46 protein-coding genes and 1 pseudogene are annotated in these 44,459 nt (G+C 43.8%); 27 read left to right on the forward strand and 20 right to left on the reverse strand.

All coding sequences use genetic code 11. The annotated features are described in order from the left end of the window. Nucleotides 1–91 precede the first annotated feature (91 nt). The gene (gene ald, locus F6J99_RS10690; protein WP_293112912.1) at nt 92–1,183 is read right to left on the reverse strand and encodes an alanine dehydrogenase; all 1,092 of its coding nucleotides are present in this window, start codon (nt 1,181–1,183) and stop codon (nt 92–94) included. A gap of 103 nt (nt 1,184–1,286) precedes the next feature. On the opposite strand from ald, the gene F6J99_RS10695 reads away from it, so the two are divergent. The 6 genes from F6J99_RS10695 (at nt 1,287) to F6J99_RS10720 (ending at nt 5,835) form a co-directional block, all read left to right on the forward strand. Then, nucleotides 1,287–1,457 carry a hypothetical protein gene (locus tag F6J99_RS10695; protein ID WP_293112913.1) on the forward strand — a complete coding sequence of 57 codons (171 nt, stop codon included), beginning with the start codon at nt 1,287–1,289 and terminating at the stop codon, nt 1,455–1,457. A 287-nt stretch (nt 1,458–1,744) separates the two neighbouring features. Next, nucleotides 1,745–2,053, forward strand: a complete 309-nt coding sequence (locus F6J99_RS10700) for a hypothetical protein (protein ID WP_293112947.1) — start codon at nt 1,745–1,747, stop codon at nt 2,051–2,053. A gap of 74 nt (nt 2,054–2,127) precedes the next feature. Then, complete coding sequence (locus F6J99_RS10705) at nt 2,128–2,613, forward strand: heavy metal-responsive transcriptional regulator (RefSeq protein WP_293112914.1); 486 nt, start codon at nt 2,128–2,130, stop codon at nt 2,611–2,613. After that, complete coding sequence (locus F6J99_RS10710; protein WP_293112915.1) at nt 2,610–3,689, forward strand: WD40 repeat domain-containing protein; 1,080 nt, start codon at nt 2,610–2,612, stop codon at nt 3,687–3,689. Before F6J99_RS10705 ends, F6J99_RS10710 begins: the two co-directional genes overlap by 4 nt. 193 nt (nt 3,690–3,882) lie before the next feature. Further along, nucleotides 3,883–5,145, forward strand: coding sequence for an RNA-guided endonuclease IscB (iscB, locus tag F6J99_RS10715; protein ID WP_070392646.1), 1,263 nt, complete (start codon nt 3,883–3,885; stop codon nt 5,143–5,145). Nucleotides 5,146–5,412: 267 nt separating this feature from the next. Beyond that, nucleotides 5,413–5,835, forward strand: coding sequence for a ribonuclease HI family protein (locus F6J99_RS10720; protein ID WP_293112916.1), 423 nt, complete (start codon nt 5,413–5,415; stop codon nt 5,833–5,835). A gap of 25 nt (nt 5,836–5,860) precedes the next feature. Here F6J99_RS10720 and F6J99_RS10725 read toward each other — a convergent pair whose 3' ends face one another. After that, nucleotides 5,861–6,043 (reverse strand): hypothetical protein, encoded by a 183-nt coding sequence (locus F6J99_RS10725; RefSeq protein ID WP_293112917.1) that lies wholly within the window; start codon nt 6,041–6,043, stop codon nt 5,861–5,863. A 131-nt stretch (nt 6,044–6,174) separates the two neighbouring features. Here F6J99_RS10725 and F6J99_RS10730 point away from each other — a divergent pair, with 131 nt between their 5' ends. Then, entirely contained in the window at nt 6,175–6,363 is a 189-nt protein-coding gene (locus F6J99_RS10730) for a hypothetical protein (RefSeq protein ID WP_293112918.1), read from the forward strand. Here F6J99_RS10730 and F6J99_RS10735 read toward each other — a convergent pair. Both F6J99_RS10735 and F6J99_RS10740 read right to left on the reverse strand, forming a co-directional pair. After that, the gene (locus tag F6J99_RS10735) at nt 6,349–6,612 is read right to left on the reverse strand and encodes a hypothetical protein (RefSeq protein WP_293112919.1); all 264 of its coding nucleotides are present in this window, start codon (nt 6,610–6,612) and stop codon (nt 6,349–6,351) included. The genes F6J99_RS10730 and F6J99_RS10735 overlap by 15 nt on opposite strands. A 131-nt stretch (nt 6,613–6,743) precedes the next feature. Beyond that, nucleotides 6,744–6,896 carry a hypothetical protein gene (locus F6J99_RS10740; protein WP_293112920.1) on the reverse strand — a complete coding sequence of 51 codons (153 nt, stop codon included), beginning with the start codon at nt 6,894–6,896 and terminating at the stop codon, nt 6,744–6,746. Nucleotides 6,897–7,211: 315 nt separating this feature from the next. Here F6J99_RS10740 and F6J99_RS10745 point away from each other — a divergent pair, with 315 nt between their 5' ends. Then, nucleotides 7,212–8,723, forward strand: coding sequence for a DUF1800 domain-containing protein (locus F6J99_RS10745; protein ID WP_293112921.1), 1,512 nt, complete (start codon nt 7,212–7,214; stop codon nt 8,721–8,723). A 4-nt stretch (nt 8,724–8,727) separates the two neighbouring features. Here the strand turns inward: F6J99_RS10745 and F6J99_RS10750 are convergent, their stop codons facing one another. Then, the gene (locus F6J99_RS10750) at nt 8,728–8,865 is read right to left on the reverse strand and encodes a hypothetical protein (protein WP_293112922.1); all 138 of its coding nucleotides are present in this window, start codon (nt 8,863–8,865) and stop codon (nt 8,728–8,730) included. 349 nt (nt 8,866–9,214) lie between these two features. On the opposite strand from F6J99_RS10750, the gene F6J99_RS10755 reads away from it, so the two are divergent. Beyond that, a complete protein-coding gene (locus F6J99_RS10755; RefSeq protein ID WP_293112923.1) occupies nt 9,215–10,444 on the forward strand; it encodes a DUF1501 domain-containing protein in 1,230 nt (409 codons plus the stop codon). A 130-nt stretch (nt 10,445–10,574) separates the two neighbouring features. On the opposite strand, the gene F6J99_RS10760 is transcribed toward F6J99_RS10755, so the two are convergent. Both F6J99_RS10760 and F6J99_RS10765 read right to left on the reverse strand, forming a co-directional pair. After that, nucleotides 10,575–15,368 (reverse strand): hypothetical protein, encoded by a 4,794-nt coding sequence (locus F6J99_RS10760; RefSeq protein ID WP_293112924.1) that lies wholly within the window; start codon nt 15,366–15,368, stop codon nt 10,575–10,577. A gap of 296 nt (nt 15,369–15,664) precedes the next feature. Beyond that, nucleotides 15,665–16,963, reverse strand: coding sequence for an AAA family ATPase (locus F6J99_RS10765; protein WP_293112925.1), 1,299 nt, complete (start codon nt 16,961–16,963; stop codon nt 15,665–15,667). A gap of 416 nt (nt 16,964–17,379) precedes the next feature. Here F6J99_RS10765 and F6J99_RS10770 point away from each other — a divergent pair, with 416 nt between their 5' ends. Continuing rightward, the gene (locus F6J99_RS10770; RefSeq protein WP_293112926.1) at nt 17,380–18,405 is read left to right on the forward strand and encodes a hypothetical protein; all 1,026 of its coding nucleotides are present in this window, start codon (nt 17,380–17,382) and stop codon (nt 18,403–18,405) included. On the opposite strand, the gene F6J99_RS10775 is transcribed toward F6J99_RS10770, so the two are convergent. Beyond that, nucleotides 18,376–18,501, reverse strand: a complete 126-nt coding sequence (locus F6J99_RS10775) for a hypothetical protein (RefSeq protein ID WP_293112927.1) — start codon at nt 18,499–18,501, stop codon at nt 18,376–18,378. The two genes, F6J99_RS10770 and F6J99_RS10775, sit on opposite strands and share 30 nt — an antisense overlap. 76 nt (nt 18,502–18,577) lie before the next feature. On the opposite strand from F6J99_RS10775, the gene F6J99_RS10780 reads away from it, so the two are divergent. After that, nucleotides 18,578–18,805, forward strand: coding sequence for a hypothetical protein (locus tag F6J99_RS10780; RefSeq protein WP_293112928.1), 228 nt, complete (start codon nt 18,578–18,580; stop codon nt 18,803–18,805). 64 nt (nt 18,806–18,869) lie between these two features. Here the strand turns inward: F6J99_RS10780 and F6J99_RS10785 are convergent, their stop codons facing one another. Both F6J99_RS10785 and F6J99_RS10790 read right to left on the reverse strand, forming a co-directional pair. Next, entirely contained in the window at nt 18,870–19,508 is a 639-nt protein-coding gene (locus F6J99_RS10785) for a restriction endonuclease subunit R (protein ID WP_293112929.1), read from the reverse strand. A 135-nt stretch (nt 19,509–19,643) separates the two neighbouring features. Beyond that, nucleotides 19,644–21,218 carry a Gldg family protein gene (locus F6J99_RS10790; RefSeq protein ID WP_293112930.1) on the reverse strand — a complete coding sequence of 525 codons (1,575 nt, stop codon included), beginning with the start codon at nt 21,216–21,218 and terminating at the stop codon, nt 19,644–19,646. A 947-nt stretch (nt 21,219–22,165) separates the two neighbouring features. Here F6J99_RS10790 and F6J99_RS10795 point away from each other — a divergent pair. Continuing rightward, on the forward strand, nt 22,166–24,082 hold the full coding sequence (locus tag F6J99_RS10795; protein ID WP_293112931.1) for a serine/threonine-protein kinase: 1,917 nt from the start codon (nt 22,166–22,168) through the stop codon (nt 24,080–24,082). Here F6J99_RS10795 and F6J99_RS10800 read toward each other — a convergent pair. From F6J99_RS10800 to F6J99_RS10815, 4 genes are all read right to left on the reverse strand, one after another. After that, on the reverse strand, nt 24,075–24,995 hold the full coding sequence (locus F6J99_RS10800; RefSeq protein WP_293112932.1) for a pyridoxamine 5'-phosphate oxidase family protein: 921 nt from the start codon (nt 24,993–24,995) through the stop codon (nt 24,075–24,077). The genes F6J99_RS10795 and F6J99_RS10800 overlap by 8 nt on opposite strands. A 406-nt stretch (nt 24,996–25,401) precedes the next feature. Further along, nucleotides 25,402–26,202 carry an ABC transporter permease gene (locus tag F6J99_RS10805; RefSeq protein ID WP_070392661.1) on the reverse strand — a complete coding sequence of 267 codons (801 nt, stop codon included), beginning with the start codon at nt 26,200–26,202 and terminating at the stop codon, nt 25,402–25,404. Between the two features lie 250 nt (nt 26,203–26,452). Continuing rightward, nucleotides 26,453–26,731 (reverse strand): hypothetical protein, encoded by a 279-nt coding sequence (locus tag F6J99_RS10810; RefSeq protein ID WP_293112933.1) that lies wholly within the window; start codon nt 26,729–26,731, stop codon nt 26,453–26,455. Nucleotides 26,732–26,740: 9 nt separating this feature from the next. Beyond that, nucleotides 26,741–27,769, reverse strand: coding sequence for an ABC transporter ATP-binding protein (locus tag F6J99_RS10815; RefSeq protein ID WP_293112934.1), 1,029 nt, complete (start codon nt 27,767–27,769; stop codon nt 26,741–26,743). Nucleotides 27,770–27,929: 160 nt separating this feature from the next. On the opposite strand from F6J99_RS10815, the gene F6J99_RS10820 reads away from it, so the two are divergent. From F6J99_RS10820 to F6J99_RS10845, 6 genes are all read left to right on the forward strand, one after another. Beyond that, the gene (locus tag F6J99_RS10820) at nt 27,930–28,517 is read left to right on the forward strand and encodes a DUF1565 domain-containing protein (protein WP_293112935.1); all 588 of its coding nucleotides are present in this window, start codon (nt 27,930–27,932) and stop codon (nt 28,515–28,517) included. A gap of 45 nt (nt 28,518–28,562) precedes the next feature. Beyond that, complete coding sequence (locus tag F6J99_RS10825) at nt 28,563–28,904, forward strand: S-layer homology domain-containing protein (protein WP_293112936.1); 342 nt, start codon at nt 28,563–28,565, stop codon at nt 28,902–28,904. A gap of 122 nt (nt 28,905–29,026) precedes the next feature. After that, nucleotides 29,027–29,470, forward strand: coding sequence for an S-layer homology domain-containing protein (locus F6J99_RS10830; protein ID WP_293053520.1), 444 nt, complete (start codon nt 29,027–29,029; stop codon nt 29,468–29,470). Beyond that, on the forward strand, nt 29,388–29,777 hold the full coding sequence (locus tag F6J99_RS10835) for an S-layer homology domain-containing protein (protein ID WP_229424458.1): 390 nt from the start codon (nt 29,388–29,390) through the stop codon (nt 29,775–29,777). Before F6J99_RS10830 ends, F6J99_RS10835 begins: the two co-directional genes overlap by 83 nt. A 270-nt stretch (nt 29,778–30,047) precedes the next feature. Beyond that, entirely contained in the window at nt 30,048–30,860 is an 813-nt protein-coding gene (locus F6J99_RS10840; protein ID WP_293112937.1) for a hypothetical protein, read from the forward strand. Nucleotides 30,861–31,183: 323 nt separating this feature from the next. Next, on the forward strand, nt 31,184–31,690 hold the full coding sequence (locus tag F6J99_RS10845; protein ID WP_293112938.1) for a hypothetical protein: 507 nt from the start codon (nt 31,184–31,186) through the stop codon (nt 31,688–31,690). A 369-nt stretch (nt 31,691–32,059) separates the two neighbouring features. Here F6J99_RS10845 and F6J99_RS10850 read toward each other — a convergent pair whose 3' ends face one another. Both F6J99_RS10850 and F6J99_RS10855 read right to left on the reverse strand, forming a co-directional pair. Further along, on the reverse strand, nt 32,060–32,722 hold the full coding sequence (locus F6J99_RS10850) for a phycobiliprotein lyase (RefSeq protein ID WP_293112939.1): 663 nt from the start codon (nt 32,720–32,722) through the stop codon (nt 32,060–32,062). A gap of 121 nt (nt 32,723–32,843) precedes the next feature. Further along, nucleotides 32,844–33,515, reverse strand: a complete 672-nt coding sequence (locus F6J99_RS10855; RefSeq protein WP_293112940.1) for a HEAT repeat domain-containing protein — start codon at nt 33,513–33,515, stop codon at nt 32,844–32,846. Nucleotides 33,516–34,134: 619 nt separating this feature from the next. Between F6J99_RS10855 and F6J99_RS10860 the strand changes: the two genes are divergently transcribed. After that, a complete protein-coding gene (locus F6J99_RS10860; protein ID WP_293112941.1) occupies nt 34,135–36,543 on the forward strand; it encodes a GAF domain-containing protein in 2,409 nt (802 codons plus the stop codon). A gap of 150 nt (nt 36,544–36,693) precedes the next feature. Here F6J99_RS10860 and psbN read toward each other — a convergent pair whose 3' ends face one another. Further along, complete coding sequence (psbN, locus tag F6J99_RS10865) at nt 36,694–36,825, reverse strand: photosystem II reaction center protein PsbN (RefSeq protein ID WP_008180512.1); 132 nt, start codon at nt 36,823–36,825, stop codon at nt 36,694–36,696. Nucleotides 36,826–38,014: 1,189 nt separating this feature from the next. Between psbN and psbH the strand changes: the two genes are divergently transcribed. Then, nucleotides 38,015–38,218, forward strand: coding sequence for a photosystem II reaction center protein PsbH (gene psbH, locus F6J99_RS10870; RefSeq protein ID WP_008178875.1), 204 nt, complete (start codon nt 38,015–38,017; stop codon nt 38,216–38,218). A gap of 280 nt (nt 38,219–38,498) precedes the next feature. Continuing rightward, complete coding sequence (locus F6J99_RS10875; RefSeq protein WP_070392669.1) at nt 38,499–38,801, forward strand: TatA/E family twin arginine-targeting protein translocase; 303 nt, start codon at nt 38,499–38,501, stop codon at nt 38,799–38,801. A 273-nt stretch (nt 38,802–39,074) separates the two neighbouring features. Here F6J99_RS10875 and F6J99_RS10880 read toward each other — a convergent pair whose 3' ends face one another. Continuing rightward, entirely contained in the window at nt 39,075–39,803 is a 729-nt protein-coding gene (locus F6J99_RS10880) for a response regulator transcription factor (RefSeq protein ID WP_070392670.1), read from the reverse strand. 303 nt (nt 39,804–40,106) lie between these two features. Between F6J99_RS10880 and F6J99_RS10885 the strand changes: the two genes are divergently transcribed. From F6J99_RS10885 to F6J99_RS10895, 3 genes are all read left to right on the forward strand, one after another. Beyond that, the gene (locus F6J99_RS10885) at nt 40,107–40,238 is read left to right on the forward strand and encodes a hypothetical protein (RefSeq protein ID WP_269086994.1); all 132 of its coding nucleotides are present in this window, start codon (nt 40,107–40,109) and stop codon (nt 40,236–40,238) included. Between the two features lie 105 nt (nt 40,239–40,343). Continuing rightward, complete coding sequence (locus tag F6J99_RS10890; RefSeq protein ID WP_293053545.1) at nt 40,344–40,970, forward strand: CPP1-like family protein; 627 nt, start codon at nt 40,344–40,346, stop codon at nt 40,968–40,970. 30 nt (nt 40,971–41,000) lie between these two features. Further along, nucleotides 41,001–41,144, forward strand: coding sequence for a hypothetical protein (locus tag F6J99_RS10895; protein ID WP_293112942.1), 144 nt, complete (start codon nt 41,001–41,003; stop codon nt 41,142–41,144). A gap of 371 nt (nt 41,145–41,515) precedes the next feature. Here the strand turns inward: F6J99_RS10895 and F6J99_RS10900 are convergent, their stop codons facing one another. Beyond that, nucleotides 41,516–42,214: an HAD family hydrolase gene (locus F6J99_RS10900; RefSeq protein ID WP_293112943.1), complete on the reverse strand. Its 699-nt coding sequence runs from the start codon at nt 42,212–42,214 to the stop codon at nt 41,516–41,518. 135 nt (nt 42,215–42,349) lie between these two features. Between F6J99_RS10900 and F6J99_RS10905 the strand changes: the two genes are divergently transcribed. The 3 genes from F6J99_RS10905 (at nt 42,350) to F6J99_RS10915 (ending at nt 43,535) form a co-directional block, all read left to right on the forward strand. Further along, the gene (locus F6J99_RS10905) at nt 42,350–42,478 is read left to right on the forward strand and encodes a hypothetical protein (RefSeq protein WP_293112944.1); all 129 of its coding nucleotides are present in this window, start codon (nt 42,350–42,352) and stop codon (nt 42,476–42,478) included. Between the two features lie 584 nt (nt 42,479–43,062). Continuing rightward, complete coding sequence (locus F6J99_RS10910; protein WP_293112945.1) at nt 43,063–43,284, forward strand: hypothetical protein; 222 nt, start codon at nt 43,063–43,065, stop codon at nt 43,282–43,284. A 77-nt stretch (nt 43,285–43,361) separates the two neighbouring features. Further along, nucleotides 43,362–43,535: a hypothetical protein gene (locus tag F6J99_RS10915; RefSeq protein WP_293112946.1), complete on the forward strand. Its 174-nt coding sequence runs from the start codon at nt 43,362–43,364 to the stop codon at nt 43,533–43,535. On the opposite strand, the pseudogene F6J99_RS10920 reads toward F6J99_RS10915, so the two are convergent. Further along, nucleotides 43,522–44,459, reverse strand: a pseudogene (locus tag F6J99_RS10920) (NYN domain-containing protein); the annotation flags it as partial. The gene F6J99_RS10915 and the pseudogene F6J99_RS10920 overlap by 14 nt on opposite strands.

Consider the following 44,459-nt stretch of genomic DNA (forward strand, 5'->3'; position numbering starts at 1 on the left):
TCCTATTCCCTGTTCCCTAAAACCCAATTTGTAGGTTACCTAATTGAAAATTGCTATAGCAATCATTTAGGATTGCTATAGAAAAAAAACCTTAGCCATCAGCTAAATCGGGAAACACTTCTCGGACTGCTGGATGAACCAACTGGTGATTCTGGACATTAACGCCCTTGGCTAAAGCGGGATTATTTTCCAGAGCGCTCAACCCCTGATTGGCCAGACTTAGTACGTAGGGGAAAGTACTATTGTTGAGAGCCACAGTTGATGTGCAGGGAACAGCTCCAGGCATATTAGGCACCCCATAGTGAACCACACCCTCCTCGATATAAATGGGATTGGTATGGGATGTGGGTCGTAATGTTTCAATACAGCCGCCCTGATCCACAGCAACATCTACAATCACCGAGCCAGTAAGCATTTGTTTGACCAGAGAGCCGGGCACTAAAATGGGAGCGCGACGACCAGGGACTAACACTGCCCCAATCAGGAGGTCAGCATCAGTAACAGCCGCTTCAATTTCTGCTGAATTGCTGTAGAGGAGTTCCACTCTTGAGCCAAAGATGCTTTCTAAATGAATCAAGCGTTGAACATTAATATCAAAAATCTGTACTCTCGCTCCCATCCCCACAGCTATTTTCGCCGCTTCTGTACCGACAACTCCGCCACCAAGAATTACCACCTTACCTGGTCTGACTCCGGGAATACCCCCCAACAGCACCCCTCTTCCTCCCTGCTGACGCTCCAGAAATCTGGCTCCAAATTGCACAGAAAGACGACCAGCAATGATGCTCATGGGGGTTAGCAGCGGTAAGCTGTGGTCTGGGAGTTCTACGGTTTCATATGCGATCGCATTCACCCCCGATTGCAGCAACTGCTCGGTTAAAGCACGGTCAGCAGCTAAGTGTAGATAAGTAAACAACAGCTGTCCTTTTTGAAGCAAGGGATACTCTGGCGCTAGGGGTTCTTTGACTTTGACTACCAGTTCCCGATTCCAAGCCTCAGCCGCGTCTAAGACAATTTTGGCTCCCTGACGCTGATAGTCCTCATCGGTAAAGCCAGCACCAGTGCCAGCATTAGTTTCAACGAAAACTGTATGACCCGCTTCTTGTAAAACCCTGACACTACTGGGGGTTAATCCCACACGAAATTCCTGATCTTTCGTTTCTTTGGGAACACCGATTTCCATGCTTTTACCTCTTTGGCTTACTGGTGCTGTATCTATATGTGATCTAAATGTTAAAATTGATGAAGTTAAGTAACTCCACTATAGCTTGGCAACTTTTATAACCATGACGCAACCCCAACCCTCTAAAGTCCCTCAAGTCCAGTCACCTAAGTTTGGGTTTAATGATTACGCAGAACGCTTGAATGGTAGAGCTGCCATGATTGGTTTTATTTTGACTTTGGCAATTGAATACTTTACTGGTCAAGACTTATTAACCTGGTTAGGCTTACTGTAAAACTACTCCCAGAGTCGGTCAGTGGGACAGTCGGTCAGTAGGAGAGTCGCTTAAGCTACTGACCTGCTCCTGTAAGCGCTTTTAAGAATAAGCGTTCCCATGGTTGGTAAGATTGGCAAAATTAATCTTGAAATTCCCGGTTGCTCTGGGGATATCGAAGAATTATATATATCAGATATATCTCAGTAACAGTGAAGTCTCCCAACTAAGTGAGTGCTCTAGTTGGGCAGTTGTGGCCTATTCTGTTAAAAAAGAAGTAAGTGAAATAGAGTAAGTAGTAAGCCGTGATAAATGCTTTATGGCATCGAGTCTTGAAGTCAGCTTACCGTAAAGAGCCAATCTCAGGCTTCATCGTGATTATCGGAGCGGTGGATGCTGTGATTGGTGGTATCGGCGGACGCTGGTCATTATTCAGTTTTGGACTGATGATGGTAGCAATAGCAGTAGTAGTCCGTTGGTGGCAAAGCCAAAGTCAGCAAACTGAACTGGCTGAGCAACCTGTGGAACGGTATCTTCCCCCCAGTTCTTCCCGTCCACCATTACCGATGTTGAGTGCTGTCAAGCGTCAACAACCTCGACGTCAACCACCTCGATAGGTTCAGGCTGTTTTAAGATAAAACTGTTCATCCCTAAGGGAATAGGGGAAACAGAGGGGAGAGCATATTTATCAGTGGTCCGTTACCAATTACCAATTACCAATGATCTTGTCACCAATTCATCAGAGGACTGGCTCAAAATTGGTCAGGTAGCTAGTCATAGCGGGTTGCCCGTTAAGACCATTCGCTATTACGAAGAAATTGGTCTGCTTACGCCAGTCACAACCCGCTCCCCTTCTGGCTATCGCCTGTTTACGAGCCAGGTGCTGAATCGACTGGCTTTTATAAAACGTGCCCAATCCCTAGGACTTAGCCTTAGTGAGATTCAAGACATCCTCAAAATCCATGACTTTGGTGAGTTACCTTGTGGAGCAGTTAAGCAGCATCTACTGCTCAAGATTGAGGCAATCACCGAACAAATAGAAGCATTGGAACTACTCAAGTCCGAGTTGTTGGGTATAATTTCCGCTTGGCAAGAACATCCCCCTGACGCGGTGAAAAGTAAGACGATTTGCCCTAACCTTGCCCAAAAGGCCACGCTACGCGAACAAGCAGAATGAAAAACACACCGTTGGCGATATTGGGAACTGTGGTCGGGCTCATGGCAGTGGTCACCAGTACCACCTACGCTAGGGAATCAAGACTGGGGCTAATGGTTGCAGCTATACCGGAAATGGCTTCATCCCAGGCTCAATCTTGGAGAACTCCTCAATTAGTGCGTACCATTGAAGCCCATTCAACCGCTGTGGATGCTCTGTCATTTAGTCCTAGTGGGCGAGTGCTACTCAGTGGGGGGAGCAGGAGTGATGCCCATCTAAAATTATGGTGGCTGAAAAACGGTCGTGAAATTGATAGCCTGCGAGTACACCAAACCTCAGTGACTGACATGGCTTTTAGTGCTGATGGAACAATTCTGGCTAGTGTCGGGGAGGATGGTGGGGTCAACTTGTGGCAATGGAATCAGCAAGACTACACAGGAGACTATACCCGTAGTTTTCTAGGCCATAGAAGCAATTTGCTTTCCCTAGCTATGACCTCAGATAGTAAGGTCTTAGTGACTGGGGGATTGGATGGTATTCGGGTGTGGGACCTCAGAAACCAACGTCCCCTTTACACTCTGGCAAATTTTGATCATCCAACCTATTCCCTAGCGCTTCATCCCAAGGCCGAAACCCTAGTCAGTGGACTCAAGGATGGTAGGATTAAAATCTGGAATCTGAACACAGGACAACCCCTTTACATTATTCGAGCTCATCAAGGTATCACTAGTGCTCTAGCCTTTACCCCTAATGGTAGAACCCTAGTCAGCAGTGGTTATGACGGTAAGATTAGGGTCTGGGATACGCAGACTTGGCAGCTTAAGTATACCTTGACTAAACATACTGGAAAGATTCGTGCGATCGCAATTAATCCAGTTAATGGCACAATTCTCGCTAGTGCTAGTCGTGATGGGGTGCGGTTGTGGAATTTGAACACTGGTAAGGAGATTGCTTGGTTGACTGGACATCAAGATTGGGTACAATCCGTTGCCTTTAGTCGGGATGGACGTTTTCTGGCTACTGGGGGATTTGATCGTACAATTAAAATTTGGCAGGCGAATACAACACCTAGCTTAAGCCTTGGCAATTCCCGGTAATTCCTGGGTTTGCCGACTAGGTTGCAGACTAAGGATTTATTTTCTACGTTGTTATGGTCATGACACCCAGGGGTGACCTCCAGCTCCTGGCTCTGTCGTTAATCATTAAGGTAAAGGCAAATGTGTGATTAGCAAAACACAAGCCATTCCAACATTGTCAAGGAAAACATTACCAATTTTGAGGCATTTAACGATGCAAAATTACGTATTTGTTGTTGACACAAACAAGCAGCCATTAAACCCTGTCACACCAAAGAAAGCTCGCCGGTTATTAGACAAAGGTAAAGCCGCTGTTTTTAGGATGTACCCGTTCACAATCATCTTGAAAACTTCTGTCTTAAATCCAACCATATCGCCATGTCAAATAAAGATCGACCCTGGCAGTAAAGTAACTGGATTTGCCTTAGTCCAAAATAATCAGGTTATCTGGGGAATGGAACTAGAACACAGGGGAGGATTGATCAAGAAAAAATTAGAGTCTAGAAGAGCCGTAAGGCACCGAAGACGTAATCGTCACACCCGTTACAGAAAGCCACGGTTTCTTAATCGCAAACGTTCAGAGGGTTGGCTCCCACCTAGCCTAGAACACAGGATTTTGACTATTGAAACCTGGGTAAAGCGATTAATCAAGTTTTGCCCGGTCAATGAAATTTGGGTTGAAAGAGTTAAGTTTGATACTCAAAAAATGCAAAACCCTGAAATCAACGGCGTTGAGTACCAACAAGGTGAGCTAGCTGGGTACGAAGTCAGGGAGTACTTACTTGAAAAATGGGGAAGAGAATGCACCTATTGCGGTAAGCAGTCCGTCCCGTTGCAGATAGAACACATTCACCCAAAGTCCAAAGGGGGAAGCGAACGGGTAAGTAATCTTTGTTTGGCTTGTGAAAAATGTAATCAGCGCAAAGGGAATAAGCCTATCGAAGAATTCCTAAAACAGAAGCCAAGCCTACTGCAAAAAATCAAATCTAAGGCCAAGCAGCCATTGAGAGATGCGGCAGCAGTAAATGCAACTCGGAACAAATTAGTGAAAGTGCTTCAAAATATCAAGCCCATAATTACTGGAACGGGAGCACAAACCAAGTACAACCGGACTAAGCTGGGTTTTCCTAAAGAACATTGGATCGATGCCGCCTGTGTCGGGGATATTGAGACCTTGATCTTGAGAACATCTCAGCCACTGTTAGTTACTTGCAAGGGACAGGGAGGTAGGCAAAAAGCAGCACTCAATAAGTACGGCTACCCTATCAGACACAACCCATTAAAACCAATCAAAGGTTGGTGTAGTGGAGATATAGCCAAAAACATTATGACTGGAGAGTTCGGGAGAGTCAACCCCAGGAGTAAAAGTAATTCCTTCAATTACACAGTCCCAGGGAAAAAAGCAATAAGCTTACACGTCAAGAACTTGATCAGGGTTCATAAGAAAGATGGATACATTTACGGTTTTTGCTCGTAAATACCAGGAACTGCCTGGGAAAAGTCGTCCTATTATTTGCAGAGGTAGCATTTACTCAATCAAAATAATACCAATTAAAGTAGGGTGGGCAAAGGTAAGCGATCAGCTATCAGCTATCAGCTATCAGCTATCAGCTAAAGGCTGACCACTGACCGCTGACCGCTGACCACTGACCACTGACCACTGACCGCTGACCGCTGACCGCTGACCGCTGACCGCTGACGGCTAAATGCTTACAACCAAACTCCCTACAAGCTCAAGAATATCATGACAGATAAATCGAATAATCTTGCTATTATTCATTTCGATGGTGTCAGCAAAAAACGCACTAATCAATCCGCATGTGCTGCTATAATTCAGTACCAAGGTGAAGTTTATCCAGTCTCTCAATACTTAGGATTTACTACTCAGAACCAAACTGAATATATGGGACTAATCCTTGGACTACAGAAGACTCTAAAGCTTGGCGCAAAACAAGCCAAAATCTATGGGGATTGCGAACTAGTAATTAACCAGCTCCATGGGGATTATATGGTTAAAAACAACAATTTAGTTAGCTTTCACAGCCGAGCCAAAACCCTTCTTGATAAACTGGATTTCTACGAATTAATCTGGATTAACAAAACCCAAAACCTTGAAGCTGACCAGTTAGCAAATGACTGTATTGATTTGGAAAAGTCCCAGAAGTAAAGAATGCGTGGGCTTTGCAGTAATATCAATAGGAAAGGGAATAGGGAACAGGGAATAGGGAATAGGGACTAGGGACTAGGGAGTAGGCAAGAGGCAAAAGGTAAAAGGCAAGAGGCAAAAGGCAAAAGGCAAAAGGCAAAAGGCAAAAGGCAAAAGGCAAGAGGCAAGAGGAATCCCCCCGGGAGCAGTTCTTGCAATGCTTAAACATTAGTACTACGTACCATTAGAGCAAGCTTAAACCCATGAGGGGGCTATAGATAATGTACAAATATTCATCCAGGACTAGCTCCCCTTCAGACCTATTACCTATTACCCATTACCGTCTTGATGCAGTCGCTCATGGGGGAAACCCCCAAGACCGCGCTGCATCGCTATTACCTATTACCTATTACCTTAGTACAAATGTTCTGCATAAGTGACATGCTCCCAATCCCCCCTCTCCCCATACTCTTGCCTCTTGCCTCTTGCTTTTCCCTAAGGGTAATCATTTACAAATCAAAGGGAAATGGAATATCAGTTCTCTTTTGATGCCTGCTCCTCTTGCAACAGTTGCTCTTTGGAATCTCCCCAGTAGGCTGCGTAAGTCCAAACTTCGTGCTTATCATTTTCTTTGCTTTCTACTGACCATCGATAAATAGCTGATTTCGGCTCAACCCCAATTTCGATAAGCTTGGCACCCATATAGTACTCCATCTGGTTTTTGGTCATATACTTGACCCCAGTAGGCTCATTCTTTTTTACGGTTCGGGACATGAAAGCCTTAGTATGTTTTGCCATTTTGTTTCTGTTTTAGATTGGAATATATAGAATTGCTGATGTCTTGCATGGGTTCGTGACTAAGTATCTAGAAACACTTAGACACAATTCTTAATATTCTAATGCTTGAAGGGAGAACACAGTTAGCTAAACTACCCCACTTCCGGTATTTTCGGGCTGAGCAACGGCTGAGCATCTAGTGATGGGTAGCGAATGATCATTGCCAGACTTTGCTGCTGCTGCACCATGCGAACGCGCCCCGCGTGACCATTCGCGTAGCGTGGCCGTTCGCGTAGCGTGGCCAAAAGGCCAAAAGGCCAAGGTCAATCACAAATGCGTTCGCGTAGCGTGACCAAAGGTCAATCGCATTAGTATGAAAAAAAGGATGAAGGTCAGCAGTTGCATCTAGACCAGTCTACCAAAGGCACTGCCAACGGAAATTGTGGCTGATCATCCACTGGCCAGATCCCTCAGTGTTGAGGAACTAATCAAGCCCAATTATCATCACGAGTGAGGTGCACAGGATTTTTTTCTACTCCCCCCTCCTCGTGCGGTAAAACCACTATTACTAAAACTCTTCCGCCTACTCCCTACTCCCTACTCCCTACTCCCTAAAACCAATGTATCTGGGAAAATTGAACCTTAAGCCGGTCTACTGGCTCTTAGGGCTAATCTTGGCAGTCATCCTCCTCTGGGCACTACCCAAGCCCTGGCACGCAGCCAGTTTATCCACTGACCCGAAAGTATTGCATGTCCTCAATCGCGTTAGTTTTGGCCCTCGCCCTGGGGACATCGAACGGGTGAAATCTATGGGAGTTGATGCCTATATTAAGTCCCAGCTTTCCCCAGAATCTATTCCGGAACCGCCACAACTGAGGAAACAACTCAATAATTTAGAAACCCTTGAACTGAATCCAGTGGAGCTATGGAAAGGGTATGGACCACCACAAGGTAAAAAGAAACGGCAGCTGAGTCAGCAAGAACGGAAGCAGGCTCAAAAGCGGACGCAAATACCTAGGCAGCAGGGATTAGAAGCCCGTTTAATCAGAGCGATCGCTAGTCCTCAACAGCTTCAAGAAGTAATGGTAGACTTCTGGTTCAACCACTTCAATGTTTTTGATAGCAAGGGGTTGAATCGGATCTGGGTTAGTTCCTTTGAACAAGATGCCATTAGACCCCATGCCCTTGGTCGTTTTCGGGATTTGTTAGGTGCTACAGCTCACCATCCCGCCATGCTCTTCTATTTAGACAACCACCAAAACACTGCACCAGGAAGTCCAGGAGCTCGTGGTCGATACAAAGGGCTGAATGAAAACTATGCTCGGGAACTAATGGAACTCCACACCCTAGGAGTAGATGGTGGCTACACCCAAGAGGATGTAATTACTTTAGCGCGGATCTTGACTGGCTGGACTACTGACCGTGAGGGTAAGCACGGTGACAGTAGGGGATTTTATTTCCACCCTAAGCGCCATGATTACAGTGATAAGGTTTTCCTGGGTAGACCGATTCCAGGTAGCGGCAGCCTAGAGGGAGAGCAAGCCCTAGATCTGCTGGCTCGTCATCCCTCCACCGCCCATTACATTAGCTACAAATTAGCCCAGTACTTTGTAGCTGATCAGCCACCAGCAAAGCTAGTAGACACTCTAGCCCAACGCTTTTTGAAGACCGATGGGGATATTCGTAAGGTTCTCAAAACCCTATTTCAAAGCCCTGAATTTTGGGACACTCAGTATTACAACAGTAAATTTAAATCCCCCTATCACTACATCATCTCAGCAGTGCGAGCTACAGGCAGTAAAAAGCCCAAATGGAAAACCCTATCTGGTATTATCCGTCAGCTAGGAATGCCCATCTACGGCTGCCCAACTCCCAATGGTTACAAAAACACTGAGAAGGCTTGGCTCAGTCCAGATGGGATGATTCGCCGGGTCAGCTTTGCCACCGCATTAGCCAATGGTAATTTCGAGCAGCGTCAACCTAAACAAAAGCGTAAACCTGTGGATGCTGTCCAACTCAGGAAAACCCTAGCCAATCACTTTTCTGACCAAACCAAAGAAGTCATCGACACTAGTCCAGCTAAGCTACAGGCCGCCTTGATTTTAGGCAGTCCAGAAATGATGTATCGATAATACATTAGGGAGTAGGGAGTAGGGAGTAGGGAGTAGGGAGTAGGCAAAAGGCAAAAGGCAAAAGGCAAAAGGCAAAAGGCAAAAGGCAAAAGGCAAAAGGCAAAAGAAACAATATAGCGGTTTTTAGTCTAATCAGGTACAAAAAAAATTTACCTCGTTAAATGCTCACTGATCACTACTCCCTAAAAATTGTACCTTACTAGCTACAAAAACGCTATACACCTCATAAGTCTGAGAAACGCTATCCTTTTTGAAGGATGACTGATAAATTATGACTGATAAATTATGATTTGTTAGTTGTAAATTGCCATTTAAAAAATTTAATTTTAAATCAATTGTTAATTCAAAATTGGCGATTGTTATAAAATAAATTTATAGCGGTTTTCATAGCTATGATAACCACAGTATTTTTATCCTATTACCTGCTCCCTGCTCCCTGCTCCCTGTTCCCTGTTCCCTGTTCCCTGTTCCCTATGCTATAAACACAACAAATGAAAAGACGGAAATTATTACAACAAGCTAGCCTTCTAACTGCTGGGGGACTTATCTCTATGGGCAGTTGGGTAGCCAGAGGATTAGCAAATACAGCAACTACTAATCACCGTAAGCGACTGATTGTTATTTTCCTGCGGGGTGGGATAGATGGACTGAATGTAGTTGTGCCATACCAAGACGCTGATTACTACCAAGCGCGACCGAGAATTGCGATTCCTCGCACCGGGGAAAAAGGGGGAGTCTTGGATTTAGATGGTTACTTTGGCTTACATCCAGCTCTAGCTGATCTGATGCCTCTTTGGAAACAGAAAAGTTTAGCCTTTGTTCACGCCAGTGGTTCACCAGACTCTACTCGCTCCCATTTCGATGCTCAGGATTACATGGAAAGTGGCACCCCAGGCATTAAGAGTACAGATGATGGCTGGATGAATCGACTATTAGGGACAATTCCCAAAGAAATACCAACTCAAGCCGTGAATATGGGCACAACAACCCCACGGATTCTATCCGGTCAGATGCCAGTGGCTAATTTACCGATGGGGAGAAATTATAATCACAAGCTGCCTGTAGACCGTCCCCAAATTGATGCTGCTTTTGATCAACTCTATCGTGGTAATGATGCGATTAATCGGGCTTATCAGGAAGGAAGTGACGCACGGAAGATACTGCTGGCTGAGCTAAAGGAAGAAATGATGGCAGCTAACCGGGGAGCACCACCTTCCTATAAATTTGTTGGTGATAGCCGCAAATTAGCCAAGCTGATGGTGGGGGATGCTAAGACCCAACTGGCATTTTTGGCCTTAGGTGGCTGGGATACCCATGTTAACCAGGGCGGTAGTCAAGGACAGCTGGCTCGAAAACTTAAGCCTATTGGACAAGGGTTGGCTACTCTAGTCAAAGCGTTAGAACCGATTTATGCCAATACTGTGATTGTGGTGATGTCAGAATTTGGTCGTACCCTGGCAGAGAATGGTAACAAGGGTACTGACCATGGACACGGGAATGTGATCTGGCTCTTGGGTGGAGGAGTTCGCGGTGGTAAGGTCTATGGAGAGTGGCCCGGTTTGGCGGAATCCCAGTTGTATGAAAAACGGGACTTAGCCGTAACTACGGATTTTCGTGACGTGCTGATGCCTGTGCTCAGGGAACATATGGAGATTGGAAACTCCAATTTAGCCCAAATCTTTCCTGGTTTTAGGTCTAATCAGAATCTGGGGCTTTTGTAGGGAAACAGAAGTGTCGGGAGAGGGGAGTGCGATCGCGTTTGGCCGTAGTGCGATCGCGTTTTAGTTGATGCCTTCACAAAGAGTGCGATCGCGTTTTAGTTGATGCCTTCACAAAGAGTGCGATCGCGTTTTAGTTGATGCCTTCACAAAGAGTGCGATCGCGTTGACTTACATTGGGATTATTCTTCAGATAATCCCCAGCCCAATCGCAACCACGTCCCAGTAGCTCATCTAGACTACTTAGAGCCAGATCGATATTCCACAAGATTACAGTGTTATCCTGACTAGCCGTAGCAAGAGTCTTGCCATCAGGGCTGAAGCTAACACTATTGATGGCAGCACCACTACTCTGGAGGGTTTGGAGTAGTTTACCGTATCTATCTCTAGACCAGAGTTTAACTGTTCCGTCACTACTACCACTGGCAAGTATGGTGATACTGTTGGGTTTGAAACTGACGCTATTGACTGCACCACTATGTCCCTTGAGAGTTGCCAGTTCTTGACCTTGCAAATTCCAGAGTTTAATAGTTCCATCCAAACTTGCGGTAGCAAGGGTCTGACCGTCAGAGCTAAAGCTGAGGCTAATCACCGCAGCATTATGTCCCTTGAGAGTTTTAAGTAGTTCACCTCTTAAATGCCAGAGTTTTACGGTTCCATCCTTACTAGCAGTAGCGAGGATTTTGCCATTAGGGCTGAACTTGACACTGTAAACATCATCTTCATGCCCCTGGAGAGTGAGCATTTCTTCTGCCGTCTCTAAATTCCAGAGTTTTACGGTTCCATCTTTACTAGCAGCAGCAATAATTTGTCCATCAGAGCTAAAACTAAAACTATTAAACCACTCCTTACCACTTCGCAAGCTTACTATTAGTTGACCCGTTACCAAATCCCAGAGCCGAACATTTCCATCCAAACCAGCACTGGCAAGTGATTTCCGATTAGGGCTGAAACTAAGACTTGTGACTGCACCTTGATGTCCTACCAAGGTCATGAGTAGTCTACCGTCTCGTCTCCAAAGCTTAACAGTTCCATCGAAGCTAGCAGTGGCAATTGTGCGACCATCGGGACTAAAGCTGACGCTATCAACCGCAGCCTTATGCCCAAATAGGGTTCGGGTTTTGAGATCATACTCCTCAACGCTCCAGAGTCTGACGGTCAAGTCTCTGCTGGCGGTGGCTAAAATTTTGCCATCGGGACTAAAGCTCATAATTGCAATCCCTCTCTTATGACCCCGCAAGATTTGGAGTTCCTGACCGTCCCGACTCCATATTTCAACAGTTCCGTCTAAACTGCCAGTGGCAATTGTCTGACCATCAAGACTGAAGCTAACGCTGTTGATTGTGGCACCAGAACTCTGGAAAGTAAGAATTTCCTTTCCTTGAAGATTCCAAAGTCTAACAGCTCCATCCAGACTAGCAGTGGCAAGGGTCTGACCATCAGGGCTAAAACTGATACTTGTAACATCAGCTTTATGCCCCTTAAAGGTTTGCCCAATTCGGTTGCCTTGTTTGTCCCACAATCTTACTATTCCGTTGCTACTACCACTGGCAATCACCTTACCGTCAGGACTGAAACTGAGACTCGTAATACTAGCGTTCTGTATTGCAAAGGGTTGCCCAATTCGGTTGCCTTGTTTGTCCCACAATCTTACTATTCCGCCGCGACTACCGCTGACAATCACCTGACCGTCCCGGCTGAAACCGATACTTGTAACCTCAGTTTCATGCCCCTGGAGGGTGTGTCGTAATTGACCGTCTATACTCCAGAGTTTGACGGTGCCATCAGCACTGCCAGTGGCAAGGATTTCACCATCAGGACTAACACTGACGCTATTGACTGTATCTGTATGCCCTGGGAGAACGGTTAGTATTTCATCATCTCCCCTCCAAAGTTTGACCGTACTATCAGCAATGCTAGTGGCAAGGATTTCACCATCAGGACTGAAAGTGATGCTATTAACCCAACTGTCATAACCTTCCAAACGATTGCGCTCTCTGACTCCATAAAGGGCTTGCTGTAATGCAGCTAAAGTCTGAGTGCGGGTATTGGTTCCTACTGCGATTGCTGACTTAAGTTGTGTTCCTGCCTTTAAAGCTAATATGAGTGGATCAAGTGACTCCCTATGTCTGTTAAATAGGGCTTCTGAGGATTGAGCAAGAGCAAGAGTCTTTAGTATTTTAACTTGTCTCGCAAATAGTAGTCCGGTCAATAGTATTAATACTACCATAATAATCATTTTTTTGACAACTGATGCTCTAAATCGGCTTTTTAAAAACGCCTCTTCTAGTCTTAATTTACTTCGTTCCGCATCTTTTCTTGCTAGTCTCTCCTGTTCCAATTCAGTGATTATTAAAGCTCCTGTCGATTGACGAATAATAGGAACAAGATAGTCGTGTACTAATTGATAGTGCGCAGTCGAAAATTCTGGCAAAAGTAAAACCAATCCTGAGTTTACGAAGATCTCTAATATTAAATCTAGGTTTTCTGTCTCTCCTACTCCTAGATCCAATAAACCCGATCCTAACTCTGCCCTAGACTTGAGTGGTCGAGTGTTATTTTTATCTGTTAGGAGGTATAAAACTAGTCTGGCGTCACGTTCATTCCAATAACCACAGTCTTTAACAACTCCAGCTAAAAATCGCTCCAATAGCTTCTGTTTAGAACCGATTTTTTCATACTCAACCAGTTTATAAATTTTATCTTCTTGCAATTGTAATCCCACAATCTGTAACTCAATGGGACGAACTTCACCCAGCTCTACCGCTAAATCATTAACAAGTTTATTAATCAAAGCAGTTTCTAAATAAAACTGAGGTTTATTTGTTAGTTTTTTTATAAAGTTAACACTATCTTTTCTAGAAAAATTTTCTAAATAATAAAGAATATCTTGGCTTAATATGTAATTGATAGTATCTATTTTGTGTGAACGTTGAAATTTTAATAGATAGTGTAGATAGTCTTCCCTTAATGACAGAATAACTTGAGTATAAGGAATAGAGTCAATTGCTGTTTTTAAAAATTCCAATAAAAGATTACGCTCGACTAGATCTGGGACAGCAAAAAATAATTCTTCAAACTGATCAAAAATTAAAACTGTTAGTAAGTTTCGGTCACCATTTTCTTGCAACAGTTGCAAGATGCTAGTTAATGAATCTGCTTCAACAGAAAGACTAAGCCCTCTTGCTTTTAGTGCATTAACCAATAACTCGCCCAACTGCCTAACCCAGTCAGTATAGACTCGTATGGCAATTGGCAGCACATCTCGCTGACCAATGGCTCGTTGCTTGAGAATTGGAACTAATCCTGCATAGATTAAGGAACTTTTACCAACTCCAGATGATCCATGAATAACAGTTAATTTACAACTAGTATTGCCAATTCTTTCCACCAAATTATTGATATTTTGTTGTCTGCCAGAAGCAATGATTTCGTCTGCAACCATTTCAGGCTGCTCAAGGGCTGGAACTTTATAATTGGCTCTCCTTCGTTTTGGCTGTAATCTCCCTGTACCGATAAAAGCTCGCAAGCCAAACTGTTGCTCAATGGATATTCGTTCTTGTTTAACTCTAAAAGCAGCTAGATAGTCACCTTTTTCAAGGTATAATTCTCGCCAGCTTGCCAAAATCCTAATATAAAGCTCTGGAGCATAATGGGCTTGAGTTTCTGCTTTAGCTCTTTCGAGATACTTGATACTCTCTTGATACTTACCAAGACCTTTTTCTGCTCTTGCCAATAATAATAAATACCAAGCTTTATCAACAGATGGCATTCCATCTAATTTTGCGTTGTGCTTGGATGAGGTTGCTGTTGATTCAGCCGACAAACTAGTTTTCAGGATGGAGAGTGCTTGGTCTGCTAATGCCTTAGCTTCAGTCCAAGCTAATTTATCTAAAGCGACCTCGGCCAGAAAACCATAATCTTTAGCTAACTCAATTGACTTACCATTGGCACTATGGAGTCTTATAGACCTTTGGGCTAGATTTTCCAAGTCTTCCCATCGTTGTAAGCGTTGCAATACTCTGGCAAATTGAGTAATAAATCGGTTAGCTAAATCCTGATCAGATATCTGAGCTAAACTATCAACACATTGCTCAAATAAATTTTGTACTTTAGTTTTTCCATAAGGACATAAACCGATATTAAATAAAACCATCCCTTGCCAATACCAGCGGGTTATGCTTTGCCATAGCTCTAAGCTTTTATTAAAGTAAAGTAAGGATTCTTCTACTTGTTTTTTAGCATAGTAATTGCGACCTAAAATGAAGTAAAAACTAGCTTCTAACTCTGGTTCAATTTCCTGGTTATGATGGTGTAAATCTTCCCAAGCTGACTCAAATTCTGATAGATCATCTATCCCCCGATTCAGCTCATACAAAAATTTGTCAGGATCAGAGTCTGGAAAGGTAGCCAAGATATCCTTAGCTTTTTGAGAGAGACTATAGATTAACTCATAGGATAAGGAATCAGGAGGGGTTTGAAACTCCCTAGTTGTGCCCCAACTCTCCAAATCAGGAGCAACCCGAACCAATTTGGTTTGAACGTCATCATTAATCCACAGCACTAGGGGGAAATGGAAATTTTTCCGAAACTCTTCCCGCACTTGGTTAGTGGCAGCCAGCAAGCTATCAATATCATCAACAGCCTCTAAACCAAAGACCATCACAGCCCCTGGTTGCTGATCTCCTAAATCCTGCCGAATCTTGCTATAAAGTTTGCTATCAGACTTTTTCAGCACAACCTCACGGATTTGAACAGGACAGGTTTCTCGGAGCCCCTCAGTCATTTGCTGCTGTACATAGGTATAGTTACAGTGTGCAAAAATCAGTGAAAATTGCCCCTGAGAAGCGTCAATTGCCCAAGCCAATCTTTGCAACGCACGCTCGTTGTAGGCAGCAACCTCTTTGGTTTTATCGGAGGCACTCATATATAGCAAAGGGAACAGCGGATCACCGGAACAGGTGCGTAGGGTGCGTTAGGGGCGGGCTTGCTATCATGTTCAACCTCAAGACCCTGGTTGAGACAGCCCGCCCCGTAACGCACCACCCAAGGGCGAGCCCTTATTTTTCGCTTCGTAGCCAGCGTTGGGATAGTCCGTCCGAAAATTGTAACAGGCAAGATGCCCGTTCCACCCACCGGGTCAAACAGCAAAAATGAGATGCACCGGATTAGTTTGCCCACCGGACTTTAATTGGTATTTTTTTTACAGCCAAGTTCCTAACATCAAACTAGTTCCTTAGCTTCTGCCAAAATCGGATTAACATCAAACCAAGGTTCATCTTGATCATAATACTCATAAACAAAGCGACTGCGGATTAATATTTCGTATCCGTCCTCTCCAGTCACTTTCTTCTCCTTAGCTACTTTACCCAGTAAGTGCCACTCATCATCAGTGATCGCTAACACAAGTTTATGATGCTGAGCCTTAATCATACGTTCTAGAACATGGAGGGAAAGGGGTAGTTTTCCTTCCTCCATAATCCATTCATTGAGAAACCGGAGTAAATTCCGCACATGACCGCCACTAGCAAAACATAAACGGTCTAAGGTTTCAGGACTGTCAAAAATTGCTGTAATTTTAGTCAGACGCTGGTTGGGCTCTAAATCTGGAAAAGCTCTTGCTAGCACCATCTGTCGCAGCAGTGCCATTCCTTCTTCATGTTTGCTACCGTCCCGTAACTGTACAGGAACCATTGGCAGGACTTTGGGGTCGCTCATAAAGCGTTCAGTCACCATCCCAAAGTCATTGGAAAACCGCAGTGACAATGGAATAGTGTAAACCACGTGACAGTGCAGTCCCCGCAACTGTGACCCTCGATCCGCAAACAAATATTCTGGCTGAAGACGACCAAAGGGCTTTTGTATAGAATCTACCCGGTCAAGGTTATCGACAATAACTACTAGTCCCTTTTTCCCGGTCTGTTTCAATTTCTTGATACCAGGCTCCAGCACCTCCTGATTAATGGCCTCAATAATTCCATTGGTTCGAGGCTCCAGATATCCCCTCAACTTATCCCGCTGCTTAGGGCTAGCTTTGGCTTGACTGGTAATGGTGGCAATGCCTACAGAAAATTCTACATCCGATAGTTCCATCGGTGTTTTTAAGATATCTTTGACTTCACCGAATAACCTCTGAAAGTACCCTGGTTGAAGGCTAATGCCAGCGCCTTCGAGACTTTCACTGACTCGACGGGCGATCGCCAGTAAAATATCGCTAATATCAACATCGCTCATTTCCAAGTCTTGATCGGACTCGAAGTAAACCACATGAAATCCTGACCGTTCTAAATCCAGCTTTAACCTGAGCAACTCCGTAGACTTGCCGCAGCCAATATGCCCAGTAAACAGTTCACAAGTAGGCTGATTAGGTGAAAAGATAGCAATTTTTTTTCTAAGTTTTTCAATAATCTGACCACCGCGTACTGAAGAGAAATCAATGTAATACTTGCGATCCTCCTCATTGTCCACCGCTAAGGTTTTACTGGGGTTGGTAGCTCGGTAAAACGTTTGTAAATCGGTCATTTTTATATTGGTAGAGTTTTTTACCTATTCTGTACCAAGCTGCGGTTGGAACATAGAACGGTTCATCCGAGCTGGCTTTATGCACCCACTCTATTTTAGATCATTTTCGGTTGAACACTTATAAATAGTAGGTGATAGGGAATAGGGAACAGGGAACAGGGAACAGGGAAGAGTAGGAAAGAAATCCGATGAGTTTTTGGGATGATGCTAAATAAGTATTAATTTTAAGGGTCAGTTTTTAAAAACTGAATACAGTTTTTTTGAGTAAAAAAATAACTAATTATCAGCTATAATAATTATGAGTTACAGATAATTTTCTCCTACTCCCTACTCCCTACTCCCTACTCCCTACTCCCTATTCCCTATTCCCTACTCCCTACTCCCTACTCCCTTTCCTATAGTCTTTAGAGTGCTCCATGACCAGAAACGTCCATGACCAATTTGCCAAACAATGTCTTAAAGAACTCCTCGACCCCCTGGGGAAAGTAGAAACCAGCTGGAAAGTGCCTGGGGAAGTTCAAGAAATTGATGTTTACTTTTTGCCATCTCAGCCACTAACCACCAATGGACAAAGCCTGGGATTACTCGGAAAACTGGCCACAACTCCTGCCATATTTGAACCGTTCCGCAACCCAGTCAGTAAATTTGAAGTGCTCACTTGTATCGGTAAACTGATTCAGGTTCATGGTCAAGTTTTCCGTCAGGCTAAGCGAACTAATGCCCAAGTTAGGGTGATAGAACTGCCTCGTTTATGGATTCTCTCCCCAACCGCTTCCGAAGAGTTTTTAGAAAGCTTCAATTTCCAAGCAGATCTAGTTAATTATCCCAGGGGGATGTACTTTCTGGGGAAATCCTTGTATACGGCCATTGTGGCGATTCACCAACTACCAGTGACCCCGGAAACCTTATGGTTGAGAATTCTTGGTAGAGGTAGAGTGCAACAGCAAGCGATTGAAGAATTGAAATCCCTACCGAACGGGAGTCAGCACAAAGACAATATCCTAGAATTAGTATATGACATGCTGGCAATATTAGACGCACGTATCAAACAAAATCAAGACCTTGAAGAAGATGACCGGGAGTTAATCATGCAATTATCTCAGATATATCAACAACGACTGGAATTGGCTACCGAGCTTGGCAGACAAGAGGGAATAGTGCAAGGTAAACAAGAAGGAATAGTGCAAGGCAAACAAGAAGGAATAGTGCAAGGCAAACAAGAGGGACTAGTCGAGGGCAAACAAGAAGGACTAGTCCAAGGTAGGCAAAACGAACGCCGTAGTATGGTCACTTACTTATTGCGTAGCCGTTTTGGTGAACTAGACCAGGAACTGCTCGACATTATTGAGCCATTGATGGCACTCTCTCCAGAAGAATTTATCCCCCTACTCTTACAATTGTCTCGACTAGAATTATTGACTCGATTTGGAGAGCAAACATAGTCGCGCTTGGGTCTTGGCAAGAGGCAAGAGGCAAGAGGCAAGAGGCAAGAGGCAAGAAAATAGATAGGAATTTTGGCTAATGGCAAGAACGGTCATGCTTGTCTTGAGTCAGCGCGGCACTGCATCGCTTTTTCTAATTCATTCGGAAATGCTATTTTAATTTTAAAACGTCATGTCAAAAAAGTATTGCAGCGTAGTTTATGCTTGGAAGGGAAGAGGCTGGACTCAAGAAATTAAATGGCTTCGTATAGAAGGTGAAGAACGTCCTGAATGGAAGGACCAACTGTGGGTAAATTTCTTAACCCACATGGCTCAAGAGAAATGGGAACTTGTTTCAACAGCACCCCTAGGAGGTGGTGAAGGTTCAGTTTATGGAATTGTTGCCTACTTTCGGCAGTAAAATTGGGTTGAACAGACTAAAAAATCCCAGTTTAACTAAAAACTATAGCCGTTTAAGTTGAGAGTTAATCTAGAAGCGCTATAGCTTTAATAACTTGTAGTAATTTAATCGATGACTCCGATTCCATCAGGTTTAATACTGGCATCAACTGATAAATCGGAGGATTGCCAGATTGGATATAAATAAACTGATAAATGTATCCGTTAGTCGATAGTCCCCAAACTGAGTCTTGATGGTCTAAACTCTTATAGGCATAGGTCAGTAATTGAGGTAACCCAACGGATACATCAGCACTACTGTTTTTAGTTTCTATAACTAAGACCCAAAACGATACTTTATCTACTGTATGTTGAGCTTTGTTAATTGCTAGAATATCTAGTCTGCCAGTAATTTTGGTATCCTGGTCTTGAATATCAATATCAGCAATCCCTTCTTCCAAGGAAATCTTTATTGGAGAGCGATAGAAGCCAGCTAATCGCAGTAAGGGAAAAACAGTTAGGGCTTTTACCAGTCCTTCAGATACTTTACCGGCGATTAAGTAATTATCAAAATCAGTCCGAATTTGTTCCAATTCCCGTTGCTCAAATTCAGTGATAGTGTCTAGGGATAACCGGGAAGTTAATGAACTATTGTATTGCCGTTGAAAGCCAAAGGTATGATGCACATCTTCTAGAGATAGGTGACTAGCTTGTAGAATTATCATAGGTTTATAGGATTATGATAGGTTTATAGGGATCCGTGTAGGAATTCTGAAAATTCTTGATCCCATATTCCCTACTCCCTACTCCCTACTCCCTACTCCCTACTCCCTTTCCTATAGTTATATCAGTTATCAATACTAACGGCGTTGCCACCATACCAACCCAGCTGTGGTAAACCCGACTAAGGGCATAAGTAACAGGGCAGTCCAACCCAGTAACTCAGCCTGGATTGCTGTTAGGTTAATCCGTCGATTGTTTTGTTCTTTAGGGCGGATAGATAGGACTTGATCATCTTGCTTGCTTAACCAGCTAATGGTGTTGAGAAAAACATCACCATTTAATTGCTGATCAAACCAACCATTGGTAGCAAAATTAGAGTTACCATAGACTACCAAACGAGCTGACGAGGTCTTTTTGTTACCATCCTCTTGAGGAGTAGCTTGATCAATCCCTTCGGCTTGGCGGCTTAATGCTACACCTAGGATTAACGGACCAGGGCGATCGCGTTCTGGATTCAATTCCAGTGGCTGCTGTTTAGGATTGCTCTCAGCCCAAGTTCTGTCATTGGTAATCAGCAGAGGAGTCTCCTGGATACCATCTACTGGGGTAATTAAGAGCGATCGCGCCCAGGGATAAAAGGAAAATCCGTCGGCAAATTCCGTGGTAATGGGATGATTCCCGTAGCTGGTCACCATGGGAGTTGCTGCACCAAGCACTAAGGAACGTTCTGGAGCAGACGGGTCAATCACTAACCTACTGTCTAGCTTAATTCCCCAGTCTTTGAGAAAGCTATCCAATTTAGGATTAGTATCAGGGTCGAGCATCAATAGTAAGCTACCACCCTTGGATAGATAGTTACGTAACCCTTTGACTTCTTTTTCTAATAATGGTCGCATCGGACCTGCACTAACTACGATTGATGCATCGGCTGGAACCTCTGAGCGTTCAGCTAGGTTAAGGGGTTGAACCGTAAAATTTTTATCCTCTAGAACACGTACTGCCTCAGATAATCCCCCTTCTACTTCTGCTAAGGATTTTTCTCCGTGACCTTGCAGGAAGTAAACCCTAAGCGAAATTTCCCGAGTCAGGGTTTCGATACCACTAGTAAGACTAGCTTCTGACAGAGGTTGGGTATCATTAACAGCTTGCAATAATTGTTGCTTGTCTTTATATTGTAGATAAACCTCTCCGATAGACTGAACACCAAGTTTCTGAGCTAGTGCTGGTTTTAGCTGAGGGTCAACAAACTGAAATTCAAAGTTTGACCCATACCGACGAAAGTTCTCTAACAACTCTCGGTCATCTGGATTAGGTTGTGGGTTAAAGATCCAAACCTTAAGGGGCTGTCGTAAATTTTGCACCACTTGCTGGGACTGGGGTGACAGAGTATATAACTGATTTTCTGTTAAATCGATGCGTTGGGTATAGCGCACCCCTATAAAGTTAATCAGCCCCAAAATCACTAACATAGCTACCGTAGAAATAATAGCATTGGTTCCGACTTGGGTAGAACGGCTTTGCCAAAATTTCGGGGCCAACCGGGCTAAAAATACTAGCCCCACAAGACTAATGACAATACCAGCAATCAGTAATCCTAATGCGTCTGGAGACCATTTTTCAGTCATAATCCTGACAGTGATTCCCGCCATGGTCAGTAGTGGCCCGAGCCAGAAAAGGTAAAGGAGATACTTCTTGGTTTTGCTTGTCTTCATCTCAAACCTCACGGGAGCTGCAACTATCATTACTGATTGTAAGCATTCAGCTTAACCTGCTAGGTATTACGCATTAGGCTTAGGCGTTAGGCTAATGGGGGTTTGACAGGGTAATCCTGGGTTCCCGTAGCGGCTCTTTGAGAGCATCCCTTTGAGAGCATCCCATCGAACTTCACCGGCTAATCCTGGGTTCCCGTAGCGGCTCTTTAAGAGCATCCCATGGAAATTAAGACGGTAGTAATGTGATCGCGTAGCGGCTCTTTGAGAGCATCCGATGGAACTTCAGAGGGTAATCATAGAACATCTATAGAGTGGAAAAATAAAATAACTAATTTTCATCAGTCATAATTATTTAGCTATCAAATAATTATTTAGTTATCAGGTATCAGGTATCAGCACTCAGTACTCAGCACTCAGTATAGCACTACGCATTAAGCTTAGGACATTCCTAAACTCTGAAACTTAGTCATAGCTTACTTCTGACTTCTGACTTCTAACTTCTGACTTGCGCGTAGCGCTATATCGGGAGCCCTGTAGGAATTGTGATAATTTTTGATGCCATATTCCCTACTCTCTGTTCCCTATTCCCTATTCCCTTTGCTATAGTCATTCCACACATCCAGCCACACTATTAGTTGGGTGAATAAATTGGTGAATAAATTGGTGGATAAGTTTACACTATTTTTATCCATAAAAAGATTATCCTTCATAGTTTTTTTGTAAACTTTGTATAAAGGATTTGGTTGAATATAAAGTTTGTATAAACTTCCTGGGTGCCACAAGTGCTCCACAATACTTACCAGCTCTAGCTTTCAGGTCACTATCAACCAAAACTCTACATAGACTTGGGGTTTCAATTACTTAAAACTCAATCCGTTATTCTTTTGTTGAAGTTGGAGTAATATAAAGCGTATACATTTTGTAACTGATGCACAAACCTACATTCGATGAGTGAATTTCCTGATTTTTATAACTATGGCTACCAAGTCAAAAAACAATTAGGTCACAACTATCACAGTGGTCGAGTAACTTATCAAGCCATCCATCTTAAAACTAAGCAAAAAGTTGTAATCAAGCTGTTTCAATTTGCTCAATATAACAGTAGCTGGCATGGTTACCAATCCATTGAAAGTGAGATTAAGGTACTAAAACAGTTACACCATCCTAGGATTCCTCGCTATCTTGACTCCTTTGCTCCTGAGGGTGGTGTTTGTTTGGTACAGGAGTACAAAAACGCTCAACCTTTGTCTGCATACCCAAGCTTTACACCAGAGCAAATCCAGCAAATTGCCGTTCAAATGCTCGAACTTTTGGATTATATCCAGCATTTTTATAATCCGATAATTCACCGAGACATTAAACCAGAAAATGTTTTGTTAGATTACAAAATGCGGGTTTACTTAATTGATTTTGGTTTAGCAAAACTTGCCTATGGTTCAATTAATGGAAGTACTACGATGGCTGGCACAGCTGGATTTATGCCACCAGAACAATTATATAATCACACCCTCAATAAAGCATCAGATATTTATAGTTTAGGAGTGACACTTGTTTGTTTGGTTACCGGAATTAAAACGGCAGAAATTAGTAATTTAATTGATTTAAGCAATCATCGTATAAAATTCAAGCATTTAGCTTCAGGTTATAGCAAAGAATTTCTTAACTACCTAGACAAAATGGTAGAACCGGACCCTAAAAAGCGTCTTGCCAATCTAGAACGTATTTTTAAATCGGTTCCATCACCAGAGCCAATTCAAAGAAAACTACTAGCAGAGTTTAGCAATAAACTCAAAGTAAATAACCTGAATAAACGACTAAAGTATGCTATAGTTACTGTAATCAGTTTAGGATTAGGTGTTACCTATGGATTAAACCAAGTTGAGCAACTATTAGTAAGTAAAATCCAACAGCACTTGAGCGATGGAGACTATGAAAAATGTATTAACTTAGCTCAAGATGTTCCCTATTTTTTGAGCATCAATGAAAAATCGATATGCCTCTTAAATGACTGTTCTGTCGCACAACTAAATAAAGCAACTAAACTAGTAGACAATCCCCAACTTATCTATAAAGCAATTACTGAAGCTAAAAAAATACCGACTGAGAGTAATAGTTACCAAGAAGCAAAAACGTTAATTACTCAATGGAAAGAATGGCAAAGTGATCAAAATTTAATTCAAAAAGCTCAACAAGACCTAAAGAAACATAAATGGCAACAAGCCAAAGCAATGGCAGCACAGGTTAACGCTGAACGTTTCCAGCAGCAAGCAATCCAAATTATTAATGCTGCTGAAACCAAACTAAAAGCTGCTGAATTAGAAAGACTAGGTGCTGAATTAGAAATACAAGGAGAAAACCTGATCCTCAAGGCAAATCACTATGCTAATCAGCGACAGTATAGTCAAGCAATATCCATCGCCAAACGGATTCATAACGCTACGCCATCTTATCAAGAAGCACAACGATTAATTGCTGAATGGAAAAGCCAAATTCCTCAAGTTTTTAGAAATTATTGGTCATCCCCACAAGTTAATGGCGCTCGCTTCGTCGTCGATAAAATAGAAAAGTGGAAAAATGGCCAATTAAAAATTTATTTTAAAGCTTATAATTACACTAATAAAGATAGCCGATTTTCCGATTTTATCGCCGTTGATAATTTAGGAAATAATTATAGAGGTTATTCAGGTTCTAGTTGGGATGGAACAGTGATGCCTTCTAGGATACCAACTAAAGGTTCTATCACCTTAAAACAACCACTAGATCCTAATGCCTCAGTGATTACACTTAGTTTTCGACGTGTTTATACTTATAATCCACTAATTAGACTAATCACTCTCAAAACAAAAGGAATAAGAGTTAAGTAGTAAGACTCTCCTTCTTAACAGCAGGATTAGCGGGAGAATACTCTCCAAAGCGCCAGCGTATAGGGCTAGCATTAGTTGTCTCTAAGACCTGCTCAATATGAAACTCCACTAACCGTTGCGCTCCTGGAACGGTTGTGAATCGTGACTGATCCCAAATCACCTCGGCTGTTCCGGTCAGTTGTAAGGTATTGCCTCGCTCAAAATCGATGAACAGCAGACCAGCATGGGGATTCACTGTCAGGTTACCTAGGGTTTGAAACATATTATTGCCAGCATAATCAGGAAACACTAGCTGATTATCACTGATCACCTGGATAAATCCTGGATATCCACCCCGATGAGAGGCATCTGCCCCAGTTTCTGGATTGAAACTGGCAATGAAAAAGGTATCAGATTGGGTAATCCAGTCTTGCTCGGTTGTGGTCAAAGCCTCAAAGCTGCGAATTTCAGGCTCCCTTGACTCAGGGGTATCAGTCTCTAGATGACGCAGCTGGATGTATTTGGGACAGTTGAAAAATACCTCAGTGGTCTGCATCACAATCTGCCCTTTGCCTTCTACTCTAGCCAAGCCATTCATCCGCAAGCGTTTACGGGTAGTCAGGTCAATCACCAGAAGTCCCAGTACTCCATTTTGCACCAAGTTTTCGTACAAGGGATCCCCATCGATAGGGATACAGTTAATCTCGACAGTTTTATTATCGAAAACTCGGACAAAACCAGGTTGACCAGTCAGCAATGATGCCCAAACTAAGCCATTGGTATCCACACTACTAGCGATCGCTAATTGTTGAGTTGTCAGGAGCATCTGAGCAGCAGGTTTGATCACGGGAGTAATCATCGAGCTGAGTTTCTCAGCTTCTTCGGTTACCCCAGCCCGAGTTTGAACAGCAATCTCTCCAGTGTGAAAGCTCATAATCTACTCCTTTGGGGATAGTGACACAGAAAACAGCAGTTTTCTTATACACAGAATTTCTGTATATGTCTGTATCTAATCTGTCTGTCTCTAAACTAGAAAACTGTCCAGATTTGGGCTAAAGAAGACTATCACCCAGCACCGGACAGGATACAACCAGTCAGGGGTGTTAGGTCAATAGCTACATATCCCTGAACTTTCTCTAATCTCAGACTACTGGGAAGACAAGAGCAAAATGTCTCAGTTTTTGTCTCAGTTTTTTCTGGTGTTGTTTAACTGACAATGACTCACCTCAGTTCGATGTCAGAAATTGCTTTAAGAAATTGCCAGGTTTTGAGGAAAGCATTCAGCTATCAGCTATCAGTTATCAGCATTCAGCTATCAGCATTCAGCATATGCTTACATACTAAGAACGCTGAAATCTTAATGCATCAATAGACTGAGCAGTTAGAAAAATACCGATAAAGATATAACTCAAAAACAGAATTATACTACTAGTATCCAAAACACCCTGAATCAGATTTTTATAATTTTCCAACAACGATAAATGACCTAAGGCTTCTCCAAGGGGTCCACTAACATTTTTAGCAATCAAATCAATCACCCAAAGTCCCAAAACCACAGCAAAGGTGAGGATTGCTGACAAAATTGAGCTATCAGTTAGGGAAGAAATGAACATCCCCAGAGAAAGCACCGATGCTGCCAGTAAAATTAATCCGGCGTGGGCGAGTAACGGTAGGACAGGTTGAACCGGGGGATCTGTAGCACTAAATGCGATCGCTTCATAGGCAAGTAAGGGTAGCACCATAAAGCTATAAAATGTCACCACTCCCAAGAGTTTACCCACGGCTACAGCCCAATTCGTTAGTGGAGAAGTTGCCAAAAGCTCCAAAGTCCTGCGTTTGCGTTCCTCAGCATAGAGTCCCATGGACAGAATTGGTAACACAAATAACGACAGTGAACCCATCACTTCCAAGAATTGACGCAAAAATACATAAGCAACATCCACTGGCGGTATCGGTAAACCCAATTGTTCTGCCGTTGCTACTTGGTTAATAATACCCTCTTGATCCAAAAGAATTTCTACAAAAAAGGAGCCAGACAGCCACCAAAATACACCGGCGATAACATAAGCGAATGGTGAAGCAAAATATCCCTGTAATTCTTTCCTAAAAATTGCTAATATATTGCCAATAATTATCATTATTCGTTTAATTATAGAGGGTATCTTTTGGGATTGAAGGTTGAAAGTTAGTTGTTCGCGTAGCGTGGCCGAAAGGCCAAGGTTGAAAGTTATTTAGTTGAATGGTTAAGGTTAGTTAGGTAATGCTTAGTTAAGCAGGTAAACAAAATTGATTACACATTATTTCACAAACCTCAAAGCATGACAATCGTAAGCATTCAGCATTCAGCATTCAGCATTCAGCCATCAGCATTCAGCATTCAGCCATCAGCATTCAGCATTCAGCATTCAGCTTTTGAATAAAACAGGTAACCATTTGTTTAATAGTCACGAAAGTCCCAGCGTCGTTCGCACAGCGTGGCCATTCGCGTAGCGTGGCCTTTGGCCTTGGCCAAAGCCTGTGCCACAAAGCTGACCGCTGACCGCTGACCACTGACCGCTGACGGCTGACGGCTGATGGCTGAATGCTTACTGACAATCTAAGGGTTACCAAACTTGGTAGTAGGTAATTAATTCTGTGTAGGTGATTAAAGGTTTTCAAAATAACTTTCATCCTTGATGCTTAATCCTTAATCGTTAATCCTTGATCAGACTCCTGAGACTCCTGTAAATCAGACTCCTGTAAATCAGGATCGGGTTGAGGCAGTGGTTTTTCGGTGGTAGTTAGTTTCAAAAAGACATCTTCCAGGGTAGCGCGAGTCCGTCGCATTTCGTATATCCCTACACCAGCTCCCACGGTCACAGCTGCAATATCCCGTGCGGGTTCTGCTCCCGGTGCTGATACGATGTGGAATAAAGATCGTCCGCCAGGTAAATTGTGATCATTAACCAGTTCCACCAGGCAAACTCCTGGTATTACTTGTAATAATTTCTGTAACTCCTGTGCATCACCATATATTTCTAACTCATAACCTGATCCCCCGGTTAACTCCGCCAGTAACTTGTCTGGACTATCTGTTGCTACAATTTTGCCTTCATTGATAATGGCTACCCGGCTACAGGTCATACTCACTTCTGGTAGAATGTGGGTAGATAGGATAATAGTATGGTCACCAGCAAGGCTCTTAATTAAGTTACGGACATCAATAATTTGCCGAGGATCAAGACCCACTGTCGGTTCATCTAGAATGATGGCCGGTGGGTCATGTACAATCGCCTGAGCGATACCCACCCGTTGACGGAAGCCCTTAGAAAGCTTGCGGATCAGTAGCTTGGCCTTGCTCGTTATGTTACAGCGCTCCATGGCAGTTTTGACCTTAGTAGTGCGATCGCCTGCAGCAACACCTTTAATACGGGCAACAAAGTGCAAAAATCCTTCAACGGTCATGTCCGGATACAGTGGCGGAAATTCCGGTAAATAACCAATTCGGCGTCGTACTGCCATAGAATTTTCATGAACATCATAATTAGCAATTCGGGCAGTACCATGGGTTGCTGGTAAATAGCCTGCCAAAATTCGCATGGTAGTGGTTTTCCCTGCACCATTCGGTCCAAGGAAGCCTAGGATTTCTCCTGGTTCAACCCTGAAAGTAACATTCTCTATCGCTGGGGTGGTGCCATAGATTTTGCTTAGATGCTCTACTTCTATCATAGTCTTAAGTATTACGTGTTAAGTATTAGGTATTAAATATTACCTGTTAAGTATCACTTGTTATAGATAAAGTTTTAAGTGTTAATTATTAAATATTAAGTAGTAATTATTAATTAATACGTGTTAAAAATTACCTGTTAATTGCCATTTACTGACTAATATGGTTAAATCTATTATTCACGTTAACCCAGTCACTGGTAAGGATAGCGATACTGGTGATACTGTTCCGTTTAAAACCTTGACTAAGGCACTTTCTATGGCCACTGCTGGAACTACCATTCACTTAGCCGCTGGTACCTATAATGCGGCTAGGGTCGAAGTTTTTCCCCTAGTGATTCCTAAAGTAGTGATGGTTGTCGGCAATAAACCGACCAAGGGTAAGGATATTGTGATTTCGGGCAGTGGGAACTATGTCAGCCCTACGTTTAATCGTCAAAATATTACCATCCCTGACTCGGCAGCACCGTTAATAGCAGATAATAAAATACTCGGTAACCGAGCTGTAATCGTTTTGATGCGTCAGGTGCAACCGGTATTGCGTCGTAATCTGATTGAGAACAATACTCATGGTGGTTTAGTGGTTAATGGTAGGGCTAGACCAGATTTAGGCAATTCTCAAGACCCGGCGGGTAATATCCTGCGCAATAATGGTAAGGCTGATCTCCAAAATAGCAGCTCTGTCAGGTTAGTTTCGGTGGGCAATCAGCTCAATCCATCTAGAATTGAGGGTGCGGTAGAGTTGCGTTAATCTCAAGTTCCAGTCCGGCAGACTGGTCCATTTCAATTCAGTGATTTGAGAGGTCATTGGGCAAGCCAGTTTATTGGAGAATTAGTGATCAGACGGCTAGTTAGTGGCTTTGGAGATGGCACATTCAAGCCAGAAGCCAACCTGACTAGAGCACAGTATGCAGCAATTATTGCCAAAACATTTGAAAGCCCACGGCAGGTGGGTAAAGGTAGAGGGGAGTTTGTGGATTCGAGCGCCAAATTTTGGGCATCACAAGCAATTCGGAAAGCAGCAGTTATGGGTTTTATTTCCGGATTCCCCGATCGCACATTTCGCCCCCAGCAAAATCTGACCAGAGTGCAAGGTCTGGTATCCCTAGTCAAGGGTTTGGGGTTAACAGGTGGTTAGTCTAGGGAACTCGGGTTTTATCGCGATCGCGTTCAGATTCCCAGCTATGCTACCCAAGCGGTAGCCACAGCAACTCAAAGACAAATGGTAGTAATTATCCCGAACCCCATCAGCTCAATCCCATGAGGCCGATTACTCGTGCTGAGGTGGTAGCATTAATTTACCAGGCATTGGTAGCAAAAGGCTCTGCAGATGCGATTGGCCGTAGGCCACACTACGCGATCGCATCTCCTTATATTGTTAACCCTAACCCTGACATTACCTCATTTACCGATATACCTGGACACTGGGCAGAAGGTTTTATTCGCCGCCTCGGTAGTCTAAACCTGATTAGTGGCTTTGCGGATGGCAGCTTTCAACCAGATGCCCCTCTAACTCGGGCTGAGTGCGCTGCCCTACTGGTAAAAGTGTTTGACCCCAATCCAATCGGTCCAGCTACCCAATTTATTGATGTCCCCCTGAATTTCACCGGCATTACCAGCTATCAACCAATCCTATCGTGGTGGTTTTCTCTCTGGATACCCCGACCAAACCTTCCATCCTCAGCAGACCTTGCGCCGTGTTGATTTGATTGCCTCTCTAGTCAATGGGCTGTCTTTAGCCAAAACTCTAGGGAAGTCAGTTAAAGACTCTTCTGAGATTTCTAAAATCTCAGAAGATTGGAAGGATATTCCTGCTTATGCTACCGAAGCAGTTGCATACGCTACCATCGCGAAAATTGTCGTTAACCACCCCAACCCAACCCTGTTGCATCCCAAGCGGGAAGCAAAGCGAGCTGATGCGATTGCATTTATCTATCAGGCCTTGGTGAAGACAGGACGTTTCACTGAGTTCAACTCACCGTATAGTGTTGTCATGAGTCATGAGTCCTGATTTCAGTGACCAAGCAACTCACTACTAAAACTAGTTGCAAGTTGCAGGTTGTAGGTTACAGGTTGCAGGTTGTAGGTTGCAGGTTGTAGGTTACAGGTTGCAGGTTGCAGGTTGCAGGTTGCAGGTTGCAGGTTGCAGGTTGCAGGTTGCAGGATATAGGTTATATTCCCAAGCGACGTTGCCAGAAGCCTCTGTGGGTCCATAATGTGCCACATGTGCGACCTTTCCACCTGGAATCGTACCACCTTCCCACCTTGAATCCTTTTACCCATGACCAATGACTCAGATTTAGCCATTGCCTATGCCCTTGCCTTGCTCAGTCACTATGGGTTTGAGCTCAGGGGTTACACTGTAGAAGAATTAGTCAATCTATGGCTTGAGAACTATCCTGCCAATTGGGTGCGTCTAGCGGTGATTGAGGCTCTTTATCAAGGGCGTTACAAAGCGATATCTGTAGAGCAAATTTTGACAGTCTGGTTACGACGAGGACAACCTATATATCGCTTTAATCATGAGTTTGAGCGGATGGTTTGTCGTAAATTTCCCCAAAATTTAACCGCTCCCGTCGATAGTACATCCGCAACCGAGAGCTTAGAACTAAGTTTACAGTGGGTAGAGAATGTTGCTGAAACCTCTGTAGGTACTAGTTCTTATGAAACTACACCAGAGCAAGGCATGGTTGAGTCAAAGACACTCCAAGCAGCACCAACACGGCAACAGGACACTTCCCCTGAAGCCAAGACCATATCATCCAAAATACCTGAAAAATCAGTCAAGCCCAGAGAAAGCTTCCCAAAGCCTCTGAGCAAAGCCCGTGCTAGTCCTATCTACAATGTAGATTGGTCAAGTTATGAGCTTAACAAGAAGCCAATTAACCAATTTCATCCACCACCAGACTCTTCAGATGTTTACCTTAAGCTCAAGGCAGTTGTCCTGCACCAAGACTCTGCTACAGTCACAGCTATGGTAGTCGATCAGCAAGTCAGTGATTCAGCTTCCAGTGCCTTGGAAGATCAGGAGGTCGAAAGTAGGTCAGAGCCAGAGAGTCCTTCCCAGGCCACTGTTAACCTGGAGCAAAGTTAACCATCCCACGATTAATCCCCGTGGGATGATTGGCCGTAGGCCACGCTACGCGATTGACCGTAGGTCACGCGGGGCGCGATTGACCTTTGGCCACGCGGGGCGCGTTTGGCCGTAGGCCACGCGGGGCGCGTTCGGAGCTAATCATACCAAATCCTCGCTGATCCCCCTATGGCATACCCCATTGTGATTAAATTATTTTTTATAAACTTTCATCAAACTATCCAGTAATATTCATTAAAATTTTATATATTAGCTATATATCTAGCACTTAATTGATAGACTTAATTCCAGTCTAAATTACTTTAGCAAAGTCTAGCAACAGGATGCATGAAAAAAGTTTTTGTTTTCCCCTATTTTCTGGTTTAATAGCCGGACTAATTTTTGGAATCCAGCTGACATTATTTGTCCAAATAATTCTTGAAAATTACTCGGCACGAGCCTGTGCTAAGATTCCTGATGGCAAATTTGCTGTTTTTGTACCAACAAGTTATTTATTGAATAAAATAAATCTTAAACGAGTCGTTATATCTAACAAATGGGCTTACAATTACAATTGTAAGCTGTTTAAATCCAAACATGATTATATTAAAAATTCTAAGGTCATTAAGTCGGATTCATTTATAAAAGATAACTATGCCCCAGCCGGTTATATACAGGTGCCATCAGAGAGATATATGCTCAAGAAAGTGTGGCGAGGTACCCTGATTGGATATTTTTCTGAATATGAGGCAAATTTAGTCAGGAACAAAGTCCTAGAAAGTGCTTACAGTAAAGAACCAAAACCTATCGATAAGCCTTTTGTAGTAAATAACATAAATACTAATAATTGAGACTTTAAGCATTCAGCGGTCAGCCCTCAGCGGTCAGTGTTCAGTGGTTAGTGGTCAGCTGACGTAAAAGAGATTAAACCAATGGTTACCTGTTGTCTTGATCCCAAGCGCGAGTGGTGCATGGGTCTGTGTGGGTCACCTGCGTCCGCACCGCTGTTTGCCCCGTGGTAACCCCCGCATGAAGGCACTGCCTCCCCTGTTCCCTTGCTGCATCACTTATTCAAAAGCTGATAGCACCTCAAGTAGAGTGGTCAAACGCGCCCCGCGTGGCCCAAAAGCCAAGGCCAAGGCTGATACGCGACACGCGCTATAGCTGATAACTGATAACTGATACGCGACACGCGCTATAGCTTACTGAATGCTTAACTTTCACGTAACACCAAGACGAATTTCTGTGGCCAGAGAAGCCATGGTTAATTGCCCCCTCTGCTGGAGAACGTTAGTGCGTAACCGAAAGTTAGGGCTAGCAAACCAAAAACGTTCTTCAGCATATAGAGTTTTCCCCTCTGTAATCATTGTTAAAACATCATCCTGGCCGATACTGTAACGACATTTTAGCGATGCAGCGAGGTAGCGCGGTCTTGGGGGTCCCCCCCATGAGCGACTACCGGTGCTGTCTTGGGGAGGCAGCGCGGTCTTGGGGGTTCCCCCCATGAGCGACTGCCGTTGGTTTCCCCCACTCGCTATTGCATCAAGAAAGGAAGTTTCTTCAACATCACCATTAGTTCGCAATAGCTTGCCAATGTCAGGATTTTCTGGGTTGGGAACAGCTACAACAACAGTGGAACCAGTTTGCTTTTTCTGCTCTCCTACTACTGTACCGTCCCAAATCACTTTTAAGCCAAATATAGCTATACCAGGCTCTATTTGGTATTGCTTACAGAGTTTGATCACCTCTGGGGCATCACCAGATAGCATTTCCATTGTGATGTTGGACTTACCATTTTTAATGGGTTGAGAGGTAATATGATTACTAGTACGTTGAGAAAACCATCTGCCAGCGCTCTGTTCAAAAAACTCTTTAATATCCATTGGCTAAGATTGTAAAAATTTGTGGTAGATCGTGGTAGATCACTGATGTTGGTAATTTCAATCAAGTGGTTCACTCTTGATTCTATCGCGCTATGATTAGCCCAATTACCAGGATGCTACACTAGCTTGAGGCTTTAGACAAACGCAATAGAGCCATTTGAGCGGCTTCAGATACTTGAGGATGGCTGTCTTTTGCCAAATAGTTTAATGCCGAGATACTTTTGTCCTGACCAAGTTGACCGAGAGCTTCTGCTAAACGTTGACGCACTATCCAATCCTCTGACTGGGCAAAGCGTAGAATATCGTCTATAGCTTCTGTAGCTTTGATTTCCCCCAAAGCAGCAATAGCAGCTTGTTGGACTAGTACTTCCTGACTATCTAACGCCTTGGTCAGCACATCACGAGCACGGGGATCTTGGAGGTTACCTAGGGACACAGCAGCACTAAAACGTACCAACCATTCAGTATCTTCGTAGAACGCCCTAACTAGAGCTTCAAAGGCTTTGGGGTCACCTAGATATCCCAAAGCCCCAGCAGCAGCAGCACGAATGCCGTAATCTGGGTCAGTTGCCATAAATTTGACCAAAATTGGGTAGCATTCTTCCGTAGGCTTGACTCCCAGGGCGAAGATAGCCATAGAGCGAACTGGTAAATTGGGATCATCAAGTACCTTTTTAATTAGCGGCACCGCATCACTGGCTTGAACATCTCGTAGTGATGCCAGAGCCATCAAGCGATCGCGCATGTTGGGGCTTTCCAGCTGAGCCGAAAGTTGTTCTAAATTAGAGGGCATCGTAGTTTCTTGGGGTTTGGTTGACAATTAACCTCAGGGGAGTATTAGCATCGGTTGTGATCCGTTGAGAATCTACCCAGCTGTCTGGTAAAGTAATCGCTCTGTAAGCATTCAGCTATCAGCATTCAGCATTCAGCATTCAGCATTCAGCATTCAGCATTCAGCATTCAGCATTCAGCATTCAGCGATTAGCGCTACAGATGGTGCTACTTGAGTGGCTATTGGCCTTGGCCTATGGCCACGCTTGGCCTTGGCCAAAAGGCCAAAGCCTGTGCCACGCTACCTCAGGTGCTTTTGAATAAAATAAGCTGAGTGCTGAACGCGCACGCACCTCAAGTAGCGCTTGTGCTGACTGCTTAAATCCCTCTGACCTGCTTGCTAGATCAATCTTTATACACAATTGTCGCTCTGAGTCATAGTTTTGGGAATGCTATGGCTGTATCTATGGAAGTTTTTTAGTCAACTAGCTATGGCAAATCAATTCAACTTTCGGCATCTGAGTACAGGTAAGAATAGAAAACAGGCTGATGTGAGAAATACAACAACCCAAGTCACTTCTGCCACAGTTGCTGATGGTAACTGTTGAATTGAGAGCTGATCGTTCGATTTTGAGACATCAATGATGAGATTAGAGCAGTTCCAGATTCTACGTGAGCTTACCGTCGATGAAGCAGCCTTTGAGCAGCTTCAAGAAATTTTATTAGCTCAGGAAACCAAATACCAAAAGGCACAAGAGCAAATTCACTTTCAGGCTTGTTTATTAGATAACTTACCTAGTGGGATTATTGCCATAGATATGGACGGAAAAATTATCCATTGGAATAGTTATGCCTGCAAGCTATATCAATGGCAAGCCCAAGATGTTATTGGGTCCGAGCTATCCGAGATCATGTTTCCCCCTAGAAGTCATGCTCCCATCAAAGAAATTTTTGCTCAATTGTCCCAGTTAGAGGTTTGGCAGGGTGAGTTGCTTATTCAACGCCAAGACGGTAGCCAATTGGCTAGCGATTTTAGGATTAGTGTCCTGCAAGATCAGGTAGGGAAACAGATTGGTTTTGTAGCAACTGTCGTTGATGGTAAAGAGGGCAAACAGGCACAGATTGACCGTAGGTCACGCTACGCGAACGCACTGTCTAACCAAGTGGCTCAAGATAAGCTCAGGCAGGCAATGGGTGATTCCCTTCGGGAAAACTTTGCAGCCCGCATTCGTAAGTCTTTAGATGTGGAGACAATTCTAAATACCACAGTTAATGAAGTTCGTCGATTGTTACAAGCAGATCGGGTAGCGGTTTATCGCTTCGAGTCGGATTGGAGAGGTAGATTCACAGTAGAGTCTGTAGAATCACCCTGGCAGCCGATTACAGGTAGGGAAATGTATAATCCCCAGTTCTGGGAAACCCATGCTAATCAGTACCGGTATGGTCCGATCCAAGCGATTGAAGATATCTATTCTGATTCTGGGGGCTTGTCCTCCTATGAAGTTAATTGCCTAGCTCAGTTTCAAGTCGTTGCTAACTTGGTAGTTCCGATCATCTGTCACCCTCAACTAGACCAAAACCAACCATTAGACTCACCTTTGTGGGGACTACTGGTTGCCCATCAGTGTAGTAGACCACGACAGTGGCAGTTTTGGGAAAGAAATTTGTGGAAATCAGTAGCAGACCATGTAGGAATTGCGATTCAGCAGGCTCAAATTTATCAGGAAAACCAACTCAAAGCTCAACGGGAAGCAACGCTCAATCAGTTTACTCAAAAGATTCGTAGCTCTCTTGATTTAGAGCAGATTTTTACCACAGCCACTCAAGGAATTAGTCAGCTGTTGGAGGTTGACCTAGTAGAAATTCAAGAATATCTGCCACAGCAGCAGGTTTGGTTAACCGTATCTCAATGCAGTAAACAAGCTAACTTGAGTAGCCCAATGGGAGCTGAAACTCCCGATGTGGACAATCAGATTAGTCGCAAGATCAAAAATCTCGAAGTGGTGCGTATTAACAATAGCTGCAACTTAAAGCTTCAGGATACTTGCCATGGGTTACTTGTACCACTAAGGTTTCAAAACCGCCTCTGGGGAAAATTGTGCCTGATCAAGATTGATAGTGATTACCAATGGTCTGATGGCGCAGTGACTTTGGTGCAGTCGATGGCTGAGCAACTTGCGATCGCAATTCAGCAAGGCCAGCTTTATCAGCGTTTGGCTAACCTCAACACCGACTTAGAACGGCAAGTACTTGAGCGCACCCAACAACTACGAGAGAGAATCCAGGAACTACAGAAACTAAACATGCTCAAAGATGATTTCTTAAGTACCGTTTCTCATGAACTGCGCACACCTCTATCCAATATGAAAATGGCAATACAGATGCTCAAAATTTCTCCGGAGAGTCAACGACGACAGCGCTATACAGAGATTTTAGAATCTGAGTGTTACAGAGAAATTGAACTAATCAACGATTTACTTGACTTGCAGCGTTTAGAAACCGCCTCTTATCAGGTTTCGAGAACAGTAGTAGACTTGAAAATCTGGTTACACCGAATCGTTGATTCCTTTTGCTCCCGTATCCAGGCACAACAGCAAATCCTGAAGTTGACTTTGTCAGATAATTTGCCATCGGTTTTGATTGACAAGACCAGCTTCGGGCGAATTGTGACAGAACTGTTCAACAATGCTTGTAAATATACTCCAGCCAACAGGCAGATTATTCTTGAGTTTTTTTACCAAAACAATCCGGATCTGATCGCATCAGATACCGTACCCAAGGTAATATTTAAAATCAGCAATCAAGCTGAGATTGCTGATACGGAATTACCCCACATCTTCGATAAGTTCTATCGCATTCCTAATGCTGATCCTTGGAAGCGAGGTGGTACAGGATTAGGTCTAGCTTTGGTCAAGGAGCTAGTCAAACAGCTCGATGGCATCATTCAGGTAGAAAGCTCTCAGAGATGGACTACATTTACCGTTCAAATTCCGGCTCCTCAAGGCTCCGAACTCAATGAACACGACAACAGTTTAACGATCAAGTTTTAATCTACCTTCAATGCTTAAGGGATTGCTTGGTCTGTTGCCCAAGGCTATGTTTTGCCCAAGGATAGGGGTTAAGTGATAGTTGAGTTGTTAGTTGAGTTGTGCTACCCTAATGACTTTTGACTTTCCCCGTTTGAATGGAACACTATTATATTAGTCTTCATGTTCTTCAAACTGATCGACTAATTCCGCTGAAGGGGGTCCAAAAGCGGTATAAATCGATATACCAGTGATACCGATTACAAAAACAAGGATAACAATGCTAAGGACTATTGCGGGTTCCATGGCTCAAATCAAATATAAGTGTGTCTGTTGATGCAGTCGCTTGTTTAGGAAACCACGGCAGTTGCTCATGGCCCATGGGTCTGTGTGCGGAAGCAAGTTCAGCTCCTGTGTTGATGCAAAGCGCGAGTGGGATAAACCCTCAAGACGGCTTAGGTGCGCTTGACCCGTAATTTAATTCGCCACGGGTCGCACCTCTGCATCGCTGTAAGCCCCGTGGGAACCACACCAGTTGCTAATGGGGGGAACCCCCGCATGAAGGCACTGCCTCCCCGTGAGGCCACTGCATCGCTATATTAGTCTGTTTTCTTTTTGAGATTCTGCTGTCTAAAATCTAGACAAACCTATACATTTAGTTCACTCTGGATCGAGAGCATGGCAGGGGATAACCCGAGCTGTGCTTGAACGATCACGCCAAAGGCGAGCTAAACGGGATCTATTGTTAGAAGTAGAATCAGAGTCAATTGTAGCCTTTTTTGATGTTGTGTTAACAAATTTTAGTTTTATTGCTTTTTATTAAGAATAGCACACAAGTTTAACACTGTTAAGATAAATTTCCAAAACTCTAACTACTAGACAGTAGTTGACAGTAGTTGACATAATATTAAGTTTTGTTAACTACTGTCTAGGTTTGTCAATAAAAAATCCTAGTCGCTCAAAAAGATTAGTTGTTGTGAACGGCAGGCTTGACAAATAGAAGGTACTGTGTTAATAGTTTGTTAATTGTCTTGGGAAAAGATGACGTGGCGCGTCCGTGGCGGACATGGGGTATGTAGCCCAACCTACACAAGGCTTGGGGTCTCCCGTTATACCCGAAGTTAGAGGGAGACCCCAAGCCTGACTGGGTCTCTTGATTTTGGACTGAAACAGTGGTATCAATATTGAGGTGCGACCCAAGGCTGGGTTCCCCGGCCTAGGAGGCGCTCACCTATTGAATCGTGGATTAATGGCGGTTGGACTGCCGCTCAATGGCTGTGGTAAATCGGTATAGGTGCGCTCTTACTTGGCGAATTAAATTCGCCACGGGTCGCACCTCAGGATATCGAACGCGCCCCGCGTCGGCATCCGCCGAGGAGCAGCAATTCTCATTCGTGAGTAAGAGCGCGCCCACATCATAATCTTTGATTTGATGTGGGATTAGTCACAATATCTATTAACATAAATCTAAATTTACCATAAACTCAATTTACCCATGGCACAAAGAACTCGGCTAGGAGATATTCTCAAACCCCTTAACTCCGAATATGGTAAAGTTGCCCCAGGTTGGGGCACTACTCCTGTAATGGGAGTCTTTATGGGGCTATTTTTCGTCTTTTTGCTGATTATTTTGCAGATTTACAACAAATCAATCCTCATTCAAGGTTTCAACGTTGATTGGACAAGCCTAGGGCAGTAGTCTACTCCCTGACTCAACTGCTAATCATTAACATTTCAAATATTTCAGCTCCCTCCCGGCTTGTCCGGGTTTTTTTATCCTCTTGACAACAATGGATAGGCTCGGAAGTCACATCGGATAACTCCCTGGCTTAGTCCAACTGGCTTAGTTCAACTGGCTTAGTTCAACTAAACAGCGGTCAATTTGGGTCAAATGTGGAATACTAATAACAGCAAACTAAATAACAGCAAACTAGTAACAGCAAACCAGAACTTGACAAATCCCAGGAGGTTATATAACAATGAACGTTTTTGGTATGGGTTTACCGGAAATGGTGTTGATTATGGTCATTGCCCTATTAGTATTTGGCCCTAAGAAGTTACCAGAAATTGGTCGTAGTCTGGGTAAAGCAATTAGAGGCTTCCAAGATGCCTCCAAGGAGTTTGAAAGTCAGTTTAAGCTAGAGGCACAACAGATAGAGCAAGGGCTGAACACCCCTACCCCAAGTGAATCTGAGAAAACTGCCACCAAAGAAGTTGCTACAGCAGAAGTTGCTACAGCTCAATCAAACAATCATGCTACGACATCTTCTCAACAAAGCTAATTCCAGAGAGGTCGAGCAACTTCAGCAAGAGGCTAGACCCAAGCAGGCATGATCACTAGTACTGCTCCGGGGAATTAAAAATTATGGTATTAACAATTCTTGCATGCTTATTACATAAGCGTTTTGCTATTTTTGAATCGTATATTTATTTCCGCCGTGCTGTACTAGATGACTCTTGAACTGTAAGCCAGTAGCTCATTGGTCGATTGCCTTGGCAACCATTGACGCTCCACGAGCAAGGGGTTTGAGTAGTCGTGGAGTGTCAACAATGAGTTAGCTACTGGATTTACCATTTTTCTCATTGTTCTTAGTAGAAGGTGCCTCAAACTTGTAGCCAACACCTCGAACTGTCTGAATTAAGGAAGGGTCACTGGAATTCACCTCAATTTTCCGGCGAATTTGACCGATATGGACATCAACTACTCGCTGATCTCCCACATAATCGTACTCCCAGACTTCCTGAATTAACTCAGAACGGCGCAAGACTCGACCTGGATGACAGGCCAGAAAATGGAGTAGATCAAATTCCAGAGCAGTTAGAGGGATAAGTATTTCGTTGATAGTTACCTCCCTACGCCCTGGATCGATGACTAAATGGTCGAAGACGAGGCGTTCTGCTTCAGTAGCAGTAACAGCCCGCTTCCGTTTCAAAATTGCTCTAACTCGATTTTCCAGCTCTTGTAAATCAAAGGGCTTGGTGATGTAGTCATCAGCACCTTGTTGAAATCCTTGATTTTTGTCAGCAGCATCCGACCGACTGGTGAGCAAGAGGACAAAGACATCAGTGCGGCTCTGCATTTGCTGACACAGGTTGTAGCCAAGGGCGTCAGGCAAATTGACATCCAGAATGACTAAATCTGGATTAAATTGCTCAAATGTGGCAAGAGCCGTCTTGCCATCTTGAGCAGCCTGCATTTGAAAATTCTTTTGACTTAAGAAGCGTAGAATTAAATTTCGGATTGCCGGATCGTCATCTACGACAAGAATCTTGGCGGCGGTCATAACTTTCCACGGAAAACGGGATCACAAATTTAAGACGCAGAGTGTTTTGACACCAACGGTGCTGTTGGGCATTGTAGACAATTATCGTCAGATTATTACGTAATGCCAATAGTTGGTAAATTGCATAGGCAAATCAGTTATTTTCAAAATTCCCCCACAGTAGGACTTCCAGAACCACGGCAAAAAGTCTTTTTTTCTTCTTCTAAAGAGCAAAAAACCCATAGCCTTGATGGGTCTATATGGATTTACTAACGGTTCTAACATTATTCAGGAATTCTCCGGTGATTTGGCAATAAAACTGAGATGCACCGGCATTGTGTTGACTTCACTGCGGCACTGCTGTTTGAAGATCAAGCTACACTAGCACCCAGGGGCATTGACACCACCCTCAACCAAGACGACTCTGTGACCAGTGGTTACCCAGAGCAAGGTTGAGAGTTTCTCGTGCCTAACCTTAACATATACATAACTAGTTTAAAGTTGCTGTCATACTAATGAAAAGAAGGGATGTGAAAACAAGGGATGTCTCGGAGGTCTTGAATGAGTGATAACAATCCCTATGATCAGCTTGGGGTTACGGAAGAAGCGTCCTTTGATGAAATTCAGGATGCCAAAGGTCGCCTGATGCAAAAGCATCGTGGTAACCAAAAGCTTTTAGATACCGTAGAGGCGGCCTACGATGCCATTATCATGGATCGACTTAGGATGCGCCAGGAAGGAAAGATTAAAGTTCCTGATCGTATTCGTTTCCCAGAGAAGGCTTCTCAAGCTCCACCGAGTTTTCCCCAAACACCAGTTAATAACTCTCCTGAGTGGCTGAAACGGTTGTGGGATACTCCGACAAGAGAAGACATGATCTGGCCGAGTGCGGTGTTCTTAATCTTAAGCAGTGCTACGGTGCTTTACACCTCATCGGCAGACTCGATTTTGCCCTTGGTGATGGCTATAGGCTTCGGATTCACGATCTATTTCCTCAATCGGAAAGAACAACAATTTGGTCGTGCAGTGTTGCTAACCCTGGCAGGTCTGTTTTTGGGTGTGGGATTGGGGAGTTTGCTGGGGAATTCTCTGGGAAGCCAATTTACCACCCTAGACTTGACAACAGAAAAACTGGCTACATTGGTGACATTTGTATTGCTGTGGCTGATTAGTTGCTTCTTACGTTGAACATGGGAATGGGGGATTGGGGATGAGGATGTGCCTCCAATAGCACGTTCCTTGTCTAGTAGTGGTGCTTTTCCCCTTGATGGGATATATCCCAAACGTCTCTACCCTTGCTTGGGTTTGCCCGGTGGAAACCACGCCAGTCGCTCATGGGGAGCGACTGCATTATGGCCATGAAAAGCAATTTTCATGAAAATTGCTTTTTTAAATAACCACAAGCCTTGTCAGCCAAGACTTTAGCGCGATTTTTTTATAAAAATTATTATTTTATAAAAATTTATCATAGCCACAGGCTTGAGATCCAATTTTTTTTAACTGTGTTAAGAAACTTAAAGTTTATCAAACCCTTTCTGTTCCCTGATCCGAAGTTCCCTTGTCTGCACAGCTAGTTAGTGATATAATTACTTCAATTTCGATACAATCTCACCACCATAGCCATAGCTTTTTTGGAACAAAAAATCACTTGAACTTTCACAGTTCGTTTAATCCCACCCTGACCGAGGGTCAGGCGTAGGGCTCGCTCTAGCCGGATTAGCTAAAATCGCCAATTATACGGCTTGTAGTACTGCTGTGTCTAGAACTAAATCTACCGCTTCAGCGAGATTATTGACGGTAAAATCTGGTTCGTAGAGATTGAGCTGAGTGCGATCGCGTATTCCAGATAAAACTCCAATTGCTTTAATACCGTGGGTTTTGGCAGCCACTATATCCGCTTCTGTATCGCCAATCATCCAGACATCAGACGCAGCTGGGAGTTTTTTTAGGGCTTTTGCCATTAGCAAAGGTTTATCCTTAGTGTCACCGGTCTTAACATAGTCGTTACTCAGGCAATACCGTCGGTTAGGGGGAAAAAATTTCTCCAGGTCTAAGCGACTGAAGGCTTCATCAAGCTCTCGCACCCGACGCATGGTCATGACGGCTAAATCTACACCTGCTTGTTGTAATTTTTCCAGGGCATCGATAGCTCCGGGAACCGGTTGATCATGGACTAAGTAGGGCAGAGTGTGTACAGTTTGACGGCGTAGCTGAGCAAATGCTTCAGCTTGGCTGGGATCGAGACCAGAACGAATACCAATAATTATCTCCGGAACACGCCCCCTCTTACACTGCCAAAACTCCGCCTTGGACATGGGCAGGATTGGCTGGTTAGGGCGTTGGATTTCTTTGAGACAAAACTGGTAAACCCGATAGTAACGTTCTGAGACATTCATTATCGGACCGTCAAAGTCTGTAAATACTCTAATCATTATCTAACAAAATGTAATATTTATTTACATTATTATCTCATCCCGTGAGTATTTATCACTAAAATTACGAATTTGTAACATTGCCAATCTCTCAGGACTTACCCATTACTCCTGACAGGGGTAGGTTTTTGAGATTTGGGTCAGGAGTCGGGAGTCGGGAGATGGGGAGATGGGGAGATGGGGAGATGGGGAGATGGGGAGATGGGGAGATGGGGAGATGGGGAGATGGGGAGATGGGGAGATGGGGAAATGGGGAGATGGTGAGAATTCTCTGTCTCTTGCACCTTATCCAGTCACGAATCGGGGAAACGCCCTCAGCTGCGCGCACCCGTCCAATAAATTCTTGTAGATTTGGAGATTTATTTATTGGACAGGACTTACGCGGTTAAGTTGATTTCGCCCCCCTAGCCCCCCAATTCTGGGGGGTAAAGATGTCAAAGTCCCCCAGAATTGGGGGACCCACGGGGGCAAATGCGTAAGTCCTGTTGGAGTTTTTACGCAATGAAAGTACGTACTCCCACCAAAGTTAAAAACAGAGAAAGTAACAAGCGAGAGTTAGCCACCTAATTTATTGGGTTGGCAGCGAGCGTACCGGGATTTATCCCGGAGATCGTGCTACAATAGAACAACGAGTAAGAACAAGGTTGGTTACGTTGATTTTTTGCGCTTTATGGTGAGATTCCAGCCAGTAAGAGACGGGGTTGATCCTACTCCTCAAGGAACAGGCAAGTAATGCAGCAAAAAGTAGTGATTTATTGCCCTGATTTGTTTGGTACAACCACTCCGAAAGTTATTTAAATTAAAAGTAAATCCACAGGTTAACTTCTCTGTTAATCCGTTCGCGTAGCGTGGCCATAGGCCAGGGAGGTAGGGCAGTTTTGAATCTGCCGCAACGGTATACTAGATTCACTTCTAGATCAGACCGTGAGCGGATGTCGTTGCGCGGTTTTAACCCGCGCAACGACATCCGCTCAGAATCCCCGTCTTTTCAAAGCGGGGAGAGTTCAACTACCCGGGCATCAGCCGTGGAACGGGCATCAGGTGTGGAACCGGCATCTTGCCGGTTATAAATATTCCCAGGCAGGCAGGATGCCCACCCCACTTATTCATATTGATCCGAAGATACTGATCTTGTGGGGCAGGCAGGATGCCCACCCCACTCATTCATATTGATCCAAAGATTCAGCAATGCCAGATTTTTTACCGATTCCCGACTCCCGATTCCCGATTCCCGACTCCCGATTCCCGACTCCCGATTCCCGACTCCCGATTCCCGATTCCCGATTCCCTGACAACTGCCGCGAAGTCTACTGCTCAATAACTACCGCATTCAACCCGTCTAACCGTAAAGCAACTTGATAAGCCTTACCAACTTTCTTCAGTTTAAACGCTCCCAAGGATTGCAAAAATTTGGGGAATGTACCCTTTAAATTTAAGTCTCTCATCAACTGAGTAATGGGTCGAGAGTATTGTTTTTTAAATTCAGTAGCTATATGAGCGATCGGAACATAAGGATCTTTATAGTTTGTCTTCAAATCCTTGAGGAGTTTAACTAGTATCTCTTCCAAATCTGATTTAGATTCAATTTTAGATACAGGCTTAACAGTAGGTTTTAACTGAATAGTCTTCAAAGAAGAAGTCTTTTTAATGAAAGAAATTGGCTTTTCAAATAGAGTTATATAAAAATTAGAAGTCCCCGGTATGTGATGAGTCACAAACTCCTTGGGGTAATCACTAAAAATATCGGTTGTTAGTTTTCCAGGCAAGCGCAGGGACACAACTTGATTGAGGCTAAGCTGATACTTTGATTCAAATAGATATGATAGTCTAGACAGGTTTACCCAAGCATTGGAAGTGCGTTTTTGTTCAGCTTTGAGGATGTCTTTGAGCTGATTAATAAATTCTTCGAGGGTGGGGATTTCTGGTACAGAAACCAGAGAATGGGCTTGAGTTTCACGAGTCTTGTTATTTAAAACAATTATCTTATCGTTTTGCTTACGCACCAAATAGACTTTTAGTCCATGGGTTTGTAGGGTGGTGCAAAGATGAGTCATGACCCCATCAGAGGAACAGACTAAGACTTCCTTGGCGGTTGGATAATGGATAAAGATAGAAGACCCAACGGTAGCCATCTTAAAATCAGCGCTGTCCTTTCCTGGTGGTACGTGAATTAGCTCATAGCCACGAGTATGCAGTTCAGTGTCATACTTACCCATAGCACGCCAATTGGCAACAGCAATTTTGA

This window comes from Moorena sp. SIO4G3, from assembly GCF_010692305.1.
GTDB classification, from domain to species: Bacteria; Cyanobacteriota; Cyanobacteriia; order Cyanobacteriales; family Coleofasciculaceae; genus Moorena; species Moorena producens_A.

Excerpts from the sequence above, each read along its gene's own strand:
- F6J99_RS10755 (WP_293112923.1), top strand. The coding sequence starts at position 9,215 with ATGAAAAGACGGAAATTATTACAACAAGCTAGCCTTCTAACTGCTGGG.
- ald (WP_293112912.1), bottom strand. The coding sequence starts at position 1,183 with ATGGAAATCGGTGTTCCCAAAGAAACGAAAGATCAGGAATTTCGTGTG.
- F6J99_RS10850 (WP_293112939.1), bottom strand. The coding sequence starts at position 32,722 with ATGGATATTAAAGAGTTTTTTGAACAGAGCGCTGGCAGATGGTTTTCT.
- F6J99_RS10885 (WP_269086994.1), top strand. The coding sequence starts at position 40,107 with ATGCACCGGCATTGTGTTGACTTCACTGCGGCACTGCTGTTTGAAGAT.
- F6J99_RS10780 (WP_293112928.1), top strand. The coding sequence starts at position 18,578 with ATGTCAAAAAAGTATTGCAGCGTAGTTTATGCTTGGAAGGGAAGAGGC.
- F6J99_RS10745 (WP_293112921.1), top strand. The coding sequence starts at position 7,212 with ATGTATCTGGGAAAATTGAACCTTAAGCCGGTCTACTGGCTCTTAGGG.
- F6J99_RS10915 (WP_293112946.1), top strand. The coding sequence starts at position 43,362 with ATGCCCACCCCACTCATTCATATTGATCCAAAGATTCAGCAATGCCAG.
- F6J99_RS10695 (WP_293112913.1), top strand. The coding sequence starts at position 1,287 with ATGACGCAACCCCAACCCTCTAAAGTCCCTCAAGTCCAGTCACCTAAG.
- F6J99_RS10735 (WP_293112919.1), bottom strand. The coding sequence starts at position 6,612 with ATGGCAAAACATACTAAGGCTTTCATGTCCCGAACCGTAAAAAAGAAT.
- F6J99_RS10900 (WP_293112943.1), bottom strand. The coding sequence starts at position 42,214 with ATGATTAGAGTATTTACAGACTTTGACGGTCCGATAATGAATGTCTCA.
- F6J99_RS10860 (WP_293112941.1), top strand. The coding sequence starts at position 34,135 with ATGATGAGATTAGAGCAGTTCCAGATTCTACGTGAGCTTACCGTCGAT.
- F6J99_RS10875 (WP_070392669.1), top strand. The coding sequence starts at position 38,499 with ATGAACGTTTTTGGTATGGGTTTACCGGAAATGGTGTTGATTATGGTC.
- F6J99_RS10710 (WP_293112915.1), top strand. The coding sequence starts at position 2,610 with ATGAAAAACACACCGTTGGCGATATTGGGAACTGTGGTCGGGCTCATG.
- F6J99_RS10845 (WP_293112938.1), top strand. The coding sequence starts at position 31,184 with ATGCATGAAAAAAGTTTTTGTTTTCCCCTATTTTCTGGTTTAATAGCC.
- F6J99_RS10775 (WP_293112927.1), bottom strand. The coding sequence starts at position 18,501 with ATGACCGTTCTTGCCATTAGCCAAAATTCCTATCTATTTTCTTGCCTC.
- F6J99_RS10795 (WP_293112931.1), top strand. The coding sequence starts at position 22,166 with ATGAGTGAATTTCCTGATTTTTATAACTATGGCTACCAAGTCAAAAAA.
- F6J99_RS10730 (WP_293112918.1), top strand. The coding sequence starts at position 6,175 with ATGGGGGAAACCCCCAAGACCGCGCTGCATCGCTATTACCTATTACCT.
- F6J99_RS10840 (WP_293112937.1), top strand. The coding sequence starts at position 30,048 with ATGACCAATGACTCAGATTTAGCCATTGCCTATGCCCTTGCCTTGCTC.
- psbH (WP_008178875.1), top strand. The coding sequence starts at position 38,015 with ATGGCACAAAGAACTCGGCTAGGAGATATTCTCAAACCCCTTAACTCC.
- psbN (WP_008180512.1), bottom strand. The coding sequence starts at position 36,825 with ATGGAACCCGCAATAGTCCTTAGCATTGTTATCCTTGTTTTTGTAATC.
- F6J99_RS10770 (WP_293112926.1), top strand. The coding sequence starts at position 17,380 with ATGACCAGAAACGTCCATGACCAATTTGCCAAACAATGTCTTAAAGAA.
- F6J99_RS10810 (WP_293112933.1), bottom strand. The coding sequence starts at position 26,731 with ATGAAAGTTATTTTGAAAACCTTTAATCACCTACACAGAATTAATTAC.
- F6J99_RS10890 (WP_293053545.1), top strand. The coding sequence starts at position 40,344 with ATGAGTGATAACAATCCCTATGATCAGCTTGGGGTTACGGAAGAAGCG.
- F6J99_RS10765 (WP_293112925.1), bottom strand. The coding sequence starts at position 16,963 with ATGACCGATTTACAAACGTTTTACCGAGCTACCAACCCCAGTAAAACC.
- F6J99_RS10855 (WP_293112940.1), bottom strand. The coding sequence starts at position 33,515 with ATGCCCTCTAATTTAGAACAACTTTCGGCTCAGCTGGAAAGCCCCAAC.
- F6J99_RS10790 (WP_293112930.1), bottom strand. The coding sequence starts at position 21,218 with ATGAAGACAAGCAAAACCAAGAAGTATCTCCTTTACCTTTTCTGGCTC.
- F6J99_RS10880 (WP_070392670.1), bottom strand. The coding sequence starts at position 39,803 with ATGACCGCCGCCAAGATTCTTGTCGTAGATGACGATCCGGCAATCCGA.
- iscB (WP_070392646.1), top strand. The coding sequence starts at position 3,883 with ATGCAAAATTACGTATTTGTTGTTGACACAAACAAGCAGCCATTAAAC.
- F6J99_RS10830 (WP_293053520.1), top strand. The coding sequence starts at position 29,027 with ATGAGGCCGATTACTCGTGCTGAGGTGGTAGCATTAATTTACCAGGCA.
- F6J99_RS10820 (WP_293112935.1), top strand. The coding sequence starts at position 27,930 with ATGGTTAAATCTATTATTCACGTTAACCCAGTCACTGGTAAGGATAGC.
- F6J99_RS10720 (WP_293112916.1), top strand. The coding sequence starts at position 5,413 with ATGACAGATAAATCGAATAATCTTGCTATTATTCATTTCGATGGTGTC.
- F6J99_RS10785 (WP_293112929.1), bottom strand. The coding sequence starts at position 19,508 with ATGATAATTCTACAAGCTAGTCACCTATCTCTAGAAGATGTGCATCAT.
- F6J99_RS10725 (WP_293112917.1), bottom strand. The coding sequence starts at position 6,043 with ATGTTTAAGCATTGCAAGAACTGCTCCCGGGGGGATTCCTCTTGCCTC.
- F6J99_RS10815 (WP_293112934.1), bottom strand. The coding sequence starts at position 27,769 with ATGATAGAAGTAGAGCATCTAAGCAAAATCTATGGCACCACCCCAGCG.
- F6J99_RS10800 (WP_293112932.1), bottom strand. The coding sequence starts at position 24,995 with ATGAGCTTTCACACTGGAGAGATTGCTGTTCAAACTCGGGCTGGGGTA.
- F6J99_RS10760 (WP_293112924.1), bottom strand. The coding sequence starts at position 15,368 with ATGAGTGCCTCCGATAAAACCAAAGAGGTTGCTGCCTACAACGAGCGT.